Source organism: Ohtaekwangia kribbensis, from assembly GCF_042676245.1.
In the GTDB taxonomy this organism is placed as follows: domain Bacteria; phylum Bacteroidota; class Bacteroidia; order Cytophagales; family Cyclobacteriaceae; genus Ohtaekwangia; species Ohtaekwangia kribbensis.
Window position 1 is genome coordinate 1,326,441 of record NZ_JBHTKA010000007.1, and the last position, 56,337, is coordinate 1,382,777.

Below are 56,337 nucleotides of genomic sequence, written 5' to 3' on the forward strand. Positions count from 1 at the left end.
CCCAAAGCCCAGAATTGGCATCTCAACCCCGTTATTCAGTTTCACGGTAGACGTTGTGGATCTATCAGCCAATGAGTTCAAATTTTCACTATTCTTTTTCATCTCGTTTCCTTAATCATTCCTAACTATTGTGTCTCGCTATCGAGACGACATTTCTGAAAATACTTTCCTGGCAGCATCAGCATCTGCCTTGCTAACTGATTTTTCAATCAATGCACACACCTCTTCGATTTGATTTTTACTAATGCCTTGCTTGAGCGTTAAGCCAAGATGTGAGCTGAGCATAGGTTCAACTCCTTTACCTAGCGCTATTAATACAGATATGGTTGTCAACTCACGCTCAGCATAGGTCAAGAGGTCACGCGAGAAAAGGTCTGCGAACAGATGCTCCTTCAAGAATCTGTCGATCTCAGGACTGAACGCTCCATAACCCGATGTTGGTTTTTCAATTGGGCCATCCGTGGACCGTCCTCCAAGCCTGGCTAGGTTTTTCCATCCAGTCTCATATTTGCTTGTATCATTTACGGGAGTTGCTTCTCTTCCGACATTGTCATTGATTCCTTTGGCTTTCCTCTCATCAAGGGCTGCGATTAATGTGTTAAGCCCTTGTATACTTCTTGGAAAACCGCAATAAGCATATGTATGAAGGAAAACTTCTTTGCACTCGTTTATAGTCATTCCGGCATCTAAACTCTTGTTGATGGCAACCTTAAGCTTTTCCAGATCACCTTTGGCAGTAAAGGCTGCCATTTGCACAATGCCCTTCTGTTTATCTGAAAGTGTTTTTATTGCCGGCTGATCTTGTGCTTGTCCCGCTTGATATACCAGCATTGAAAGTATCGCTATCAGATATGTTCTAAATTTTCTCATTGCAGATCGGCTTGATTGTGCTATTTGATGATCTTGATCTTTTCCAACCACTTTTCAATCCCAAGCCGTGCTTCCTTTTCCTTTTCGCCTTCCATCACGAAAAGAATTCCATCTCTTTCGACTCCACCTTTGACAGAGAATCCTTCAACGACCTGGCTATTTCGACATAACTCTTTTACAGTGCTGAAGGTGCTTCCAATGCCGTAGCCACCATTCGTGTTAAAAGGAACAACTGTTTTTCCCCTGAGGTCATACTGTTTCAGAAAGCTTTTCATAGGCGGGGGTAACTGCATACCCCACGTTGGAAAACCCACAAACACAACAGCATAGTTTTGAATGTTGTCGATTTTGGTTTTCAATGGTGGGAGAAACCCGGTTTCATTTTCTTTGGCCACCTGTGCCACTGTAGTCTTGTAGTCATCAGGATACGGATTTACCAACTCCAATGCGACAAGATCTCCTCCAACCTTTTCATGAATGATCTTGGCAATCGCTTTCGTATTGTTAGTACGTGATAAGTAAACAATAAGAACTTTGCCCGACCTATTGGCGACATCACGCTTTGGTTCCGTAGCGCTGTCCTGCGAGGAACAGCCGATGGTGATGAAAGCAAAGATTATTGTAAGCAGCTTCAAAGTGTTGTATTTAATCCGGATTACTTTTTAGGTTGATCACTTCCCGGCCCCATTGTTTTGGTAAAGGACAATGATCCCATTTTCCACTTTCCATTTTCCATTGTATACACTTCTGTTACAATGAAAGGATTTGTCACTTCGTTTCCGCCTACGACTGCAAGTAGCGTGATGCTATTTAGTACGATTGCCGTGTTGCCAATGATCTGCACTGACGCTTCATGCACATCGGCTTTTTTGTAATGAATACCTCCGCTTTTGATTACGTCAAGTTCTTGTTGTTTTCCCCAGGAGCCGCCCATGTGGACGAAGACAGATTTGTCATCAAAAAGATCTTTTAGCTTGTCAATATTTTTGTCTGCCATCCATGTCCACTTGTCCTTTGAAAGTGCAAGCACATCCTTCTCTTGACTATTTGAGTATGATGTACCCTTTGAAGCAGTGGATGAGCCTGAACCGTACTCTTCATCAGTCACTCTTTTTAACCAAACCGTTTTGCCATTTTGGGTGGGAGAGGTCGCTATGTACGTTACCCCGTTTTCAGGTGTAGCACCATGCCAATGCTCAACACCGGGCTGGCATTTAACTACATCACCTTTGCGTACTGTTTGTTTTGACTTTCCTTTTTCCTGATAGTATCCAACGCCTTGCGTAATGAGCAGAATTTGCCCACCTGGATGACTGTGCCAATCGAGTCTGGCGCCAGGGTCGAACGTGGCGACAGAAGTACTATATGTGAAGACCTGATCTGCCGGGCTTAATTCATTCAACCATACATTTCCTACATGGTGGACATTTGCTGCTTTTTCTCCTTTAGGAAAAATATCGCCATCCTGTGCGATACCATTAAAGGTTATACAGCATAGTAAAAGCGTGATATAAAATATGTGTTTCATAATCTTGATTAGTTTTATTTATCGAGTCCTTTATCTTTTAGCCAATTCGACATAAGTCCTGCTATTTCCACGTTGTTTAAGTCAGAAAATGGAAAATGCGTGTTGCCTTTTATACCGATTTCAGGAAGGTGAACAACCGTAACATCACCACCGAGTTTGTTTACTGTTTCGGCCCATCGTTTAGCCATCGTGAGAGCTGCACGCCATTGTTCCTGGCCTGGATTTTCAACAGGCTGCGATGGGATATTATCACCGTAGTAAATTACAATTGGGATTTTGGTTAGCTTCATGAAATCTGCCATGGGAACACCAACTGCCCTAAGACTTCCACCCGCATACGTGATCGTTTCCGGTACTTGTCCTTCCGGGAATAAAAAATTACTTGCGGGCTCATAAGACACAATTGCTTTTATATTCTTGTTTTTAACTGCTGTCATCCAACCTTGGCCACCACTGTGCGAATGTGTAACAAGAATTCCTTCTCCTATTTTGTCGAACAATGCAGATACTGCCTTTGTATTTACTTCAATATCGATGGGCCCAATGTTTGGAGTCATCTGCCGGAAATACTGATTAAGTGCTTCAGGATCTTTTGAGAATTGGACACCAGGGTAAAACTCATTGCCAACACCTAAACGGAATATTCCGAACCACAATTGATCTTCTGGCGCTGCAGCGATTGTTCCACCTACAGTTCCGCGCGCAGCACGACCACGTCTGGGTTGATCAATGAGATAAACTGGAAAGCGTTGTCGCAGAAATATGTTTTGATATCCTTCGCGACCATCAGGAGTTGTCTCCCATGTTTTTGAAAATTGTCCGTAACCATGCCACATCACCAACGGAAGTTTCCTCGCTTTATCAGGAATCTGATAAAACACATAGGCATGGTCTCCATGCAATGTTTGACCTTCTGAGCTTTGGTTTGCAGGATTGAATGCTCCATGTTTGATCGGGTCAAATGTTCCTGGCGCGGTAACGACAGATCCTCCCACAGCGAAACTGCCTTGATCCTGTATAACGATTGCTTGTTTCTTTTGAGCGTCAACAGAGAATGAGGACAATATTATTGTTGCAAGTACTACTAGTGTATATCTGTTATACTTCATATTGATTATAGTTTGAGCCTCAGTAGCTCGAATTACTTTTTATATTCTGCGTCTGTGACTTCACTCAGCCAAACAGTATCGCCTAGATGACGATTTGTAATCGCGACATGAGAAAATACACTCTCTGGACTCGCTCCATGCCAGTGCGGTACATTTGCAGGGCATTTAATTACATCACCTTTGTGAAGTATCTTTTTTTCCTGGCCTTCCTCCTGGTAATATCCAACGCCATACATCACTAAAAGAATTTGACCTCCAGGGTGCTTATGCCATTTGGTGTGGGCACCAGCTTCAAATGTGACATTTCCTACAGAGATAGGATTGAGGCTATCTGCTTCCATCAGAGGTTGGAGATAAGCAGTTCCCTGAAAGTTGCTACTATTGATCTTGTTTCCTTTTGGAAAAGTGCTGTTCGTGTCAGATGATTCAACACCGCGCTGTTGAGCGCACGATGAAAGAATTGCGACACAAAGTATAACCATAGTAAGAATGCTTTTTTTCATGGTGGATTACTTTGCCGTTTCAGACTCAAAATTCTTATTGAAGAAATCTGTCAGTTTATTGATCGCCTTGTCCACATATTCTTTCTTCCAATAACTTTGTATATGTGTTCCGCCTTCAAGAATAAAAAGCTCCTTGCTCTTGGCATTCGTTGCTTTGCTGAATGCATCATCTGTCATATATTTTGTATCGGCCTTGCTTCCCGCAATCATCAAAAGAGGCTGAGTCAATAAATCCATATTTGTAGTTGCATCCCAAGTCATCAAATCCAACAAGCTGCTCATGGTATACAAAAAAGTTGAGTTTGGATGCGCATGCGTCCTGTAGTAATACTGATATCCCTCTCGATATAGATCAGTTGGAGTTTTTGCTATTTCTTCGTCTGTAATACTGGCCACCCCTGCGTAAATAATTTCACCACCCGCTGCTTGTTGTGCACGTGCCTCTGATGCTTTCTTCAAGCGCTCCTGAATTGTGGCTATCTGTGAATTTTGAAATCCATTACGCCTTACTTCTCCTGAGTTGAACATGCTCAACGTTGAGACTGCCTTAAACCTCTTGTCCGACTGCGCAGCTTTAAGTGTATAGCCACCACCACCACAAATCCCGAGCACACCAAGACGGTTCGCGTCAACACCTGCATAACCCGTAATGAAATCAGCCATACCGCGTATGTCGTCAATGCGGAAGGCAGGCTTGTCGGTATGTCGCGGTTCTCCACCGCTTGCACCTTGGTAGGCTGCATCCGCGGCGATTGTTATGAAGCCTGATTCGGCCAAACGCTGAGCATAAAGTCCAGAAGCCTGCTCTTTTACACCACCGTTTGGATGAGCCACTACTATTGCCCCATATTTTTTCGTTGGGTCATAATTGGCAGGAGTGTAAACATTCGCAGCGATATCAATTCCGTTAAGTTTATAACTCACTGGATGTATATTCACTTTACCTTTGACATTCTCTGTAATCGCTCCCTCATACACCAAGGTGTACGGGTTTTGTTTCGGATTATTTTGATTCGTTTGAGCAGCGATCGTGTTGATACTTGCTGTAATTGCTAGTGTCATTATTATTAAATACCTCATTTTTTCTTCTTTAAGTTTAACGATCAACTCTTGACTGCAAATGTTGTGGATATCGCGCGCCCTGAATTTCAATCTGTGAGAATGCGCGTTCGATTTCATCCAAATCGTCATTTGACAATGTGAGTTGTCCGGCTTTCAGGTTTTCCTCCAAACGATGAATTTTTGTTGTGCCAGGAATCGGTACGATCCATGGTTTTTGTGCGAGCACCCAGGCAAGTGCAACCTGCGCTGATGAAGAGTTCTTCTTCTTTGCAAACTCAGCTACTTTGTCGACAACAACCTGATTTGCTTTTCGATTGTCCTCGTTAAAGCGTGGTACTATGTTTCGAAAATCTGTTTTATCAAATTGTGTGTTAGAGTTAATTGCTCCCGTAAGGAAGCCTTTGCCAAGGGGACTGAATGGAACAAAACCAATTCCCAGTTCTTCAATGGTTGGGAAAATTTCGTGTTCAGGTTCTCTCCACCACAGTGAATATTCACTTTGAAGAGCTGCCACTGGGAGAATTGCATGTGCTCTGCGAATACTTTGGACTCCGGCTTCGGATAAACCGAAATACTTTACTTTTCCTTCGGCTATGAGTTCTTTCACAGTCCCAGCCACATCCTCGATAGGAACATTAGGATCAACACGGTGCTGATAAAATAAATCGATCCTGTCTGTCTTCAGCCTTTTTAATGACGCCTCGGCAACCGCTCTGATATTTTCAGGTCTGCTATCCAAACCTGCTGTGGAGTTGCCACCTTTGAAACCGAATTTCGTTGCCAACACTACTTCATCGCGGAATGATTGAACTGCTTCGCCCAGCAGTTCCTCGTTAGTAAATGGTCCATAAGCTTCAGCTGAATCAAAGAAATTTACACCAAGCTCATACGCCCTTCTAATCAACCTTATTCCTTCTTGCTTGTCAGTTGCAGGCCCGTATCCAAAACTTAAGCCCATACAGCCAAGACCGATTGCCGATACTTCCAAGCCGCTTTTCCCTAGTTGCCTCATGCCATTGCGATTTTTTACGCTACAAAGGTGTTATAATGCCAGGCCAGGGGACTTATACGGATTACTGGTTTACCTACCAATTTTACTGATTAGTGCCTGCCGGTGTCGAAAAGGGCTTTACAACACGTAATTTTGATTAGAAAAATGAAAGCCGGCTATGGAAGAGATTTTGAAATTTGATACAGTCAGCCAGTACAATGCCTTCAACAGGAACGAAACCCTGCATCCGCTTGTAAGCGTTGTTGATCTTTCAAAAGCGGCCCCAAGGCAGCTGAGAAAAATGAGCTATGGATTTTATGTTGTATTCCTCAAAGAGATTAAATGTGGTGATCTGAAGTACGGTATCAGTAACTACGACTATGAAGAGGGCACACTTGTCTTTTTAGCTCCTGGGCAGGTAATCGGTTCACACGGTGACGAGTTTTACCAGCCTCAAGGCCGAGCGTTGATATTTCATGCCGACTTTATTCACGGCACCTCTCTCGGACGTCACATGAATGACTACTCGTTCTTTTCATATACAACAAACGAAGCGCTTCACTTGTCAGAGCGTGAAAGACAAATCATTTTGGATTGTTTTTCAAAAATTCAATTTGAATTAGAACACGGAGTTGATAAGTATAGCAAGACGCTCATTGCATCAAACATTGAATTATTTTTAAACTACTGTGTTCGTTTTTACGATCGCCAGTTCATTACTCGTGACAACGTTAATAAAGGAATACTGGAGCGATTTGAGACACTCCTCAATGAATTCTTTGCATCCGACAAACCACAGGAAGTTGGATTGCCATCGGTCGCATACTGTGCGAATGAACTGAATCTCTCCGCTAATTATTTTGGCGACCTTATTAAAAAAGAAACCGGTAAGTCAGCGAACGAATACATTCACTTGAAACTTATCGATGCAGCGAAGTCGAAGATCTTCGATGGAGATAAGTCAGTTAGTGAAATTGCTTATGAGCTTGGATTTAAATATCCGCAGCATTTTACAAGGGTATTTAAGCAACATACGGGCGTGACCCCACAGGAGTACAGGAGCTCCATGAATTAAATGGTGTTATTCGGGTAGATATTTGATTACAAACTACTTGCCGATACAAAATGTGCCCTTCAACGATCGTCAGTACTTTGCGTTCTGTGAGTTACAAAATGGTAACAAGAATTTACCTAAATATACCTCAACATCTCTAAACATCCCTAAAGAAATTTTAACCTCCTCTTAAGGGTAGGAAAAGTAAGGGGTACACCAGAGAGTGTTTACAATTGATTCTTATACGATGAAGGCAATTGCTTTGCAACAGTATCCGATCAATGTTTTGAATTCGTGGGGATTGGAGAATAGATCACGGATTCCAAATTTGGAAGCGATAGCCGAGTTCTTGCAGATCAGGTTTAATATGAAAAGTGATATGACAAACGAGGGTAATCCGTTGAGTGATCTATAAATTTAATCCTCAAGTAGTTTGTGATCTAAGGTACCTCTTTTGCACAATTCCCGCTCTCTGACGTAAGCATATATCACTGGAAGCACAATTAGCACAAACAGCGTTGACGTCAACAATCCAAACACAAAGGGAATAGTAATCGGTTTCATCACATCGCTTCCAGTTCCGGTAGCGATGAGTACCGGCATTAATCCGATGACGTCCACAAGCACAGTCATGAGTTTGGGACGAAGGCGTTGAACAGCACCTTCGTACACTGCGTCTTCGATGATCTCGTTTGTAACCTTGCCGGATGTATGATTTTTTATTTTGAAGTAGAGAGAGTTGTTCAGGTAGACCAGCATTAATACGCCAGTCTCGACTGCGATACCAAACAATGCGATAAAGCCAACTGCCACGGCAACCGAAAAATTGACATCAAAGAAATGCAAGGAGTATGCTCCGCCAACCAGTGCGACAGGAATACTACTTAGCACGATCAGTACTTCTCTCATATTATTGAAAGTGAAGTACAGCACCGCAAGTATAATTATCAGAACTATGGGGATGATCACCATCAACCTGTCCTGTGCCCGAACTTGATTTTCGTACTGACCGCTCCAATCCAGATAGTAACCCTTTGGTAAGTTCTTCACAGCTTTCTCCAGGCGTTCCTTTGCATCTGAAACTGTGCTTCCCATGTCTCTGCCTCTGACGTTGAAAAGAAGAGTACCCCGGAGCATCGCGTTCTCTGAATTAATCATTGGCGGCCCTTCAGTAACACTAACTTCTGCGACAGCTGATAATGGAATAGGACCGAGGTTGTTTGTCTGTACCTGCAGATTCTTGATTTGATTAATTGTATTACGGTAGTCCTGTGCGAACCGCACATTTACAGGAAAGCGCTGACGAGCTTCTATAGTTGTTGTTGCGTTCATTCCGCCCAGTGCAGTTTCAATGAACATATTGATATCATCCACGGTCAATTCATATCGGCCTATTTCTTCCTTTCGAATCTTTATGTCAATGTATTTCCCGCCCACAATTGGTTCAACATACAGGTCAGCAACTCCCTCAAGGCCTTCGAGCTGTTTTTTAAATTCATGGGCTAGTATGTTGATTGAATCAAGACTCTGGCCATAGATCTTGATCCCAACATCCGTCCTGATCCCGGTTGACAGCATGTTGATTCGGTTAATGATTGGCTGAGTGTAACTGTTGATCACTCCCGGGATAGCCAGTTTACTGTTTAACTCGCGGATGATATCGTCCTTTGTAATTCCGTCACGCCATTCTCGCTGAGGCTTGAGTATGATTATTGTTTCAATCATGCTGATGGGAGCGTTATCTGTTGCAGTGTTTGCACGACCTGCCTTTCCCAAAACATTTTCAACCTCGGGTATTGACTTGATTATCCTGTCCTGTACTTGAAGTAGACGTTTTGCTTCGTTGTTCGAAATATCCGGCAACGTGACTGGCATGAATAACAGTGAGCCTTCATCCAATGACGGCATGAATTCCGTTCCAAGTTTGATAACGAGTGGAACACTTCCAAGCACCAAAGCAAGCGCGAGCCCGAGGGTAACCTTTTTCCATTTCAGACACCATTTTATGATCGGTCCATAGATCCGCGTAAGGAATTTACTTATAGGATGTTTGCTTTCAGGCCTGACTTTTCCTTTTAGGAATAAGGCCATCAAAACCGGGACTAGCATGATTGCGACCAATGCCGAACCGATCATTGCAAATGTCTTCGTCCATACAAGAGGAGAGAAGAGTTTGTGTTCCTGACCCGTTAAAAAAAGAATCGGACTAAACGAGATGAGCGTAACGAGAATAGAGCTCACCACAGCTTTGCCAATCAACTGCGAGGACTTTTCAATCTTATCTATTCGCGTCTCTTCCATTGTCAATTTGTTTCAGCTTCGCCACCAATTGTCTTCATTGCATTCTCCACCATTACAATTCCTGCATCGACCAAATCGCCTACCGCCAGTGCCACGCCAGCCAGCGACATTATATTGGAAGTAATTCCAAACCACTTCATCAGTATGAAGGCAAAAAGAACGGATACAGGTATTGTGATCACGACTATCAGTGCGCTCCTGACGTGTAATAAAAAAATGAACAGCACGATAGCAACTACAATGATTTCTTCAGTCACCGCTTCTTTCAAAGTATCAATGGTAGCATTGATCAGGTCAGAGCGGTCATAGGCGGGTTTAATATTTATTCCTTCCGGGAGACCTTTTTTGATGTCTTCGATTTTGGTCTTGACACGGTCTATAACCTCTTTTGCATTTTCGCCATAGCGCATAATCACTATTCCGCCTACCTTTTCGCCTTCACCATTTTCATCAACGATTCCTAAGCGTAAGTCGCCTCCCATCTGAACGGTGCCGATGTCCCTTATTCGTATCGGTGTTGTGTTGACCGTTTTAAGTGGGATGTTTTCAATTTCATCTATATTTTTGAGGTAGCCAGTGGTTTTAATAATGTATCCGATGTCAGACAATTCAAACTTTCGACCTCCGACTTCATTGTTGTTCTCTTTGATTTTGTTTACAACGTCCATCAAGGCTATTCCATGGTAACGAAGCTTCATCGGATCAACCACAACCTGATATTGTTTCTGATATCCTCCGAAGGAAGCGACTTCACTTACACCTTCGACTGTTTGAAGGCCGAACCGCACATACCAATCTTGCAAGGCTCGTAGCTCTCCAAGATCATATCCTGGAGCATCAAGGGTGTACCAGTAGACATGGCCAAGGCCCGTTCCATCCGGGCCGAGGGTAGGCGTTACATTTGAAGGAAGTAGTCTTGTTGCATAGTTCAACCGTTCCAACACGCGAGCACGCGCCCAGTATATATCCGCATTGTCTTCGAAAATGATAAAGACGAAACTCATTCCAAACATGGAAGCGCCACGAATATTCTTCACTTTCGGAATACCCTGTAAGTTCGATGTTAACGGGTACGTGATTTGATCTTCTATGATCTGAGGATTCCTTCCCATCCACTCAGTATATATGATGACCTGATTTTCTGACAGGTCTGGGATTGCATCGACAGGTGTGTTGTAAACAGAATAAATCCCGTAGACGATCATGATGGAATACATGATTATCACCATCCATTTGCTTTTGATCGACCAGCTTATCAGTTTCTTAATCATGATTTCTGTGATCTTATGAGTAAGACAAACATTGTTGTTACTACGTTGCTATATCGAAACTGACTGAATGTTCATCTGTTGTTCCAATCTTTTCTTCGCATCGCCAAGCATCTGACGTAAAACATCAACGGCAATACCAGTCTGCTAAGAAGAAGCAGAGTATTTTATTAAAAAGGCCTGCAGGTTTTTCATAAGTAATTGATAATTCTGCTTCTGTTTTTTCTCCTTGTTGCTTCACTTGGAGAATCATGCGATACCACGAATATATTATTAGTTTGGTCGGACCGATCGTTTCCCAGACCTTCTCCTTTCCTTCAACCCATTTAGTTACTGCAACTGTGAAGTCCATTGGGATGCCATCATCTTCCCAGTCCAACGATAACGCGACCCTATTCCTGTTCTGTTAGTGGTTAAAAATTCAAGATCCAATTTGCTTCCCATCATCATTCCTGACGATTCTGTCATGTGCATTCCGGTAACGCCAAGATCATCTATTGTTTTGAATACTTGCTGCGATGACGCAGGGAAGATTTCTTTTCGTGATAGAGTTCTCATGGCTCATTGTTTATGATGTTGAACACTTTAGCAAGTTGGTTGATGATAAGACCCGCGAAACTGAATGTGATAATTATTGTCCAATCAAAAATTGTAAGCGGGAACAATGAGAGCGCTTGGCTTACAGGAGTTATTTCGTAACATCCTATTAGAATAGCAACGCATACAAGGATTGAATACCATACGTATTTGTTTCGAGTGATTTCAGATTTGAATATGGTTGTTCCTCTTGCATTCATGTTCAATACGTGTAGCAATTGAGATCCGATCAGTGTGAAGAATAAGATGTTGTTGCAGAGTTCAGGATTCCATCCTTCTTCCTTGTGAAGGAGGAAGTGACTTGTCGTGACCGCGCCAAGCCCGGCAGCACTGATCACAATCGAGTAAAATATTATCTGTAATAGTTAAGACTTGATCTGACAGTTGAGCTAGGCTGGCGTTCCTTCCTCACAGGCAAAGGTAGCCACCGCTCCCAAGAAGTCAAGGGCTTCGCGAGTGGCCACGCAAAGGCTTTCGCACAGCCGAAGCCACCCTTGACTTCTTTTATGAGGAAGTAATGCGAGAGTATACTCATGCCGATTGACAGTTGCTATCAATCATTTTAGTAGTGGCTAGTTCTTTAGAGGCGACAAAGGTTTCCCAAGGTGTTCTTCCAAAGCAGTGCTTTCCTGAATACGTTCTCTGTTCATTATACTCTTCAATCCATTGGTCGAGATCCTTCTGTAATGACTCTAACGACTCGTACAGCTTCTTTCGAAAAGCTATAGCATAAAACTCATCTTGTATAGTTCTATGAAAGCGTTCGCAAATGCCATTACCCTGCGGGCTCTTGACTTTTGTTTTAGAGTGTTCAATATTTTCGATCTGCAGATATAGTTCATATTCATGGTACTCTGCTTTACCACAATATTCTGTGCCACGATCGGTTAATATTCGCAGCAATGGAATTTGTTGCTCCTGGAAGAATGGCACCACTTTATCGTTAAGCATATCGGCTGCTGTGATAGCATTCTTGCGATCATATAGTTTAGCGAAAGCTACCTTTGAATAGGTGTCGATAAAGGTCTGCTGATAGATTCTGCCAACACCTTTAATGTTGCCCACATAATATGTTATCCTGAACTCCAAGATACACAGGATGTTCAGTCTCAATTTCACCAGAAGCTTCACGTTTCTCTCGCTTCCTTTCCATAGCAATCATTTGTGCCTCGGTAAGAATAAGTCCTTCTTGAGCCACTTTAGCTTCGAGAGCAGCTAAGCGTTTGGAAAATGTTTCCATATCATGACGCTGCCATACACAACGAACGCCACAAGGAGATATAAATATACCACGCTTGCGTAGCTAATTTGATGCACGAACTTGACCGAGTGCCGGCTGTTCGGTTGCTAGTAAAACAACGGCTTCCTCTACATGAAGCTCAACTCGATTTTTTGGAATGGCTTTTTTCCGACTTACTTCTTTAAGGGCGAGCTCCCCTCCGGTATCAAACTGTCGCGTGAATATCCCATCATACGACATGCACTTCTAAGTTAACCCAACTGTCAGATTAAGTCGAAACTACTTCAATTAAATAGTGTTATTCGTGTAGATATTTGATTACAAACTACTTGCCGATACAAAACTTCGAGAATATATTATCCAGCAGATCATCGGTAGTGATGGTACCGGTTATTTCACCGAGATAGTGTAGGGATTGGCGGATGTCCATTGCGAGAAAATCACCAGTCACTCCGTTGTACATACTTTCGAGGACACGGTCGAGTGCATCGTTGGTTTGTAGCAGGTTTTGATAGTGACGAAGGTTTGTTACCAGTACATCGCCTGCCTTTACGGTCTTCACCTGGAACGAAGCGAGTATCTTGTCTTTAAGCTCCACTATATTTGTTTTGTGCGATGCACTGATAAAAATGAAGTCGTGCTTTTTCAGTTCTTCCACAAGGGAAGCGTCTGCTTTATCTACTTTATTGCCGACTTTAATATAGGGTATACCTAATGATGCCAAGTGTTCTTCTTCGTTGATGATTTCGGCTAATGTAGTTTGTGTGAGATCGAACAGGTATATAATCAGCGAAGCTTTCTTCATGCGATCGCGCGTGCGTTCTACACCAATTGCTTCGATAACATCCTGGGTTTCGCGAAGACCAGCGGTGTCAATGAAACGAAAATTTATACCTCCCAATACCATTTCATCTTCAATAACATCGCGCGTTGTTCCCGGTATATCGGATACGATTGCCTTCTCTTCGTTCAGTAATGTATTTAGTAACGTAGATTTACCAGCATTTGGTTTACCCGCTATAACGGTAGGTACACCATTCTTGATAACGTTGCCTTCATCGAACGACTGTATCAACGGAAGTAAATATGCCTGTATACGCTTAATGAGTTTTTTCAGATCGTCACGTTTGGCAAACTCAACATCTTCTTCACCAAAGTCGAGTTCGAGTTCGATGAGCGAAGCGAAGTGTATAAGCTCTTCACGAAGAATGCTGATCTCTTTTGAAAAACCACCGCGCATCTGGTTGAGCGCTGCCTGTCGCGCATTATCCGTTTCCGCATTGATGAGATCCGCGACCGCTTCGGCCTGCGCGAGATCAAATCGTCCGTGGAGAAAAGCACGCTTGGTAAATTCACCGGGTTCTGCCAAACGCGCCCCGTTCTTCAGCAATACTTTGATAATCTCTTTTACAATAACCGGTGAGCCGTGACACGATATCTCGGTACTGTTTTCTTTAGTAAAAGAGTTAGGAGCTTTAAATATAGTAACGAGTACTTCGTCAATGGTTTTTGCTCCATCGTGCAGTAATCCGAAATGAACGGTATGCGAAGGCTGCTCCAGGAGATTCTTGCCCTTAAATACTTTTTGTGTAATGGCTATAGCATCTTCTCCGGAAAGTCTGATCACCGCGATAGCAGATAAACCTTGTGCAGTAGCCAATGCTACAATAGTATCGTTCAACAAAATGTTAGCAGACATGTGGGCAAAAATAGACGTGTGTTCGGGTGATATAAAAGTTTACCAATAGAATTTGTTTAAGAATCTGCTGCAGCTGTTCGACTGAACTTTTTCGTAAAGATCCCATGGGTAGGAGAGAATAACATCGCTATGATAAAGATAATTCCCGCCATCATGGCAATTGCTCCGGCAATGGAACCGTCCAGCCACACGGCTATATAGTAACCGGTAACCGATGCTGCAACGCCTGCGATACACGCGAATACCAGCATCCACTTCAAATTGTCGGTAAGGAGATAGGCCGTAGCTGCAGGAGCGATGAGCAGGGCAACCACCAGGATGGCCCCGACTGATTCAAACGAAGCCACTGTTGTTGCAGAGACAGCGCCCATCAACAAGTAGTGCCACAATGTTGTAGATATACCTATGGCAGTTGCATACGCAGGATCGAATGTAGTAAGAAATAATTCTTTATATCCGAACACGATGAACAGTATAATGGCCGTGAGTATAATGCCCATGATATAGAGCGCACGCGGCCCTATACTTTGATTGCCGATGATGAGTGTGTCCAGCGGCACGTAGGCAATTTCTCCGTAGAGTACACAATCCTGGTCGAGATCCACTTTTCCGGCAAAGAGTGATATCAATACAACGCCTATGGCAAATAGCCATGTAAAGGTTACACCGATAGATGCATCCGTCTGCAGGCGTGCTTTCTTATGGAGGAACTCGATGAGAAATGTAGTCAGGATACCGATCAGGCCGGCACCGATCAACATCGTCATGGAATCGCGCGAGCCGGAGATAAGGAACGCAATTACAATACCCGGCAAAACAGCGTGCGATATAGCATCGCCAACCATAGCCATTTTGCGGAGTATGAGGTAACACCCCAGTAATGCGCAACTGCTGGCTACGAGCGATGCGGTGATAATTATATACAGGTCGTTCATAACACTATGTAGTATAGTATATATATCATGAATAAGGTATCTCTGATTTATGCGGATCTACTTTTGGATAGTTCAGCAGTTTTTCCAGTTCTGCTTCGAGCTCCGGTGTCAGCAAGTGTTCAATGGTGTCGGCATCATCGTGTACGTGATCGGGGGCAATGTTCAAATGCGTGGTGAGGTATAATTCCCACAAGCGGTGAATTCTTACTACCCGTTGACCGCGATTTTTGCCTTCTTCGGTAAGCGACCAGTGTTTGCCGGTTCGCTCCACGTATCCCTGGCGCTCGAGCCGTTTCAATATTTTGCCAAGTATTTCCAGTGAAAACTTTCTCCTGCGAATGATCTCTTCAGCACTGCGCTGAATGAAAAAGTTTCTGCTCTCTTCGCTCAGCTGGTATAGCGTCTTCAAAACGTTCTCATCATTTATAGTTCTGCGAATATTACGTTGGCGCAGCAACCGGTTTATAACACCGCGTTTGGGGGCAAAGAAGAACGATATAAAGGCTACTGTTGAAATGACGATCACAATCCACGGGCCGGTTGGCATGGCAGGAGCGATGTACGATATATAGGCACCGCTCAATCCGCTGAAAGCACCAAATATACTGGCCAGTGTAATCATGACGCTGATCTTGTTCGTCCAGAAGCGTGCCGCGGCAGCCGGTGTAATGAGTATAGCAGCCATCAGCACTACGCCAACAGCTTGTATACCGATAACAACAGCAAGTACAATAAGCGATGTAAGCGTAAGTTCAATGCCGCGTACCGGCAGTCCGATAGCTTTTGCATAATCTTTATCGAACGCGAGTAATGCAAATTCCTTGAACAACAGAAACACCGCGATGAGTAAAAGTACCGCCACGGTGCCGAATACAAACAGATCTTGTCCTACCAAGGCGGCTGCTTTTCCAAATAGAAAGTGATCGAGACCAGATTGTGCTGCGTTACCGGATTTCTGAATGACGGTGAGCATTAATATACCTATACCAAAGAAAACCGATAAGACAAGTCCTATAGCGGTGTCTTCCTTGATACGAGTATGGCGTGTAATATACTCGACACCGATAAGCGATATCCAGCCGGTAACAAATGCACCGGCAATGAGGTATGCCGGGTTCTTGGTGCCGGAAAGCATGAATCCCAGGCATATACCCGGCAGCACGGCATGCGCTATTGCATCCCCTACCAGTGATTTTTTATGCAGGAAGGTAAATGTCCCCACGATCGCTGAACTTGCCGTGAGCAATACCGAACCTATCACTACAAACCGGATGTTGGGATCGGCAAACGAGAAGAAGTCAAGGAGTGAATTCATATAGTCTTCGGTTGCTTGATAACACCTTCGCGGTTGGGAAAATGCTCTCTGCGAATCAGGTCTCCTACATCGGAGAGCAATGTGAGTTTACCTCCGTAGGTTTCCTGCAGGTTCTGCTGTGTGAACGTTGTTGCTGTAGGACCGCACGCAATGAGTCGCGTGTTCAGCAGCAGCACCCAGTCAAAGTATTGTGTTACCGACTGCAGATCATGGTGAACCACGATAACTGTTTTCTTGGCTTCCGTCATGGTGCGCAGTAAGCTGATAATGGCTTTCTCGGTAGCAGCATCTACTCCCGCGAACGGTTCGTCCATAAAGTATATATCGGCCTGTTGTGCGAGTGCACGTGCAAGGAATGTACGCTGCTGTTGTCCTCCGGATAATTGTGATATCTGCCGGTTGATATAGGCTTCCATACCAACTTTCTTCAGGCAATCCAACGCTACATCATAGTCCGCTTTGCGCGGTCGTCTGAATAATCCTAATTTACCATAGCGACCCATCAACACTACGTCCAGTACAGACGCAGGGAAGTCCCAGTCTACGGATTCCCGCTGCGGCACGTAACTTATTTTTTTTCGTACTTCGTCAATAGGATGATCGAACAGTTTTACATAGCCACTGCTCAACGGTAACAAACCCATTACCGCTTTTATGAGCGTAGATTTACCGGCTCCATTCGGACCGATAATCCCCACCAGTTTTCCTTCCGGTAATTTAAGGTCTATATTCCACAGCACGGGCTTTCGATCAAACGCCACAGTCAGGTCGTGTACTTCCAGTGCAGGTGTTATTATCTCCTCGTTCATACGTGTTCAGTTAAAGTATACATATAGTATAGATGAGGCGTGTTATTTCAACGCTTCTGAAATTGTTTTTACATTGGCGCTTACCATGCCTACATAGGTTCCTTCCGGTGTTCCGGCATTTCCCATAGCATCCGAAAATAAGCTTCCGCCAATTTTTACATCCCAGCCTTTTTCGCGGCAGCCTTCCACCACGGCTTCGATCGACTTCTGCGATACCGAGGTCTCTACAAATATAGCTTTGATCTTGCGCGAGATGATGAAGTTCACCAGGTCGGTTACGTCTTTCACTCCGAACTCAGACATAGTAGATATACCTTGCAATCCTTTTACTTCAATATGATAGGCATCGCCAAAATATCCGAAGGCATCGTGGGCTGTTATCAATACGCGTTGTTGCTGTGGAATCCCGGAAACTTTTATTTTTACAGCTTCGTGAAGCGAATCCAGTTGTTTGATATAGGCATCGCGATGTGAAGTATAGAACGCTGCATTGGCCGCATCCTGTTTTTCCAGTGTCTTGCAGACGGTGCGCACCGCATTCTCCCACAGCTTTACATCAAACCAGATATGCGGATCGTGTGTACCCTGAAAGCCCGGTACTGCACGCAGTAAACTATCGGGTATATCCGATGCTACGGCTATTACAGGTTTAGTGTGTCCTAATTTCTCAAGCACTTCACCCATTTTTCCTTCGAGGTGCAAACCGTTATAGAAGACTATATCTGCGTTTGTAAGTTTTTCAACATCACCTTGTGTGGCTTTATACAAGTGCGGGTCTACGCCCGGACCCATCAGCGCAATAACTTCAGCGTGATCGCCTGCTACGTGTTCAATGGCATCTTTAATCATGCCGGTGGTGGCAACGATAACCAGTTTGTCATGTTTCGCAGCAGATTCTTTACTGCCGCAGCCTGTTAACAATAATCCTATACTTACCAGTGCAACCTGCAGGTATAGGAGGGGAGAATTCATTGGATAAACTCTATATTTCATAATTATTCAGTTACTAACAGATTTTGCGCAGCCTCGCGCGATATAAATACTTTCTTCTTGCTATCGATCATGATCTCCAGTGAACCATCGAACTCCACTTTATCGAGTATTGATACGCTGGCACCTATATATACTCCTATTTTACTGAGGTATTGCAGGAAGGAGGGAGAGCCATGTTTCACAGATCGTACTATAATTTTCTTTTTACCCGAACATTCGGATAGTGGTATCTGGCGTACTTCTACAATCTTTCCGCTTTTGTCCGGTATAGGATGCCCGTGCGGATCTACTGTTGGAAACTCCAGGAATTCATCGAGCTTCTCGATCAGTAAAGATGATTGTATATGTTCAAGCTGCTCGGCTACATCGTGTACTTCATCCCACGAGAACTGAAGTTTCTGTACCAGGAAAGTTTCCCACAGGCGATGCTTGCGTACCACCATCAATGCTTCATGTCGTCCCTGCTTGGTAATCTTTACACCATAATACTTTTCGTAGGCTATCAGATTTTTATTCGAAAGCTTTTTGATCATGTCGGTTACAGATGCAGCCTTCGTGTTCATGGTCTCAGCAATCTCACTGGTCAATACGGCTTTCGTGCCACTGTCTGACAAGTGATAAATAGCTTTCAGGTAATTTTCTTCGGTATAACTGAGCATACTATAGCTTTAACTGGCAATCAAAAATAAAAATTTAGATTAGTCTAAAAAAATATTTAGGATAATTTTTAATCTGGGAGATGGTTTTGGCCGGAAAAAATATTTAAAGATTCCTGTGACGATCTGCCGTCCATGGCATTTTAAAGTCAAATAAATCTTAAACTAAACCGCCTATATTATGAAAACAGAAACTTTAGCAGCCAAAGACTGGGATGATCTGGTGTTTGAAAACCGTCATAAGGAGTATGGAGCCTACGAGGTACGCAAAGCATATTCCGGTAATCTTGTAGCCGGTTTTTCGGTTAGTATGGGAATTGCTTTGCTGGCGTTTATTATACCTATATTATTTTTCCTAATAAGAGGAGATGTTGCAGGGCCTATTAAGGATCTTCCTCCGCTGGGTGACATAATAGAAATTGTACAGCCTCCGTCTATTGAACTGCCTAAAATTCAGCCACCGCCATCAGCTCCGGCACAGCAGGTGCAAACTACAGCACTAACTCCAGTTGTTACAACTGCACAAGTAGAACCTGTAGATATAGCACCGAATGATCAGATGGTAGTAGGTAATACAACCGATCCCGTTGTAGGCACGCCTGGAGAAGGAACAGCTACCGGTACCGGTTCAGGAACAGTACCGACAGCCGTACCTGCTGTTGTAGCACCGCCTCAAGTTCTGGATATAGCTGAAGTAATGCCTGCCTTTGAAGGAGGACTGGAAGAGATGTATAAATTCATCAGGAAGAAAATACATTATCCGGCAGCTTCCAGACGAATTGGTGTTGAAGGAACGGTATATGTATCATTCGTTGTAAACCGCGAAGGTAAAGTTGTAGATGTAAAAACGATAAGAGGTATAAGTCCCGATTGCGATAAAGAAGCCGAGCGCGTGGTCTCTATGTTGCCGAACTGGTCGCCTGGTATGCAGAACCACAATCCTGTATCCGTGCGCATGACGGTTCCAATAAAATTCCAACTCGATAAGTAATTGATAGACGTATAGTGCCAGATCGCCTGTAAACAGGGCGATCTGATCTCCTAACCATACCTGTAGCAATAGATAACTTTATCTATATCTATACTATATCTTTTACTTCATCGTAGTTGGTGATCATCGATTCAACAGAACCCGGGTTCTGTTGTTTCAGCAACGTAAATAATGCTTTGGGTTTAACCCCCAGAAACTGTTGTATCGATTTAAGTACAGGCTGAGGATTCTGAACAAGATCTTCGTAAGCAACCTCGAGCAAGGGGTGATCCTTCAGCAACGTTACAAATAACCGCCTGTGTCTCAAATGTTCTTCGCGGAACTGTATATAGTCATTGCGATCGATCGCGATTTTGGGTCGCGGTTCATTTTCCGCTGACTTTATACTGCTCCATACATTTGTCTTTTGCGCGATCTTCAGGGAGACATATACTTTCAGTATATCGCGCCTGATGAGGTAAATGATCTTTACATCCTTCCGGTTTATAACGTAGTTGAAGGAATTCGAGTATCGCGCATCTTCATAGTATTCGTAAAATAGTTTCAGTCCGATCGCTTTTAATGCTGTTGCGTGTGGTTTAAATGCAAGACTTTCGATATAGGGAGCTGTTTCTGTGGCTATAGCATTTGCTTCTATATTTTCGCGAAGTACTTCGCCATACGATTTGATTTGTGTATGCGAATTCAAGTAGGTGTGTAGCATGGTTGAGCCTGACCGTGGTTCGCTGAGTATAACAAACGGTATATAGCTTTTTGATTTGGAGAAACTGAAAGCGTTCAGCAGTTGCTTTCGTTTAATAATCAGGTAGGTACGCAGGTACTGGAAATAATGGTGCATTCAGAGTTCTGGTTTTTCTAACGTTAATATATACTCGATGAAGTTGATCAGTTTGGCGGCTTCTTCTTCCCAATATACTCCGTGCGGGTTGGTGAGGTAGAATTGCCTGGTACGCATATCGTGAAGTATAGCAGGTATATCCGGGTTCTTGAAATCGATGGGGATACACGCATGGTATACTTCACATCGTTCTACCCACTGTGGATGGTTTACCAGTAATATGGGCAACTTGCATCCGATGTATTCGAATAGCTTGGTGGGAATACAATTTTCGGTGGATTTGTTCGGAGGATACGAAATGATACCGAAGTCACTTTGAAAAATTTCCCTGACAATGTCGTTGTGCGGAACGAGTGTATCACCTCCGATCAGCGAAATATAGTGATGTTGTTCCGTAATGCGTTTGATCCTGGTTAGTATACTGACTTGCGAACTATACCCGATGATGGTTAACCTGATGCGCGGTTCCTGGGCGTGCAGGGAACGGGCGAGGTCGATAGCTTCAAACGCACCGGTACTTTCTGCAAGCGTTCCGCTGAAGAGTAAATGTATATGTTGATCTACACTGCTCTTCTTTGGCAAACTGCCGGATGGTCTCAGTAATTTATTCTCTAATACTATGTATTTGGTTTTCAGAAAAGGCAGTTCATCGCGATAGCCTTTTTCCGCGAGTATAAAATAGTCAATGGCAGGGACCAATATAATTTCTTTGAGCCTGACATAAGCCGCGAGCAGCGGTCTTAGTAATTTCGGGTATGCGTTGGTATAGCGTATATTCCGATAGTAATTTTCCTGCAGGTCGTATAGTACATGACACCGGGTAAACAGCTTTACGAGCATGGCCACGAGAAGCAATTCGTGCGTGGTGATGATGAGCAGATCCGGTGTCAGCTTCACAACGTCTCCGATTAATCGCCACGGTTGCAGCAGGCGGTCGATGCTAAGGCGCTTGAAAGAATCAGACGGATATACCTGTATGGATTCCGAAGGTATAGATCGGGGTGACGGGTATCCGAAAATGTGAACGTCAAATTTCCCCGTTTCAGCCAGACTTTGGCCGATCTTCCCATACATACGCGTATCGTCAATGGGTTTCAGCACCGAGGCGATGACTATTCTCCTTTTTTTTCTTTCTTGCATGTCGATTTAAAAATAAGATAAATGGAATTGAAACAACTCATTGAAAAGACCTGGGAAGATCGTTCCCTTCTTCAATCACCTGAAATTCAGAATGCAATACGTTCGGTTGTCGATAAACTTGACAAGGGCGAGCTTCGTGTTGCTGAGCCTGTGGCTAACGGCTGGCAGGTAAATGAATGGGTAAAGAAGGCTGTCATTTTATACTTCCCGATCCAGCAGATGGAGACCATCGAAGTTGGTCCGTTCGAATTTCATGACAAAATAAAACTCAAGCGTAATTATAAAGAACTCGGTGTGCGTGTAGTGCCGCATGCTATTGCTCGTCACGGAGCGTTTTTGAGCAAGGGCGTGATCATGATGCCATCGTATGTAAACATTGGTGCGTATGTAGATGAAGGCACGATGGTGGATACCTGGGCAACGGTAGGAAGCTGCGCGCAGATCGGAAAAAATGTTCACCTGAGTGGTGGTGTAGGTATAGGTGGTGTGCTTGAACCTGTACAGGCTGCTCCCGTAATTGTGGAAGATAATGCCTTTATTGGGTCACGCTGTATTGTTGTGGAAGGTGTGCGCGTAGGTAAAGAAGCGGTGCTCGGTGCCAACGTAGTGCTTACAGCGAGCTCGAAAATTATAGATGTAACAGGACCGGAGCCGGTGGAATATAAAAATTATGTGCCGGAGCGTTCGGTAGTTATACCAGGTTCCTATACTAAGAAATTCCCGGCTGGCGAATTTCAGGTGCCGTGTGCATTGATTATCGGTAAACGCAAAGAGAGCACCGATAAAAAAACATCGTTGAATGACGCTTTGCGCGAAAATAACGTGTCAGTATAGCGAAGGCATGCCAAAGGATGGTGCCACACAACGGGTTGGCACATCCTTTGAATTTAACATTGCATTTACGTATCAATAAACTGGTTTGCGTAAATTTGACAACGTAGTATGAAGAAGTTGGCCTTTGGATTTTTTTTGATATCCGTTCTTTCCGGCTTTGTGGGCGAAAAGAGCGATGGATATTTATCGGTGCGTAATGAAAGCTTTTCGCGTGGAGAAGTCATTAAGTTTAAAATGACTTATGGCATTTTCACGGTAGGGAAGGGTAGTGCCACCATTGCGCCTACATACTATAAAATGAATGATCGCCACTGCTTCAAGGTTGATGTGGAAGGTAAAACCGTTGGTATGGTAAACTGGGTTACCGATGTTGATGACAAGTGGGGAGCCTATATCGATACGGCTGCTTTGGTACCGCACCAGTTTTATCGCAGAATCCGTGAAGGCCGCTATAAAAAAGATGAGTGGACAAACTTTGATCACACGAATAAAAAGATCGAAGTAAAGACGCTCGATAACAAAACCGGAAAATTTAAAGAACCCAAATTTTACGAAGCTCCTTCGCATGTGCGCGATATGGTGGGTGGGTTTTTATACCTGCGTGTCATGGATTTTTCCAAGTTGAAAATAAAGGATACCGTTACCATTGCCGGCTTTTTTGAAGATGAATTTTACAAGTTGAAAATAATCTACCATGGTAAGCAGACCATCAAGATAAAGGCTGGTAAAGTACGTGCGCTGGTTTTTAAACCAGTGATGCCTGATAATAAATTGTTCGATGGCGAGAATTCGATCACGGCCTGGTTCTCGGATGACAAGAACCGTATACCACTCAAGATCGATGCTAAGATGTTTATCGGTAGCGCAGGGGTGGAGCTTACGGAATATTCGGGCTTGAAGAATCCATTGAATATCGTGAAGTAGTGTGCAGACGTTAATCGCTTTCATAGCACATTCTGCCAATGCTGTTCGGACTTTACCAGATTAACAGTTCTTTATTGTTGATGGAACGGAGTGTGAATTGCCACGGAAAATGTAAATATACTTCCAACGCCAAGTTGACTTTCGATCAGCAGTTTACCATTATTCTTTTCTACAAACTCCCGGCATAGCATAAGGCCAAGCCCCGAACCTTTCTCACCGGCTGTTCCATACTTGGTGAAATATTCCTTTCCAAGAATCTTACTGATCTCCTCCGTAGAAAGTCCCGTTCCGCTATCCCGAACAGAAATATATATGTGCTCGTATTCTATTCTGGTGTTCACTTCGATGGTACCATTTTCAGGAGTAAACTTAATGGCGTTACTAATCAGGTTTCGGAGCACAAGTCTAATCATATCTTTGTCAGCATAAGCATTCGCAGCCTGGTGTGAACCTGCCACCAGGCTAACGGATTTTTTCAATGCCTGCGGATTTAACAATTTAATGTTCTCTTCAATAATTTCTGAAAGCAGGAATGCAGAAGGTTTTGCCTGTATGCCCTCCATTTGTCCTTTTGCCCAGTGCAGTAAATTATCCGTTAGTGTTGCTACATAGGTTATCCGTTCCTTCAGATCAGGTATGAGTTGTGTTCTGAATTCATCTGCGGATATATATCCCGACTCAATCATGTTGAAGATCTCACGAAGCTGGTGTATCGGACCGCGCATGTCATGAGATATGATCGAAAATAATTTGTCTTTGGTGTAGTTTGAAACCTTCAGAATTTCCGCCTGATGTTTAGCCTCTTTATTCATCACCAACAACTCCCTGGTTTTTTTATCAACTTCTCTTTTTAGAATTTTCTTTTGCCTTTTTACTCTTTTTGTTTTGAGATTTGTTAGCCAGTATAGCAGCGTTGCAAATACAATAACGACTAGTATCAGATATACTATATAGGCCCATATTGTTCTATAAACGGGCGGGTCTATGTGAAAAGACATTCGGGCAACGTGACTCTTGTTTCGATAGACGTTCCTGGCTCGTACAGCAAATGTATAGTCGCCTTCCGGTAAATTCGTAAAGTGTGCTTCTCTTGCGCCAGACCAGGGAGACCATTCTTTATCAAAACCAATTAACTTGTATTGAAATTCATTTTTTTCCGCGTCTTCATAATACATCAGATCGAAATCAAATAACACACTGTTCCACGTGTAGGGTATTCTTGGTATTTGATGAGTAATGCCATTTGTATAGATAATAGAATCGGATGCTGTTGCTTTTTTTATAATGGGCTGCAGCGTTTCGTGATAATATGTTTTATGATTAAGATTATAGGTTATAACCCTACCATTATTGCCAAACCATGCTCCGCCATTTGTCGCTATCAGGGGGGCGTCAGAATCCGCCCATGTGATCTTATTAAATGGCGTGCGCATGAGTGAGTAAGTACCATCGTTTTCCTTTGTCAGCAAGCCGGCAATCTCATTTACATGATCTCTTCCCCGGAAATATAGCTGGCCCTCCTTTGCTTCTGTTAATGAGTAAATAGTAATACCCCGTAAAGCTCTTCGGAAGCGGTGATCAGGTTCAAAAATATCTTTTGATTCATTGTAAGAATATATACCATCCTCCGTTGCGACAATAATTTTCCGGTCGTTTAATTCAAAAATTCTATTGTTTACGCTGGACGGCAGGTGATGGTGCGATGTGTAAAATTTAATAATACTAACAGAGTCCATCGCTTCATTTAACCGCAGCTTCCAGATCCCCTTTCCCTGATGTGAAATCCACAAGTTATCCTTGTCATCCTGGTGGATGAACCTGGTTTCTTCCTCAAAGCCTTTTATTTTGTGTTTCGTCCATACGGTCTTGTTCTTTTTCAATAACCAGATACCTGAACTATAAGTACCCATAATGAAACAATCACGATGTCTTTTAAGAGCATATAGCGATTGGGGGTATTGCTGTGATATTAGTTTAAGAGCGCTTTGTTGCACGATCTCATATATACCATTATCATGCGCTATATAAAGGTGATTGTCCAAATTATAGATTCCCCAAATAACTCCTGCTGTTCCGGAAATCAGTTGAAACTGATTGTCTTCTTTTTGATAGTACAGTCCTGAATTTGTGCCCACATAACACTTGCCTCCCAGCTCACCAAATGTCATTACAATTCCGCGAAAGCCATTTGTTTTGTCATAATAGGTAAGCGGAGAGCTTGTAATGATCATACCTATAAATTCATCTGTTGAAAACCAGAGATTGTGTTGGGCATCTTCATACAGGATCCAATGATCCAGATTACTCTCACCCAGCATTGACCTGGTTATTCTATGAAGAATTTTACCATCGATACCAGCGATAATTATCTCATTATCGGTAAGAATTGAGAGTCTTCCATCGTATAAGGGAACGATTCTTCTTATGGGGAGATCTTTCAAACTAGCATTCAGGCTTTCGGACAGTATTGATGCTTTTGGTTGGATGGATGCGTTCGGATTGAAGTGCCATATTCTGTTTTGATTGTCCAGTAACAGATAACTTTTTTCTTGGTAAGTACTAACATCTCTGATTTTATCGCTAAGCCCCGAATATATATACGCTTCAACAAGCTCATTATTCCTGTAAACATACAGCGCTGATTTGTTCTTTATGAACGCGTACATCGAATCTCTCAATTGGATAAATGATAAGTTCTCTTTGTTCAGAATATCAATCTCTCCGTTTTTGTATATATAGCTATGATACTCGTCACTAAAAAAAACGGATTCTCCTAAAATCTCTATGTCCTCTATATTTTTTATACGCTTCCGTATTGATTCTTTCTGTGACGACATTATGGATATGTATTTGAAACCGCCAGACACGGTTTTTTCGAGGTATCCCAATTCTCCCAAGGCTCCAACGTATACCTTGTCATTTTGATCAATACAAAGTGATCTGACATACGCTTTCCCCGGCAATTCAAGTATCTGCCAATGAATTCCATCAAATATGAGAACTCCGTTTGTGTTGGCGAAGTAAAGGGTGCCTTGTTTATCCTGCGCTATATCGAAGTTTTGTATAGAAGCCTGATGTGTTTCTGTTGGATACTTAACTATAAAGAGTTGTTGTCCTTTTGTTTCGGAAAGGCAAATGATAAGCAGGGTAACTAATATATATAATCGCAGGATGGGAACAGATAAGCTGAAACCATTTCGGTAAATTAAGTTGCTCAAATTAAAATTATGTTATCCGATTTATCAAAGATATCGAACACGGTAGCCTGATGAATCGGTATAAAAGATAGGTTGTGCTCCGTATTTTTACGGACACTATTTAGGGTGATGGCCTATTTGAATATATACCTTACTATCTTGTTGTATATGCATAGTATGGATTACCTATAATACCTATGAACCGACAATATACTATGCAGCATGTAAAAGTTTTTGGTGCAAATCAATGCATTGAATGGGGTGATCTCAGCAATCAGATGGTAACTATAAATGAGCAAAAATATTTTCCAATAGTTTGATGATTTCCGGTATTATTGGATTGCATATAAATTTGATAATTCGTTTTGAAGCAACACCCCAGGTTTGTCTGTGAAAGTTTTAAAGTCACTTGCGTTTGAGTTGGAGGGTGTCGGTACGTAGTAATTATCACCAGAATTGCTCCAGAACATCACGAAGGCAAGTTCAACATGGTTGGCGGTCATTACGTAGTTAATATAGTTTGAGAACCAGCCACTCACCGGGGAGGTGGAAGGAGTTACTTCGTAACCTGTTTCTGTTAATGCTGCTACTTTTCCGCGGAGCTTTGCCAAGTCGGAAATTATTTGAAGCTTTTTGTTGGCGAGGTTTGCTCCCGTCTGTCCGGCACCGCTGCGTAAGTCCCAATAGTTATCCATGCCGAGTATATCTACATAATCATCACCCGGATATCGGCTCAGATATTTTGCTTCTGTATCGTAACTGTTGTCGGGGCCGAGCGCGTAGAGCACGTTGTGTATACCTTTGGTGTCGCGTAAATACTCTATGGTAAATTTGAATATAGTCTTGTATTCCTCTTCGGTGCAGAACGAAGCACCCCACCAGAACCAGCTGCCATCGTACTCATGGAAAGGTCTGAATATAACTGGAATCAATTTTCCATTGGCATCTTTCAGACTGCTGAATATCGATGCTACCTTATCCAGTTTCTTCTTGTACCACTCGTGATTTTCACCGCCCGGTAATATACTTTTGAAGGCTTTTGCTTTCACTTCTGCTGTCATCTCGCTCACGTAGAAATGGTCTTCGGCATACGGTTCGCGAATGTGCCATGAAAAGATGTTGATCATACCCAGGGCATACGCTGCCTTTACATTGGCAATAATGGTCTGCTCTTGTTGGTAAAACCAGTTGCCTGCAGTTCCATCATTCTGTTTATCTGTAATAAACATGAAGTCTGATCCCAGCAAAGCAGGATCACTGCCCGTTGTCTTCTTGATATCCGACATCGAGTTGTCGCTTTTGTAAAAACTGCTGAACGCATCTTGCTGACCAACGGCAAAACTGTTCGCGGAGAGTTTTTTCAGGTTATAAAAGAGTGCTACGGTTTCATCAGTCGCGTTCGCATCCACTATATAATCACGTACGTTGGCTGCCGTTATCGCAATAGTGTCATTTTTTGCGGGGGTATCAGGTGTTTCCGTAGTGTCTTGGGTAGAGTCATCACTGGAGCAGCTGGCAAAACCAATCGCTATAGCGGCACAAACTGACAGAAATAGTTTATTCATGGCAATAGTAAATGTTTACGCACCGGAATCAAGATTTTTTCTTTCCACCGATTCATACAAAAAACGACAATTCAAATTTCCCGCATGGGGGGAATTTGTTACAGATTACAGGTGCTAACCATCTATTTTAACATCTCAGCAGCCAAACATTATCAAAACCACCCGCGGTTAACGATTCACGATTAACTGTAACCAATTCCCTTCGCCCCTATGCAACCTTTTTCTCCCTATCTTGTCTTTTAACCAGAAGATTGAACCACATAGCTTGGAGTCACCGGTATTGAATGTGCACGAAGAACTGATTGCGCGCTGCAGAGTGGGCGATCGTGAAGCTCATTATAAGCTTTACAAATTATACTCGAAGGCCATGTTCAACGTGGGCTATCGCATTACCGGTAATGAAGATGATGCAGCCGATGTGCTTCAGGAAGCTTTTATAAGCGCCTTCCGTAGCCTGGACAGCTATCGGGGCGATTCTGCTTTTGGTGCCTGGCTCAAACGCATCGTGGTAAATAAAGCGATCAATGCACTGAACAAGCGCAAGTACGATCCGATACCCGATGACGATCGATGGGATGTTGCCGAGGAGGAGGCACCGGTGGAGTATGGTGATGAACTGACGGTTGAACGCGTGAAGCGTGCTATAGCGCAACTTCCGGATGGATACAGAAGTGTACTCTCGCTATATTTGCTGGAAGGTTACGACCACCAGGAGATCGCTGAGATCATGGGCATAACCGAATCAACCTCCAAGTCTCAGTTAAACCGCGCCAAAGCAAAACTCCGCGAGTCGCTGGAAAGCACAGGCGTAACCATAAAACATTAAATCAACACACGTACACACCTAAACACGTAAACACCGAAACACATGAAATTAGAAGATTTTGTAAAACAGAACCGAAGCGCGTTTGATGACAAAGAGCCTTCCGACAAGATCTGGAAGAATGTAGAAGCTTCCGTTGGTTTACAACGGGGTGGCTGGTGGAACTCGCTCACGTTGTGGCGTGCTGCGGCCGTGGTATTCATGGTGTTGTCGGTATATATGTTTGTGCAGAAGGGAGGAGGAGCGAAGCCACCGCGAGGCTCTGAAATGGCACTGAAAGAATTCAAGGACGTGGAAGCGTTTTATGTCGAGCAGATCTCGGAGAAAGTAGAAATGATTGATGAATTTCAGAAGAGCGAAGGTCTCAACGGCTTTACACAGGATTTTCAGCAACTCGAAGCGATGTATATGGTGTTGAAAGAAGAGATGCATGCACGCCCCAGTCAGAAAGTAAAGGATGCACTGGTACTGAATTTACTCGTGCGTATAGATTTACTCAATCAGCAATTACACGCGCTGGAGAAAGGTTATAAAACGCATAGTGATAAAGAGAAGCAGGAAGCTAATATCTGATTTGCGTTGTTTTTAATTCCAGGGTTCAGTGGTGGTGAGCTCGAATGATTCTTTTGCAGAGTCAAGAATTTTTCCGTCTTCACATTTTAACACACGCGCAGGATATTTTTTAATAAGACCATAGCTGTGCGTTGCCATAAATATAGCGGTTCCGCTTTTGTTGATCTGCTGGAATATCTTCAATATACCTTGTGATACTTCCGGGTCAAGATTCCCGGTAGGTTCATCAGCCAGAAGTATAAGTGGTTCGTTGATGAGTGCGCGGGCAATCACTACTCGCTGTTGTTCGCCACCTGACAATTGATGCGGCATTTTCTTTTCGATAGAACCAAGACCAACGTTCATCAGTACTTCGTTCATTCTTGCCTTCATCTTGGTGCTATCTTTCCAGCCGGTGGCTTTCATTACGAAGATCAGGTTTTCGGCAACCGTGCGATCGTTCAGCAATTGAAAGTCCTGGAAGATGATGCCGAGCTTTCTTCTCAACAACGGTACCTGCGAAGACTTTATACCGCGAATGTTGTATCCTGCTACATGTATATCTCCCAGACGAAGCAGAAGATCGGCATATAGTGTTTTCAGTAACGATGATTTTCCGGAGCCCGTGCGACCTACAAGGTATACAAATTCGCCTTTGTCGATGGTGAAGTTGAGATCACTTAATATAGTGTTCTGATCCTGAAAGATACTCGCGTCCTGAACGCTTACAACCGGTTCGTTTGAAAACATACTATCGCTTTATAAATAGTGAAAGGTTCAAAGTTCAACGTTAAACTTAATCATTTCAACATTAAACCTTGAACCTTTTAGCCTTGAACGGACAAAATTATCCGTTTACTTTCTTGTGGTCAGCCAGGAATTTCTCCAGACCGCTGTCAGTAAGCGGGTGCTTCAGCAAAGCTGTGATTACGTTGAGCGGACATGTAACAACATCAGAGCCGATCTCTGCACACTGAATCAGGTGCATGGTATGGCGAACCGATGCTGCAAGAATTTCAGTATCGTATGCATAGTTATCATAGATCAGTCTGATCTGCGATATAAGTTCAAGTCCATCCTGCGATATATCATCAAGGCGACCGATGAAAGGCGATACATAGCTCGCACCCGCTTTAGCAGCCAGTATAGCCTGACCAGCCGAGAACACGAGTGTACAGTTTGTACGTATACCTTCGCTTGTAAATTTCTTGATTGCCTTTACACCATCCTTGATCATTGGCACCTTCACAACAATCTTGTCATCAATCTTGGCAAGCTCTTTACCTTCTTTGATGATCGCATCAAAGTCAGTAGCAATTACTTCAGCACTTACGTTGTTGTCAACAATATCGCAGATCGCTTTATAGTGCGCCTTGATATTGTCCAATCCTTTAATTCCTTCTTTAGCCATCAGCGATGGGTTGGTCGTTACACCATCCAATACGCCCAGGTCATAAGCTTCTTTAATTTCGTTCAGGTTAGCGGTGTCAATGAAAAATTTCATGTTTGTGTTGAGTTTTATTCGGTTCGTTTGAGGATGCCTGTTTAGAGAAGGAATTTAAACCAAGAATGGTTCATGTGAGTTGCTTTCTGAAATTCTAAAATCGGATCTGAATGTCTTCAGAAAAAAATAGCAAGCCGAACATCGCACCGCTACAACCGCCTACCCTTGCTACCTTCCGATCCTGGGGGAGTTCAGCAGGAGCTGGTCGTGCCGGCTTGCCGGGGGGCAAAGATAGAAGATATTTACAATTGACGATGTTGTTGCTAAATTTTTTACGCTTAAAGTTTAACAATCAGCGTAATAAAATTTTTGGAGGAGTATAGATCGCACTACGTAGTTTTTAATTTTCCCTGCGACACGGCCATCCAGTTGCAGAGATTATATAGCAGGCGCGCACCTACGTTGGCATCCCAATCGGTGGTGCCAGGTGCAACTTCGCTCAGATCAAAGCCTATAATTTTTTTTCCGGCCTGTGCTACTTTTTTGATGAGATATACCGCTTCCTGAAATTCCAGTCCTCCTGCAACAGGTGTACCTGTACCCGGACAAAGTTTCGGATCGAGTCCGTCAATATCAAAGCTGATATATACATGTTGAGGAAGCTCTTTAATGATAGAGTTGCAGAGCGAATCCCACGTCTCGCCACGGTAACGCCAGTCTTTCAGGTCGTCATCAAAAAAAGTTGTTACGCGTCCGTTTGATTGCGTAATGACATCCTGTTCCTCTTCGCAGAAGTCGCGTATACCCACCTGCACCAACTTGGTTACGGCCGGTATCTTCAACGCATTATACATGATGGATGCATGCGAGTAAGTAAAACCTTCGTATGCTTTGCGCAGATCGGCATGCGCATCAATCTGCAGTATACCGAAGCGATTATACTTCTCGCTGAGGGCACGCAGAAATCCTAATGGAGTACTGTGATCACCACCGAGCAACCCAACCATTTTTGCATCGCGCAGGTAACGTTGCGTAGCCGACTTCACATATATATTCAGACTCTCGGTAGCTTCATTGATTTTACCGATCAACGGATCGTTGGCCAGTAAAGCTTCACCGCTTTCAACACGTTTAATGTGCTGTGCAGCAAGCTCGCGCAGAAGTTTACTCTCTTCCAATAAATTCTCTGGTATCTTTGAAAGACTCACACCAAGCTTCCAGGCATCGGGTATATTTTTAACATATACATCTACCTGCGAAGAAGCATCCAGTACGGCAGCCGGCCCCAGTGCAGTACCGGTGTGATAGGATACAGTAACTTCCCAGGGAACCGGTACAATTACCAGGTCGGAAGTTTCAGGTGTAAAAGGGAGCCCGAACAGATTGCCGTTTATGCCGGGGCCGTTCGGATCAAAACTTTGAATGAGTTGGTCTTTAGTCATTACAGATTTTGCCGGTGAGTTTCTTCAAACTCATCTTTACTTCATAATCATACCATGCTATACACGCTGCAATATTAAGGTGTTAGCATTTCCGGTGTGATATAATTTTCAAGTTCGCCATTACCCTGGCTAACTTCTTTCCACGATTGAATATTGAATTTGATAATGGCCAATCCGGCCGGCACCATGTCGCCAACTTCAGCACCGGTAAGATACTCTGCGAGGTAAGTAACAACCGGGTTATGCGCAACACACATCACATGGTGAAGATGATCTTCGAGTTGGGTTATAAACTGGAAGAAGGTGCGCGTGGAGGCTTCGTACAGATCTTCCTGCAGATTTATTTTTTCGATGTCTGTTTTCAATGCATCGGCTATCATGCTGGCCGTCATGCGGGCACGTTCGGCCGTGCTGGTCATGATAACATCGGGCATAATCTGTTGTTGTAGCAGATAATTCCCCACAAGCAAAGCCTGCTTCACTCCGGTGGAGGTTAATTCGCGGCCAAAATCGTTTTGATTGACCTGTTTCTCAGCACTTTGTGCGTGACGAACCAAATATAAATAGCGTGGCATACTCAATAATTTTCTGACTGGTGTTAAGGTTGCTGGACGTCAATATTAACACGTGAAATTTGATTTTTTAAAAATTTCCAGATATTTGACCTTTTCGAAACGTTTATCGGCATGTCAAAAAATCTAGTAATTGTAGAGTCACCAGCGAAGGCGAAAACCATTGAAGGCTACCTGGGAAAGGATTTCAAGGTGGCTTCCAGCATGGGACACATCCGCGATTTGCCCAAGGGTGGCGATGCGATTGATGTAGAAAATGGCTTTGAGCCGACCTATGAAGTCAGTCCGGAAAAGAAGGACGTAATACAGAAACTTAAAAAACTTGCCGAGGATGCCGAAATGGTATACCTCGCAAGCGATGAAGACCGCGAGGGAGAAGCTATATCTTGGCACTTGAAAGAAGTGCTTGATCTCACAGATGCTAAAACACGCAGAATTGTTTTTACGGAAATTACCAAGAATGCAATTCTCAACGCACTGCAAAGCCCACGCGGTATAGATATCGACCTTGTAAATGCACAGCAGGCAAGACGTGTACTCGATCGCCTCGTAGGCTATGAACTTTCTCCTATACTCTGGAAGAAAATCAAAACCGGTTTATCAGCAGGTCGCGTGCAAAGTGTAGCGGTGCGACTGATTGTTGAACGCGAGCGCGAGATCAGCGAGTTCAAAGCTAAATCTGCGTATCGTGTTACTGCCGAGTTCACCCTTGATAAAGGAAAGACTCTCGTTGCCGAACTCTCCGAACGATTTGAGACAGAAGAAGAAGCGCTCAAGTTTTTAGAGTCGTGTAAGGGAGCAAAATATACTATAAAAGATCTGCAGACCAAGCCGTCCAAGCGATCACCGGCACCTCCGTTTACAACGTCAACATTACAACAGGAAGCTTCGCGCAAGCTCGGCTTCTCGGTTATACAAACCATGATGGTGGCGCAGAAACTATACGAAGCCGGTAAGATAAGCTATATGCGTACGGACTCTGTGAACTTATCAGACGAAGCACGCAACGGTGCGATGCGACAAATTCAATCGGCATTCGGTAAAGAGTTTGTACAGCCGCGTCAGTTCAAAACAAAATCATCGTCAGCACAAGAAGCTCACGAAGCAATTCGTCCTACTGATTTTTCGGTGAGCGATCCCGGTATGGACCGTAACGCCCTGCGTTTATACGATCTCATCTGGAAGCGTGCTATAGCTTCGCAGATGGCCGATGCTGAACTTGAAAAGACAACGGCTACTATCGGTATATCTACTAATCCACGCACGTTAATCGCAACCGGTGAAGTTGTGAAGTTCGAAGGATTCTTAAAGGTATATATGGAATCGGGTGATGATGAAGATGAGGAGGAGAACAGCAAAGTGTTGCCGCCACTTACTATAGGACAAGACCTTAAACTGGATGAGCTCACCGCGAAGCAGGTATTTACCCGCCACGCGCCAAGATATACGGAAGCGAGTCTTGTTAAGAAACTTGAAGAACTTGGTATAGGCCGACCATCTACGTACGCGCCAACCATTACAACGGTGCAGAAGCGTGGTTATGTAGTGAAAGAAGTTCGCGAAGGTGTTGAACGTAAATACAATGTGTTTACACTGAAGAACGACAACATCGCGAAAGCAGAAGAGACTGAAATTACCGGTGCAGAGAAAAATAAACTCTTCCCGACCAATACTGCGATGGTGGTTACTGACTTCCTCGTAGAACACTTTCCGGATGTAACGGACTTTTCCTTTACTTCTGAAATTGAACAGGAGTTTGATGAGATTGCCAGTGGTAAACTCGACTGGAAGAAGATGATCGATAACTTCTATCAACCTTTCCATAAGAAGGTATCTTCTACGGAGAAGATAGAACGTTCATCGGTTGGTAAGAGTCGCGAGTTAGGTATAGATGAGAAGACCGGCAAGATGGTATATGCCAAGCTCGGTAAGTTCGGAGCGTATGTGCAGATAGGAGAGAACCCGGATGATTCAGGAGGAGAAAAGCCTAAATTTGCAAGTCTTCGTCCGGGACAGTTCATCGAGAACATCACGATGGAAGATGCCATGGAGCTCTTCAAAATGCCACGCGATTTAGGACAGTTTGAAGAGAAGCCGGTAGTAGTAAATATAGGACGCTTCGGTCCGTATGTATTGCACGATAAAAAGTTTGTATCGATACCGAAAGATAATGACCCGTATGCTATAGAACTTGATAAAGCGATCGAGCTGATCGAGAACAAGCGTGTATCAGATGCAAACAAACTGATCAAGGCGTTTGATGAGAATCCGGATATACAAATTCTCAACGGTCGTTTCGGCCCCTATATCAAAGCCGGTAAAAAGAATGTGAAGATTCCAAAAGGTAAAGATCCGAAAGAGCTAACCTTGCAGGAATGTATAACACTGGCCGATGCCACACCTGAGAAGAAGGGCCGATTCGGAAGAAGCGCTCCCGCTAAAACCGAAGCACCAGCCAAGAAAGCACCCGCGAAGAAAACCGCAGCGAAGAAAGTAGCCAAGAAAGCAGCACCGAAGAAGGCTGCAAAGAAGAAGAAGTAAATCGTGAACTGTTATCCGTTAATAGTGTATATATTATATATACTGTTCATGAATAAAGGTTAACTTGTTACAAATTAACAATAGCCCTGCTTCCAACCAGAAGCAGGGCTTTTTCGTTACGCGTGCCGTAAGAAAATTTCCGTGGGATTGTTAAACTAGATGTGCGAATGAGGTCTTGATCCCAATAACGTGTCTTGTTGCAAGGCATCCGATAGTTTTTCGTTGAAGACTCCGAGCACCAATTGTTTATAGTTGTTGTCAAGCAATACGGCATCCACATTTCCGGTTGGAAGGCTATTGCGACCTCGAACTTCAACAATCGTGGAGTCGAGTGCAGTGTAAAGAGGGTCAGCAATATTGCCGCTATAGTTTGATGATATAATATCACCTATTACGGCTGCTTCTCCAGTGAGTGATCTTTTTCCCAGGTTGAACTTGTAATCTTTTACAGCTCCGTTTGTTTGCATTATTCGTGGCATAAAAAACTTGTTAAGAAATTAGTCTCTACTCTATTGAAGGCTTTTCGAGAGTTGCCTTGTTATTTTGTGAAGCTTCAAATAACGATACGAAGTAGCGCTTAAGAATAAATTCTTACAGCAGTATAAATACGGTAATTTAAAAACAGGTATTTCTACCTGTTTCATTACTACGTGCCTGCCAGTTTTGTGTGTTATGATACTTGTGGATATGAATTTAAAGCTGTTTGTTAGGGTAACCATTAACCCAATACTCCTATGCGTATCCAAACCCCTCTAATCCTTTTTTTTGTTTTTGTTTTTTCATTGGCCCTGCAGGCACAGGATGAAAAAGCTGTTCGTAAAGCTACTGATGAATTTATGACAGCCATGAAAAATTGGGAAGACCTCGAACCCTATATATCAACCGCCTTCATGGAGACAGCTCGTGGTAAAAAAGTAAACATGTTTATGGTAGATAAATACCAGATCACTAAAATCGATAAGGCACTAGCCACCGTTGAGATCGATCACGGCAAAGGAAAATTCTGTACTCGTCTGGTGCTCGAGTTTGTTACCGATAAGTCGGATGGCAAGGTAAGAATCAAACCTGCCGATCTTACGACCGATAGTAAAATGATTGAGCCGTGGAAGGCAAGAGAGAAGCTTTGCGAGAAGTAGTGCGAACTATACGGCTATATTTCTAAATCCATTGCACCAAGTCCACAAAGAAGACGCAAAGATTCACAAAGTATATATTTACTCTGTGTAACTCTGTGCCTTCTTTGTAAGCTTTGTGGTTCTGGATTTCTCTGGTAACGTGTAACGATCAACGGTTAACGCCCTTTAGTTCGATATAGAAGTCAAGCGCCTGTTGATAATACTCCGAAGGCTCTTCCGGCTCCGGCAGAGCGGTATATTTGTCCTGTAGCTGAATATACCATTCATAAGTCTTGTTGGAATCATTCTGTATACCGACCAGTTGCAGAATCACTTCCGTGAGATCGAATGACAGGTTGGAGGAATCAAAGCCTGCATCTTCCAGCTTCGTAATAATCCTTCGGTTTCTCAGTTCTTTATGAATCATGTAAATAGCAAGCTCGGCCGTTGCCGGTATTTTGATGAGCGATACACCTTCGGGCAAAGTAACTTTCATGTTCGCCATCGTTGAGTAATTTCGTTTAGAATACGGAGCAAAGATGTTGGCAGCGATAATCCTAAACCATTTAATTTAGCATACTATAGTAGGTATATCTGCCTGAAATAGGAGGGAAGGATTGTGCTTGATGCCTTGCAGCTTGCAGGTAATTTTGTACTTTCGCTATTATATCAACTTCGAGTATGTCAAACCTGAGAGTGTTACGTGAGATCAATAACTACACACAAGAATACGTTGCTTCACAAATCGGTGTAGATCAAAGTACATATTGCAAGATCGAACGAAACCCGCGCGTTTTGAAAGCTGAGCAAGTAGAAAAGTTAGCACAACTATATGATGTAGGAGTAGCGGATATACTCGCGCCAAGTGTTTCCATATCATTTGAAAATACTCAGAAGGGTTATGGCTATATCAATAATCTTAATGAAGAATTTCAGCCGGAAGCTTTTGAGAAGATCATTGCTGCTAAGGATGACCAGATAAAAGAATTGAAAGAACAAATCGAGTATCTAAAGAAGCAAAACAATCAGCTACTAGCATTGTTGGGAGAGAAGCGATAGCACATCACAACGATTCCCAAATCCATTGCACAAATCACAAAGAAGACAAGAAGTTACACAAAGTATATTTCTCTCTGTGTAACTCTCCTCTGTGGTCTTAGTGTTTCTGGATTTCCGAATAACGATTCACGATTCACGATTCACGGATAACTATTCCAATCGTAATTCATAGAGCCGCAGGTGTTGCCAGAGAAATGATTTTATACTGTTCCAGTATTTACCATCAAGGGCAAGGCTTACCGTATGCGTGTCGGAAGGCTGCGCTACCAGCGTGCATGTATTTCCAGCGTCATCCATGAGTTTTTTTGTATCAAGAGCATTTTGCCAGGTGGCCCCGGTAACCGGATCTTCAGCACTGTTATGAAACAGTAGTGCCGGACAATCATACGAATCAAAAGCAAGAGCAGACTTGTCAACCAGGCTATCGCCCGTCAACGTGGCCCCGGTAGATATAGTAGCTTGTACCTTGGCACTCTGGTCTGAGTAATCGGATTGAAATCCCAGTTCATCTGCGCCTACAGCGTTGGTGAGTGCTATGCCGCCTCCGGCTGACGATCCTATTACGGCAATGCGGGTTACATCGATGTGATATACCGATGCTTTGCTCTTGAGGAACCGAATAGCATTCATGGCATCTTCCACTGCATTGGTAACGGCAAGGTTACGCAGTGCGTTGCTGGACTGATTGTCGGGTGTAAGTCGGTAATTTATTGTTGTGGCCACGTAACCGGCCTTCGCATAACCTAGTATTTTATCATAGGTGTCTTCCTTGCTTCCACTTGTAAATCCGCCACCATGTATATACACAATTAGCGGTTGAGGGGTTGTTGCTGTGGCATTGGGCGGAATAGCAAGGTCGAGGTGCATTGTCAATTCTTCCAACCCTGCTTCGAGTTCTTTTCTATTCGCAGCGGTATATTGAATGCCATTGTAATTATCACGAGTCGAGAAAGGCACGTCAAACAAGAGCGACAGATCGGCCTCATCGAATTGTTCTGTTATATAAATACCGTCCTCAGGAACCTGAGGTATTGACTCTAAATTTTCATCGGACGTACAGGCTGATAAGATCGTTGTAAAAAGCAGGAGCAGAATGATTCGTACCATCATAAAAGATTAAATTTTCAATTTGACTTGAAACTCAATCGCAGGTTTAATGAATGTTGATTTTTTTTGAATCAACGTATACTTCTTCCTCCTAGAAATCTTTCCTTATAGTCGTTAGAACTATCAATTGTTATCTCATCCCGTTGCATATCATAGACAGCCCACCACCAGTGATCGTCATTCATTGATTCCGCTCGTAACATAAGGCCTCCCCACTTGGCAGTACAATCATCCGTGAGATCGCCAGTCCACTGAATAGGCTCTTTTGATAGCAGCTTTCGTTCTTCTCTTGTCATAATATTAGCTAATAACTATATAATTACTACTGCTCAAATTGTCCGAGTATTACTTGATCGTAGTTGTATCCCTTATTGTTAGGGAAGTATCCATTGGTATCGAGGTAAATCAATTGTATATATTTATAGTTCTTGCCTTCATAAAATCGAATGCTTGAAAGGACATAGTCTGTTAGTTTGTCTATTGGTACTTCAATCAAATATACAGGGAACCTGTCAGTGAGATCGTCTATCTTTATATCCAACGGAACCTTGTCCATATTTTTGAACTTGTGCACATAGTTCTGAATAAGTTCGTGCGAGAGGTTTTGAGGTAAAGACGAAATGAAAAGCTCCGGTATGCCAAAGCTCTTGTAAATTCCTGTTGAGTAACAGAAGGAGGGAGTATTGCCGGTAAACACAAAAGTAGAATGATAGCCGTACTTAACTATATTCTCGTCAACCTGTTTGTGATATTGTTTGATTTGTTCGTCTGTCATTCTATACTTCTCATTATACAGCCATGCTCAGAACTTAATCGAAATCTCCAGATGTCCGCCAAGTCCTTCGGTAATAATTCTCTGCAGCGTGGAGAAGCGAACGTCCTTTAGATCTTTCTCGAGTTTTGAAATATAGGATTTATTGGTGCCCGACAGTTCAGCAACTTGTTCCTGAGTCAATCCTCTTTCTTGTCTTGCTTGTTGAATAAGGACTCCCAGCTTGAACGCTTCGTAGTCTGTTTCAAACTTGTCTCTTTTTCGGGTACCTTTTTTACCAACCTTTTTGTCGATAAATTCATTGAGGGGTGTTAAACTTTTTTTCTTCATAGTAGTCTCTTTTAATTTTCTCAGCTCGTTCAATTTCTTTGTCTGGCGTCTTTTGAGTTTTCTTTTGAAACCCATGCCCGACAACAACTAAATTATTGTCATCAAAAAAGCAGAAGATTCTATATATATCGCTTCCGCTTTGAACTCGGATTTCGTAAAGCCCTCAGAGTCCAAAGTATCTTCTTTTGAACCTTTGATGTCTGATCGTCATAGAAGTCCTGAAAGTAATCCTTATAAAATAGGAGGCAACGTTTTTGATTCACGCAACAAAGATAATAAAAGTAGTCCGATCGGACAACTTTGTCCTTGATAGTCGAGTACCCTCGCCCCCCTGTCTACACTCATTCGGTTACCTGTATACCCCGTAGAGGGTATTTTTGTGGTGAATTACTCCCGTGGCTTTGATTTCTTGCGGTGCCACATTCATATTTGTGCACTATTTAAAATCAATATAAATAATAGCGCTTCCAATAGACCTCATGCGGGGTGTACAGAAACGCTATTGTCCTAACTGTAAGCTATATGCAACGTACGTATTTACTTTTTTTCTTCCTGATGATCAGCGCCAGCCTCATGGCCCAGAACAAAGGTTCTGTGAAAGGTGTTGTGAAATCATCTGACGGACAACCTGCTCCTCATGTAAATGTGATCCTGAAAGGCACCAGCAGAGGAACCACTGCCAACAACAAAGGCGAGTATGAAATAAAGAATGTCGATGCCGGTAATTATACTTTACAAGTGTCTTTCTTAGGACTTCAGACGTCTGAGACTCCTATAGAGATAAAGGCCGGTGAGACAACTGTTGTGGATGAGATCGTTCTGAACGAAAACTCACAGCAACTGGATGAGATTGTTATCAGCGGTTATAAAACCAATGAGTTCGATCGCAAGCAAAGCGATTATGTAGCCAAGCTTCCATTGAAAAATATTGAGAACCCGCAGGTATATAATACCATCAGTGCTGAGCTTATAAAAGACCAGGTGGTAACAAGCTTTAACGATGCACTTAAAAATGCTCCGGGTGTAAGCAGACTATGGGAGTCTACCGGCCGCAGCGGTGATGGTGCCGGATATTTTTCGCTGCGCGGATTTTCTGTGCAGCCTACACTGATCAACGGTGTACCCGGACTAACCAACGGTGGACTTGATGTAGCAAACATTGAAACGATCGAGATCATGAAAGGTCCTTCCGGAACGCTCTATGGTAGCAGTCTTATTTCGTATGGTGGTCTTATCAACATCGTAACGAAGAAACCTACGTTCAGTAAATTCGGTGGAGAGATCGCCTATAACACCGGCAGCTTTGGCCTGAACAGAATTACTGCGGATGTAAATGCTCCGCTAAGCAAAGACAAGAAGATAGCATTACGTGTGAACACAGCCTATCACAGCGAAAACAGTTTCCAGGATGCAGGCTTCAAGAAGGCAATCTTCTTTGCACCATCCTTGGCGTATGAGGTAAACGAAAGACTTTCGTTCCTTGTGAACACGGAGTTCTTAAGCTCGGAAAGCACCAACCAAACAATGCTCTTCCTCGACCGAGGTGCTCCGCTGACTGCGGCCAATCTTGATGCGTTGAACTATGATCATGAACGTTCCTATACCAGCAACGATCTGTCTATGAAAAATCCAACGTTTAGCCTACAGGCCCAGATGAATTACAAGCTGTCTGACAAATGGAGATCACAGACTGTATTGTCAAGAAGCTCTGCTAAATCGGATGGATACTATTCATATATTTATGAATCAACACGATTCTATCCGATCAGTGAAGGAAGTATATTTGGTCGCTATCTCAGCAAGCAGAATTCTACTACGCTTACTACCGATATACAACAGAATTTCATTGGTGATTTCACCATCGGCAATCTGCGCAACCGCGTGGTGGCTGGTCTTGATTACTATGCTAACAGCGCTCAGAACAATGATACAGGTTACGTAGGTAACGGTTCAATCTACATCGGTAACGCAAGTATAGAAGAAGTAAACCAGGTTGTTTTCGGAATTACTGATCCGGAGCAATACGAAACTGACAATGACAATGGTCAGTTGTCTCGTGCTGCTACCGATGCTCTTCTGGCGAACGCGGGTTCTAACAACACTACCGCAAAACAGGAAGTATATAGTGCGTACGTTTCAGATGTGTTGAACATCACACCAACCTTGTCAACGATGGTAAGCTTGCGTATTGATCATTTCGTGAACAAGGATAATGAAGAAAGCAACCAGACCGCGTTGTCTCCTAAATTTGGCATAGTATATCAGCCGCTGAAAGATCAGCTTTCGATCTTTGCAAACTATATGAACGGTTTCAGCAACGTAGCACCGCGCACTGAAGGTTCAGGCAGTGATATTGCCGTAAGATCGTTTGATCCTGAACAAGCCAACCAATGGGAAGCCGGTGTTAAAACCGATTTGTTAGATGGTAAAGTAAGCGCTACCCTGAGCTACTATGATATACAGGTGTCCAATGTGGTTCGCCAGGATCCAACCCGCGTGAACTATTATGTACAGGATGGTGAAAACTATAGCAAGGGTGTTGAGTTCAGTATGATTACTGCTCCGCTTCCGGGACTGAACGTGATAGCTGGCTATAGCTATAACGACAGCAAGATCACCAAGACCGACAGTGAAGACTATATCGGCAGAAGACCAGAGAGTGCCGGTGCGCAACACATGGGTAACCTTTGGATAAGCTACCGCCTGCGTGAAGGTGCCCTGCAGGGATTGGGATTTGCCGTTGGAGGAAATTACTCAAGCGAGTATGCTATACTGGATCGTGCTACTACGGGCACATTCAAACTCCCTTCATATACTTTGCTGAATGCAGCGCTGTCCTATAACACCGATGCGTTCCGTATAGCTTTCAAACTTGATAACCTGACGGATAAAGAATACTACACCGGTTGGTCTACCATCAACCCGCAAAAGCCAAGAAGCTTTACTACAAGCATAAGCTTCCGCTTCTAAGATATATTCTGTGTTGGAGATTTTCGGTTAACGATTACTTCGGTAATGGTTAACCGATTTTTTTTCGCGGAATACCAAGCTATTGCACAGAGGTTCACGAAGGAGGCACAGAGTTTCAAAAAGTTTTTACTCGGTGTTACTCTGTGTCTTCTTGATGTTCTTGTGCAATTGGATTTGGGTTGGTATTTATCCCGTTAAAATAGTAGCTTTGGATATGAACCGTACATATCAATTCACAGCAGTTATAGAGAGGGGAGGAGACGCTTACGTTTCTCTTTGCCCGGAGTTGGATATTGCATCACAGGGCGATTCTGTTGAAGAAGCGAAACAAAATTTAAAAGAAGCTGTAGAGCTGTTTTTCGAACATGCTTCAGCAGAAGAAGTAGGGAACAGACTTCACAGTGAAGTATTTATAACACGTTTAGAAGTAGCAGTTGGGTAAGCTTCGTATACTCTCCGGTGCAGAAGTTTGTGATATTCTGGCACAGCAAAACTTTGTTCAGGTACGACAAAAGGGTAGTCATATTATTATGCAAAAAGCGAACAGATAATTCGACTATTACAGTGCCTGTTCCCAATCATAAAGAAATCAAATTAGGAACACTGTTATCAATCATCAGGCAATCTGGTGTACCTAAAAACGTTGTTTGAATCGTAATATAGCCTGGTAAATATAGCTTTAACATGAAAAAATTAGTAGTCCTCAGCGGTGCCGGCATCAGTGCAGAGAGTGGAATACCAACCTTTCGTGATTCAAATGGTTTATGGGAAGGTTTCCGTGTGGAGGATGTTGCATCTCCGGAAGGATGGCTGCGAGATCCTGAGCTCGTTCTGGACTTCTATAACGAACGCAGAAAGAAAGCCCTGGAAGTAAAACCGAACCGCGGCCATGAAATACTCGCTGAACTTGAAAAGCATTTTGATGTTACCATCGTAACGCAGAACGTTGACAATCTTCACGAGCGTGCCGGCTCTTCCAAAGTTATACACCTGCATGGCAGTTTGTTTGAATCACGCAGTACGCGAGATGAGCGTCTCGTATACCCTATAGATGGATGGGAGCTGAAGATAGGGGATACATGTGAAATTGGATCACAGCTTCGTCCGAATATAGTATGGTTTGGTGAGATGGTTCCGTTGATGGAGGTCGCAACACATCACGCCAGGTATGCAGATATATTTATAGTGGTGGGTACCTCGATGGTAGTATATCCTGCCGCAGGTCTGATTAATTATGTTCCTGACGAAACTATGAAATACGTAGTGGACCCTAAGAAGCCTGAAATCAACTTAGGTATACCGAACGTCAGAATGATAGTTGATAAAGCGAGTACTGGTATGGAAGTCGTGAAGCGCGAACTGCTCGACCTTATTTCTTAGCTGTAGCAGAAAGATCTTCCAGGAATTTCTTGAACTCTTCGGTATCGTAATTGGCAGTACCTACTTTTTTGGAGGCCACTCTTCCATCCGGACTAATTACAAAAGTTGTCGGGATAGAAGGTACGTTCAACAGCTCGGGTAAAGCACCGGCAGGTATATATACCGGGAAGCTGTGTTTTTTGTCAGTCAGGAATTTTTCAACCTTCTCTTTGTCTTCAGCACGATCCAGCGAAAGCATTACAAATGCGATCTTGTCATGGTCAACCTTATCGTATAGCTTTTGTATGCTCGGCATTTCAATGCGGCAAGGTCCGCACCACGTTGCCCACAGGTTGAGGAAGATCGTTTTGCCTTTGAATTGATTCATATCAACCTTGTTGTTCCCAAGGTCGGTGAGGGTAAAGTTATAGTCGAAACTTTTTGTTACCACCGGGGCTTCAGGTTCGGCATCCATTACGCCCGTGCTGATGATGGCCGCACCGGTGATCGATGAAATACCCGCCAGAATTCCCGTGTAACGCAACACCAGCACAAACACAGCGATGGTCACCCAAGGTTTTATAACCCTTACAACGGAGGCTATACGCGGATTTTCAAGCATTTTTTTCATAGCAATCAATTTTACTTTTAGAAAATGTGGAAAATCTGAAACGACTTGCCCTAAGCACCTGTGGTCAGCCTTTCCGCTATAAAGATAACTAACTCACATCAATATGTTAGGGTTACTATTGTTCCCTCTTTTTTAATTAATTTCGAAAGTTAATCTACACTGTCCCTACCCATGATTAAAGTTGGTTTTATCAAGATTGTGGCCCTTATGCTGCTTGTCTCGTCTGCTGCGCATGCGCAGAAGGTAAAGTATAAGGATATTTTCGGACTGCTTAAAACGAAGCAATACGAAGCTGCAGAACCCTTCCTCCGGAAATACCTGAAAGAGAACGATGATAATCCGAACGCCTTCCTCTACATGGGTATCATTGCGCATGAGAAATCCGCTAAAGAAGATATTCTGAGAAACACCGCGAAGACTATCTCGCAGATGGATACGGCTATATATTTCTACACCAAAGCCTACCAGACCATCACGGAAAAAGAACTGAAGCGCAACGATGAATATTACGAACTCTACAACCGCAGAGATCTGCGTACCGGTGAGTTCGGTGTAAAGCTTTCAGACGTACAATTTGATATACAGAAAAAACTCGAAGGACTCCGCGAACGCATCGACCGACTAAAAATGGTGAAGCATTACTTTGTGCTGGCTGATAGTTTGTATAAAAAGTCCAATGCGCTATACCGCTCGATTCAAAAAACATATCCCGGTGAAAAAGAATTTTACCTGCGCGCGGATGACAAACTTCTAAGCTCGCTTACAGCCTTGGCAGTGCGGTATGATTCGGCTGTGAAAGCTTTTGATACCTATAAAGGCGGTCTTGCTACATTAGGCAAAGTAGGCTATAACCAGGTGATGGTACCGCGTGAGATAACCGATTTCAAGAATGAAGGATCGGCTGCGGCTGATTTTTACAAGAACGAACTCGAGGTATGGGACTATCGCAAGTTCGCTGATAAATCGAAAATTGTTATCGAGAAAGAGATACTGCCGATGAATAAACATTTGGTGGAGTATGATATCGAGATCAACAAGCTGCGCGATAAGCTTGCGAAAGATTCTGTTTCGGTTCGCAGCGATCTTACCGCTCTGATCGATAAGTTATTGATGACACAACTGAAGAAGTTTGATAAAGACCCGCTGCCCATGGAAGTGTTTAGTCTGAAGATGGCCGAGCTGGAGTATAGATCAACGCTCATCGAACATAAAAAGCAAAGCGACTCAACCAACGTACATCAGCAACTGGAGCGTACAACACGCGAGCTGCGTTACCTTTCCAAACTTGATAGTATAGCAGGCAAACTTAATGGTGAAAATATAGAAGCTAAAGCGGAAGACTATACTTACTTCATTACCAACACCTATAATAATTCCATCGTGTTGAAGAGCTACGTAAGTACATTAAAAGATTTTGCTGAACGTGAGAAGAAGCAGCTCGATAAAAAACTGACCAGACGTAATGAAGCGTTACGCTGGCTGGTGCAATTGCCAGACTCTATTCCATTGTTTACCGATGCCAAGCGCTCGAAGTTCAAGCCGCTGTCAATTATTGATGAGAAATATACTGCAGGTCTATATTATAAAGATTCATTGAACGCTGAGGGATATTTTTACTCCATCACACCTACGCGTGTGCCCGATATAAAGATCAAATTTGCTGTTGATAAAACATGCTTTAAACAATCAGGCTTGCCGGCTGCCAAGTCACTTACCTTCTCGGATGCTAACGGGCAGATATACTTTGTGCTGATGTATAGCGAGAAAGCAAACAAGGAAAATAAATACACAGCAACGCTCGCAAAGATATACCGTTCTGACGGACTTGCCTGGAGCACCAACTATCAATTGGCCTTCGTACCGAAAGAACTCATGTTCAAGCAGGATACGGGTGAACTCACGATCAAGGCAGATGCTTTGGAGAGTATTGTGGATAAGAATGGGAAGATGGTTATCCGTTAATCGTTATCCGTTACAGGTTAACCGTTAATCGTGAAATAAATCCCAAGCACGGAGGACGCGGAGAAAGGCACAAATCAAATCACAAAGGGTATATATGACTCTGTGCGCTTGTGTAATGGATTTTACAAAACGTAATTAGCAGCAGTATACTTAGATATGTAATATTTCTCCAACGATTAACAATTAACAGATAACGATTAACGAAAAGAGACTGCCCCGAATAGGAGCAGTCTCTTCACAAAATATCTTCAAGCTTCGCTTAACTTCCCACTAATTTCTTCCAGTCGGAGAAGCGCATGTCGATGCGGTTCTTTATTTTTTCATAGTTCTCCCAGCTATCGGTTACGTGATAAATTGACGGGAGTGTTCTTACGAGAATTTCGTCATAATCATTTCTGTATAGGCCGCCACCATAGTAGTAGTAGGTAAACATATTACCCTGGCGATTAAAGAGCTCATAGCCTAAATATCCGTCCCATATCTCACTGAGAATTGTACAGGATATTTCTCTGCGTTTAAAGCGGAAAATCTGGTTGGATGCTTCGTCTTCAAAGTACTCAGAGTATAAACCGGAATCTATGATCCACCCGAGGTACATACCGATGTGTACATAGGCTTGCTCGATTGGTAGTGAGTCCGGGAAATTTCCAAGGAAGTGACTCTTTGCGTTATCGTAAATAGTCTTTTGGATATCCGCTTTTCTTTCCATATAACAATGATAATCCTGATTAAGGAGTTTAACAACAATTACTTTACTTTATATTCTAATGGAAGAACATGTAACCAACAAAGATGGCTGCAATTATTCCTGCAACATCTGCGATTAATCCTCCGGTTAATGCGTATCGTGTTTTGCGCACGCTTACAGAACCAAAATAAACTGCCAATATGTAAAATGTAGTCTCGGCACAACCACGGAAGATAGCCGCGAGGTTTGCAACAAACGAATCGGGACCAACACTCTTCGATACTTCAATCATCATACCGCGAGCGGCTTGGCCACTTAAAGGTTTGAGGAATGCTACGGGTAGCGCTTCAACAAAGTCGGTGTTGATATTCATTAGCCCGAAGACCCATGCTATGCCCTGGATGATATAGGTCAATGCACCCGATGTTCTGAACAACCCGATGCCTACAAGTATAGCAATGAGAAACGGGATGATCTTGATCGATGTCTCAAAGCCTTCTTTCGCGCCTTCTACAAATGTCTCAAAAAGTGGAATGCGCCTCCTGAGTCCGAGCAGCAGAAAGGATACAATAATGGTGATGATAATAACACTGGTGAACAATGTTGATTGCCGCTGCAACTCTTCCTGTGGTAACGATGCAAAGTATGATACACCGGCCCATACAATTGTGCTAAGACCTACCAGGTATGCAAGTACAACAGGCTCGAGTAAATTGATACGTTGCTTGATGCTTAAGTATATAAGTCCTACAATCGTGGAGCAGAATGTAGCGATGAGTGTCGGTATAAAAATGCTCGTAGGATTTACGGCACCCAGTGTGGCACGATCGGCAATGATCGATAGAGGTATAACGGTAAGCCCCGATGTGTTCAACACCAGGAACATGATCTGTGCGTTGGACGCTGTATCTTTATTAGGATTTAATTCCTGTAACTCCTTCATGGCTTTTAGTCCGAGCGGAGTAGCGGCATTGTCCAAACCAAGAATGTTGGCGCTAAAGTTCATGATGATTGAACCCGTGGCCGGGTGATCTTTCGGAACTTCGGGAAACAAGCGCGAGAAGAAAGGACCAACCAGTTTGGAAAGTATAGGAACAATACCGGCACGTTCACCAATCTTCATCAGCCCTAACCATAACGACATGACACCGGTAAGTGCAATAGAAATTTCGAAGCCAGTCTTCGCCATATCAAAAGTTGATTGCAACATGTGGGGGAACACTTCAACGTCCTGGAAAAAAATCAGCTTCACAAGAGAGACAACAAACGCGATCAGGAAGAAGGAGACCCAAATGTAATTCAGAATCATAGGCGTTGTAAAAAAGTAAATTTAGTATAAAGATCGGCAACTCTATACTTCTGTTGAAACCAATAATGGTTCAGTATGTAAGATGATTACTGATTAGTTGTTGATGAGGTTGAGAATATGACACGCTGCAAGACCCGCGGTTTCGGTTCGCAGTCTGCTGGGACCGAGGCTTACTTTTTTAAAACCATTTTGCAACGCCGCGTTAAGCTCATCGAGAGAGAAATCGCCTTCCGGACCAATCAATACAACGTAATCTTTTCCGGCTGTTGCCATATTTTTCAAGTGATCTGGATTCTGTTGATCAACATACGCGATAAATTTCTGCGTTGCATTGCTACCGAGTATATCTTGAAAGGGGAGAAGACCTTCGATGCGGGGAAGTGTTGCCTTGAGCGATTGCTTCATGGCGCTGATCGCTACTTTTTCCAGGCGCTCTTTTTTCAGATACGTTCGCTCGGTGTTCTCGCATTCAACGATCGAGATTGTATCAACTCCAAACTCAACCGCTTTCTCTACAAACCATTCTATCCGATCAGCATTTTTCGTAGGAGAAATTGCTATATGAACAGTGAAATTGCGAAGAGGCTGCGCAATCTTTTCAGCGATGCGAAATGTACATTGCCTGTCGTCTGCTTTCGTAATAACTGCATCATAGAAGAAGCCGTGTCCGTCTGTTATGCGAAGCGTATCACCAACGGTATGGCGAAGCACTTTCACACAATGACGTGACTCATCGGCATCGAGATAAGAAATTCCCTGGGGGATTAGCGGCTGATAAAAGAGGTTCACGCGTTACGCGTATTGCTGATGGAGTTTTTCAACCAATTGAATATAGTCTTGCATGGCCAGCTCTTTGGATTTGCCCTTCAGTTCTTCCCAGGCATCGTACTTCGCGATGGCTTTGAAGTCGAAGCCTCCCGGACGCTCGCCCGATACATCGCCTTCTGTAGCTTGTTTAAAGAGTGCATATAGCAAGAGCAGTTCTTCGTTGGTAGGACGTCTTGTGAGTTCCTTTGAACGTGCTACTGCACTTTCGAATTGTTGCTGTAGTTCCATGATGTTTAACGTTAATCGTTAACGGTTATCCGTTAATCGTAATCCAGTATAACGGATAACAATTAACGGATAACGATTAACATTCCCTTATCGTTTGGTGATGTCAACGTACGATCTCAGTTGTGCTCCGGTATATATCTGGCGCGGACGGCCGATTGGTTCTTTGTTCTCGCGAAGTTCTTTCCACTGCGCGATCCAGCCCGGCATACGTCCCATAGCGAACATTACAGTGAACAGATCGGTTGGTAAACCTAATGCACGGTAAATGATACCCGAGTAGAAGTCTACGTTTGGATATAGTTTGCGTTCCACGAAGTATGGATCTTTCAGCGCAGCTTCTTCAAGCTTCTGTGCAATCTCCAGCACCGGATCATTTATACCTAATTTCCCCAGTACATCATCCGCAGCTTTCTTGATGATCTTCGCGCGCGGATCGAAGTTCTTATATACACGGTGTCCGAAGCCCATAAGACGGAACGGATCGTTCTTGTCTTTTGCTTTGTTGATCCACTTCTCGGTATCGCCACCATCTTTCTTAATGGCTTCGAGCATCACGATAACTTCCTGGTTAGCACCACCGTGAAGCGGTCCCCACAGGGCATTGATACCGGCAGATATAGATGAGTATATGCTGGCTTTGGATGAACCTACGATACGTACAGTAGAAGTAGAACAGTTTTGTTCGTGATCAGCGTGAAGGATCAATAACTTGTCCAACGCATCGGCTACTACCGGGTCAACTTCATACTGTTCAGCCGGAAGCGCGAACATCATTTTGAGGAAGCGAGCGCTATAAGCCAGTGAGTTATCAGGATAATTCACCGGGTGACCTACTGCATTTTTATACGCCCATGCCGCGAAGGTTGGCATCTTGGCCAGTGAACGTACAATGCTGAGATATACTCCCTCTGCCGAACGGTTCGGATCGAGTGACTCCGGATAGAAGGCAGTCTGTGAACAGAACAACGAAGCCAGTACACCCATCGGATGCGCTGTTGACGGAAAACCATCGAGTATCTTCTTCACATCCTCGTGTACGAGTGTATGTGTTTTAATGTCGTTGGAAAACTTGTCGTACTGCTGCTTGCTTGGTAACTCTCCGAATATCAAGAGGTAAGCAACTTCCAGGAAGTTAGACTTTTCAGCCAGTTCTTCAATTGAGTATCCGCGGTAACGAAGAATCCCATTGTCGCCATCCAGAAAGGTAATAGCACTTTTGGTAGCTCCAGTATTTTTATAACCTAAGTCCAGAGTAATCACTTTGGCCTTCTCCAGAAGATCACTGATATCAACAGCTACTTCTCCTTCAGTTCCTTCAATGACTGGCAGTGTGTACGACTTACCATCAATGATTAATTCAGCAGTTTTCGACATTTTAATATGAGATTTAACAGCGGTTTTAAATATACAGGGCAGATCGTTGCAATCGAAAGGAATGCATTAAAAATGCATTAAAAAATATATTTTTTTTAATTGTTGCCCAAAATCAGAGGCAATCCATCACCACCTGAACCTACCACCACTACTTTTGAATTTGGCGACTTGGAAAGTTCCAACGTAGCTTCAATGCCGCGCATTTTTAAGAGTTTATCTGTTAAGCTGCTGTTAACGATGTTGTTAGCTCGCGCTTCACCTTCGGCTGCTATACGTTTACGTTCGGCTTCACTCTTTTCTTTCTCCAACCGGTATTGATAGGCGAGTGCTTCCTGCTCTTGCTGAAGTTTATTCTCAATGGCAACACGTATCTGGTCGGGTAATTTTATAGAGCGTATCAGCACGGCTGTAGCATTTACGTAGTTGGCGTTCAATATCTTTTCGGTTTCACTTTTAATAGACGTTTCAACTTCAGCGCGTTTGGTAGAGTAAATCTCTTCGGCAGTATACTTGGCCATTACCTGCCGCGACACCGAACGCACCTCCGGAATTACCAGGCGGTTAATATAGTCTTTGGTGAACTTCTCGTGAATGTCGCCAATCTTGCCGTGCATCGGGAAGTGACGTACCGATACTTCTACGTGAATCGGCAAACCATTCTTGTCGTTAATGTCCATGTTCTCTTCAGAAGTAATCTCAGCTACTTCGTATATAATCACATCATTCCAGGGAGCTTTCATGTGCGTGCCGGGGTCAATGATGTTTTCCTTATCAAGCGCTTTGCCGAACGGATAGAATATAACAGCGCGTTCGGAAGGGCCAATCTTGTAAAAGATACTGGATGAAAGTCCTGCCAGTATAAAAAGAGCGATCACGCCCAGTATAATAAAAGGTAAGAGTCTGCGGTTGTTCATATATGATCAGGTTTAAATTTTTTTTCAGAAACTATATATACTCTATATTATATCAGATAACAGTACGATTTAAAGTAGGCTAATAGAAGAAATGTATCCTGCTTATAGCCGGTTGTTATGCTTCGGCAGTTTCATTTCCTTTGGGTGGTTTAGGCAATCCCATCAGTTTACCTATAATTAATACGACAAATAAATTACTCCACACGGCTTCAATAACACTGATGTTGCGGATGAGTCGCGTGGTATCAGGCTGTGCAGGATCGAGACCGCCCAGAATACACATGCTATACCGCACACACTCCGAGTAATTGGGCAGTCCTAAAGCCAGGTTGGGTCCCATGCTTCCCGGGTTTATAATGCAAATAAGATCATAGAGGCTTCCGAAGGATATACCGATCATCAGGTAAATACACGCAGAGCCCCAGAGTTTATCCGGTGTTAGAAACTCACTCGAAAATATATCACGTATAGCAAACGCTATCACGGTTACTTCGATGGGGAACAACAAGCCGTGGATAATCATCAGGTATATCTGACGATCAGGCACTTCGAGTATAGTATAGTATGGAAACTCCACAAGTACACCGGTACATACAATGCCCACGAGTATAATCAGGTATGTGCGCACCAGTAATGCACTCCGGGTAAAATTTCGAAGCATGTCCCAAAGTAAAAATGCGTAGATCGCTCCGAACGAAGAGAAGATCGTGGTTACCAGTTTGGCGGCACTGGTTTGTGTGCCCTCCAGCAGAAATTGTGAGAGCGTAAGACCAAGGATAATGATGACGATCTGGATCACCACTACATTGCGATAGTCCTTTTGTTTCTCGCGGGTGAGCTCAGACTTACTGGTCAGGAGGCTGATAGACTTGAACATTTTTACCGTATAACCTTAGAAAGTTACTATTTGAATATGAATTATTCGAAATAAATACTTTTTTGAAAGCTATTCTTTAAATTCCGCGATTTAGAGCGCTTTAATCTACACCATGAGAAGACTTTTACTAGTCTTGGTATGCTTTCTTTTTACAACGGTAGGGGCATGGGCACAGCAGGTACTGGTCGATAGCCTTGTCCATGTTTTGAATGCTACCGAGAACAATGCCGCCCGGGTCGATGTCTTGTGCGAGCTGAGTTCCGTAAGCTATAATTATGATATTGAGCTCGGGTATTCTTATGCCCAGCAAGCCTATGCTAAAGCCAAGCGTCTCAACTATGAAAAGGGCATGCGTTATGCCCTTATCCTGCAAGGATTTTATCACCAGGACATTGGTGAAAATGAGACTGCATTAAAATACTATCGCGAAGCATCTGCACTATATGATTCGCCTGACGATCTGCAGGCGTACGGCTATGTAATGACTGGTAATTTATACCGCATCATGGCACAATACGATTCTGCCAGTATAGCGTATGCCAGAGGATTGGCTGTGCAGGACAACATAAAATCGGAAACCTATCGCGCGTATACCTACAAAAGTATGGCCCGCCTCTATATGGTGCAATGGAAAAACAAAGAGGCGGAGGAGAGTCTCATAAAAGCGCTGGAACTATATAAGAAAAAGAACAGCAGCCGCAGCGTTGCCGATACGGAGCTTTTGCTGGCACGTCTCTACCGGAATAAAACGGAGTACTCCAAAGCAGATGTATATATAGCGAAGGCCTGCGAAACTGCCAACGCCCTGAAAGATGATTTCCTGCAATTTCAATGTCTCGGAATAACGGGCGAAGTTCGGGCTGATAACGGTGATTATACCGAGGCGCTCGAACTATATTTCAGGGCGTTGAAAATGCTTACTTCAAAAAACATTCCCACCATTACTGGAAATCTGTACTATAACATTGGGTCTGTCTATGAAGAACGCGGTCAGAATGACCTGGCGTTGAAGTATTTTCTGGAAGCTCTTAAGATAGCCGAGAAGCTGGGCGATAAACATGAAGCGGCAAGAATACAGAGTAGCGTGGCGTGGATCTACAAGAACCAGTTGAACTTCGGCCTCGCCCACGACTATATAAAGAAGTCACTTGCCATTCGTGAGCAGATACAGGATGAACACGGTGTATCGAACTGCTACAACGTACTGGGCCTGATTTATTTACTGGAAAAGAAGTATACCCTGGCGCAGGATTATATGCTGAAGTCACTCGCCATTCGTAAACGCATCGATCACAAGAAAGGTATATCGGCCAGTCTGTTCAACCTGGGATTGATCAGCGAAGCACAGCAGGATTTTGACAATGCCATGCGTTACCAGGAAGAAGCGCTGGTGATGGACGAACGCATTGGCAACCGTTACGGTCTGGGTATATCCTATAATTCCATAGGTAATTTATATACCCGGGTTGGCCGGTTGGCGGATGCGAAACACTACCTGGAAAAAGCAAGAGATATAGGAAAAGAAATCCATTCGGAAACACTGCGGATGTATAACAAACTATTCTGGTCGCAATACCTGGAAGCGAAAGGTGATTTTAAGAATGCATTGGTATATCATGAGCAATACTCACAGTTGAATGATAGTATCTATAGCGAGAGCAATGCGGGTAAGCTTGCAGAACTGGAGGCGCTATACCAGGTTGAAAAGAAAGACGAAGCGATTGTAATGCTGAACCAGCAACGCGAATTGCAGAAGAACCGGATCGATATTCAGCAGTCACAAATCAACCTTCAGAACACGGTGATCTTGTTTGGTATAGCCGGCACTATACTGATCTCCATACTGGCTATAAATATATACCGGTATAACCGTCAAATGCGTAAAGCAAATATATCTATAATCGAGCAGAAGGAAGAGATACAGGCGCAGTCGGAAGAGCTCACGGAGGCCAACCAGCGCCTCGTACGATTAAACGAAGAACTCATTGAAAAGACGGAAGAGATACAGGCACAATCAGAAGAACTTCGTGAAACGAACGAGATGATCGTAGAGATAAACCGTGACCTGGATGAAATGGTAAGCAAACGTACGGCACAGCTGAACGAAGCCTATAAAGAGCTCGATACATTCTTCTACCGGTCTTCGCACGACTTCAGACGACCGCTTACAACGTTTATGGGACTTGCCGAAGTGGCCAGCGTAACGGTAAAAGATCACAACGCACTCGAGCTATTTGATAAGGTGCGTGAAACGGCACGCAGCCTCGATAAGATGCTGATCAAGCTGCAATCCATCAGCGATGTAGGGGCACAGCAGTTGGTATATAAAGAAGTATTTATTGAAGAAATATACCAGAATATCTGTGATGATTTTCGCGAAGATATTCTGGCAAAAGGTATCAAAACATTTTGCGAGGTGTCCTTGCATGAACCGTTCATATCATATCCCGCCATGGTTCGTATCATATTGGAGAACATGGTGGAGAATGCCATCAACTTCTGCACACCGGTAAATCCGTTTATACGCCTGCAGGTTCACCAGGAAAATGATGAATGTATCGTGATACTGGAAGACAACGGACAAGGTATACTCAAGGAGTATCACGAACGTGTTTTTGAAATGTATTTCCGCGCCAGCGATCGCAGCAAAGGCAACGGACTGGGACTCTATATAGTGCGCAAAGCAGTAGAGAAACTGAACGGCACCATCGCCCTCGAAGCCAGTATAAATGAAGGTTCACGCTTTATCGTTCGCCTCCCGGTAAGTTACCACGAAAGCCTATTGACGTCACGCTTCAAACTATAGGAGCCACTGGCTGCAGACTTCTGGTTACAGGCAGTTCGCTCTGGGGCTGAAAAGCCGGCCCGGTATATAGTGAAGGCTGCAAGCTACGGGCCACTGGTTACAGGCTGTTTGTTGTCGATCCCTAAAAAAGGTTGACCGTTTTTTACTAATCAAACCATCGGACAAACATGAACCTGGGGTTCTGTTTCCGGGGTAAAATCAGTACGACTTGATGT

57 protein-coding genes, 1 other RNA gene and 1 pseudogene (1 of these 59 cut by a window edge) are annotated in these 56,337 nt (G+C 43.5%); 16 read left to right on the top strand and 43 right to left on the bottom strand.

Annotated elements, in window-relative coordinates; all coding sequences use genetic code 11:
• The 8 genes in view from ACFQ21_RS20395 to ACFQ21_RS20430 are tightly spaced (at most 36 nt apart) and all read right to left on the bottom strand, a layout consistent with a single transcriptional unit that may run on beyond the window.
• Window positions 1-102, bottom strand: partial view of an aldo/keto reductase gene (locus tag ACFQ21_RS20395; protein ID WP_377581892.1) — the 5' portion only. The gene continues 801 nt to the left of window position 1, outside the view; only the first 102 of its 903 coding nucleotides appear in the window; the start codon lies at window positions 100-102; the stop codon falls past the left edge of the window.
• Between the two features lie 36 nt (window positions 103-138).
• A complete protein-coding gene (locus ACFQ21_RS20400) occupies window positions 139-870 on the bottom strand; it encodes a carboxymuconolactone decarboxylase family protein (RefSeq protein ID WP_377581895.1) in 732 nt (243 codons plus the stop codon).
• Window positions 871-890: 20 nt separating this feature from the next.
• The gene (locus tag ACFQ21_RS20405; RefSeq protein WP_377581898.1) at window positions 891-1,505 is read right to left on the bottom strand and encodes a flavodoxin family protein; all 615 of its coding nucleotides are present in this window, start codon (window positions 1,503-1,505) and stop codon (window positions 891-893) included.
• Between the two features lie 20 nt (window positions 1,506-1,525).
• The gene (locus tag ACFQ21_RS20410; protein WP_377581900.1) at window positions 1,526-2,398 is read right to left on the bottom strand and encodes a DUF4440 domain-containing protein; all 873 of its coding nucleotides are present in this window, start codon (window positions 2,396-2,398) and stop codon (window positions 1,526-1,528) included.
• 14 nt (window positions 2,399-2,412) lie between these two features.
• Entirely contained in the window at window positions 2,413-3,507 is a 1,095-nt protein-coding gene (locus tag ACFQ21_RS20415) for an alpha/beta hydrolase (RefSeq protein ID WP_377581903.1), read from the bottom strand.
• Window positions 3,508-3,539: 32 nt separating this feature from the next.
• The gene (locus ACFQ21_RS20420; RefSeq protein WP_377581906.1) at window positions 3,540-4,010 is read right to left on the bottom strand and encodes a cupin domain-containing protein; all 471 of its coding nucleotides are present in this window, start codon (window positions 4,008-4,010) and stop codon (window positions 3,540-3,542) included.
• A 6-nt stretch (window positions 4,011-4,016) separates the two neighbouring features.
• Complete coding sequence (locus tag ACFQ21_RS20425; protein WP_377581908.1) at window positions 4,017-5,090, bottom strand: alpha/beta hydrolase; 1,074 nt, start codon at window positions 5,088-5,090, stop codon at window positions 4,017-4,019.
• A gap of 16 nt (window positions 5,091-5,106) precedes the next feature.
• The gene (locus tag ACFQ21_RS20430) at window positions 5,107-6,084 is read right to left on the bottom strand and encodes an aldo/keto reductase (RefSeq protein WP_377581911.1); all 978 of its coding nucleotides are present in this window, start codon (window positions 6,082-6,084) and stop codon (window positions 5,107-5,109) included.
• Window positions 6,085-6,241: 157 nt separating this feature from the next.
• Between ACFQ21_RS20430 and ACFQ21_RS20435 the strand changes: the two genes are divergently transcribed.
• A complete protein-coding gene (locus ACFQ21_RS20435) occupies window positions 6,242-7,138 on the top strand; it encodes a helix-turn-helix domain-containing protein (RefSeq protein WP_377581913.1) in 897 nt (298 codons plus the stop codon).
• A gap of 396 nt (window positions 7,139-7,534) precedes the next feature.
• Here ACFQ21_RS20435 and ACFQ21_RS20440 read toward each other — a convergent pair whose 3' ends face one another.
• The 11 genes and pseudogenes from ACFQ21_RS20440 to ACFQ21_RS20490 all read right to left on the bottom strand — a co-directional run bounded on the left by ACFQ21_RS20440 (window position 7,535) and on the right by ACFQ21_RS20490 (window position 18,933).
• Window positions 7,535-9,418, bottom strand: coding sequence for an efflux RND transporter permease subunit (locus ACFQ21_RS20440; RefSeq protein WP_377581916.1), 1,884 nt, complete (start codon window positions 9,416-9,418; stop codon window positions 7,535-7,537).
• 2 nt (window positions 9,419-9,420) lie between these two features.
• Window positions 9,421-10,689, bottom strand: coding sequence for an efflux RND transporter permease subunit (locus tag ACFQ21_RS20445; protein ID WP_377581918.1), 1,269 nt, complete (start codon window positions 10,687-10,689; stop codon window positions 9,421-9,423).
• Window positions 10,690-11,016: 327 nt separating this feature from the next.
• Window positions 11,017-11,244, bottom strand: a complete 228-nt coding sequence (locus tag ACFQ21_RS20450; RefSeq protein WP_377581920.1) for a hypothetical protein — start codon at window positions 11,242-11,244, stop codon at window positions 11,017-11,019.
• Window positions 11,241-11,639, bottom strand: coding sequence for a cation transporting ATPase C-terminal domain-containing protein (locus ACFQ21_RS20455; protein WP_377582055.1), 399 nt, complete (start codon window positions 11,637-11,639; stop codon window positions 11,241-11,243). Before ACFQ21_RS20455 ends, ACFQ21_RS20450 begins: the two co-directional genes overlap by 4 nt.
• Before the next feature lie 175 nt (window positions 11,640-11,814).
• Window positions 11,815-12,765 (bottom strand): annotated as a pseudogene (locus tag ACFQ21_RS20460) (IS481 family transposase); the annotation flags it as partial.
• Window positions 12,766-12,848: 83 nt separating this feature from the next.
• Window positions 12,849-14,222, bottom strand: a complete 1,374-nt coding sequence (mnmE, locus tag ACFQ21_RS20465) for a tRNA uridine-5-carboxymethylaminomethyl(34) synthesis GTPase MnmE (RefSeq protein WP_377581922.1) — start codon at window positions 14,220-14,222, stop codon at window positions 12,849-12,851.
• Between the two features lie 56 nt (window positions 14,223-14,278).
• The gene (locus tag ACFQ21_RS20470) at window positions 14,279-15,157 is read right to left on the bottom strand and encodes a metal ABC transporter permease (RefSeq protein ID WP_377581925.1); all 879 of its coding nucleotides are present in this window, start codon (window positions 15,155-15,157) and stop codon (window positions 14,279-14,281) included.
• Window positions 15,158-15,182: 25 nt separating this feature from the next.
• Complete coding sequence (locus tag ACFQ21_RS20475; protein ID WP_377581927.1) at window positions 15,183-16,472, bottom strand: metal ABC transporter permease; 1,290 nt, start codon at window positions 16,470-16,472, stop codon at window positions 15,183-15,185.
• The gene (locus ACFQ21_RS20480; RefSeq protein ID WP_377581930.1) at window positions 16,469-17,281 is read right to left on the bottom strand and encodes a metal ABC transporter ATP-binding protein; all 813 of its coding nucleotides are present in this window, start codon (window positions 17,279-17,281) and stop codon (window positions 16,469-16,471) included. The genes ACFQ21_RS20475 and ACFQ21_RS20480 overlap by 4 nt, the downstream gene beginning before the upstream one ends.
• Window positions 17,282-17,323: 42 nt before the next feature.
• Window positions 17,324-18,253, bottom strand: a complete 930-nt coding sequence (locus ACFQ21_RS20485; protein ID WP_377581932.1) for a metal ABC transporter solute-binding protein, Zn/Mn family — start codon at window positions 18,251-18,253, stop codon at window positions 17,324-17,326.
• 23 nt (window positions 18,254-18,276) lie between these two features.
• Entirely contained in the window at window positions 18,277-18,933 is a 657-nt protein-coding gene (locus ACFQ21_RS20490) for a metal-dependent transcriptional regulator (protein ID WP_377581934.1), read from the bottom strand.
• 178 nt (window positions 18,934-19,111) lie between these two features.
• Here ACFQ21_RS20490 and ACFQ21_RS20495 point away from each other — a divergent pair, with 178 nt between their 5' ends.
• On the top strand, window positions 19,112-19,921 hold the full coding sequence (locus ACFQ21_RS20495) for an energy transducer TonB (RefSeq protein WP_377581937.1): 810 nt from the start codon (window positions 19,112-19,114) through the stop codon (window positions 19,919-19,921).
• An 88-nt stretch (window positions 19,922-20,009) separates the two neighbouring features.
• On the opposite strand, the gene ACFQ21_RS20500 is transcribed toward ACFQ21_RS20495, so the two are convergent.
• Window positions 20,010-20,759, bottom strand: coding sequence for a sulfotransferase (locus ACFQ21_RS20500; RefSeq protein WP_377581940.1), 750 nt, complete (start codon window positions 20,757-20,759; stop codon window positions 20,010-20,012).
• Complete coding sequence (locus ACFQ21_RS20505) at window positions 20,760-21,899, bottom strand: glycosyltransferase (protein WP_377581942.1); 1,140 nt, start codon at window positions 21,897-21,899, stop codon at window positions 20,760-20,762.
• A 21-nt stretch (window positions 21,900-21,920) separates the two neighbouring features.
• Between ACFQ21_RS20505 and ACFQ21_RS20510 the strand changes: the two genes are divergently transcribed.
• Window positions 21,921-22,733: a 2,3,4,5-tetrahydropyridine-2,6-dicarboxylate N-succinyltransferase gene (locus ACFQ21_RS20510; protein ID WP_377581944.1), complete on the top strand. Its 813-nt coding sequence runs from the start codon at window positions 21,921-21,923 to the stop codon at window positions 22,731-22,733.
• A 108-nt stretch (window positions 22,734-22,841) separates the two neighbouring features.
• Complete coding sequence (locus ACFQ21_RS20515; RefSeq protein ID WP_377581946.1) at window positions 22,842-23,657, top strand: DUF3108 domain-containing protein; 816 nt, start codon at window positions 22,842-22,844, stop codon at window positions 23,655-23,657.
• A gap of 71 nt (window positions 23,658-23,728) precedes the next feature.
• On the opposite strand, the gene ACFQ21_RS20520 is transcribed toward ACFQ21_RS20515, so the two are convergent.
• Both ACFQ21_RS20520 and ACFQ21_RS20525 read right to left on the bottom strand, forming a co-directional pair.
• Entirely contained in the window at window positions 23,729-26,875 is a 3,147-nt protein-coding gene (locus ACFQ21_RS20520) for a sensor histidine kinase (protein ID WP_377581948.1), read from the bottom strand.
• 311 nt (window positions 26,876-27,186) lie between these two features.
• Window positions 27,187-28,419, bottom strand: a complete 1,233-nt coding sequence (locus ACFQ21_RS20525) for a glycoside hydrolase family 26 protein (protein ID WP_377581951.1) — start codon at window positions 28,417-28,419, stop codon at window positions 27,187-27,189.
• Window positions 28,420-28,684: 265 nt separating this feature from the next.
• On the opposite strand from ACFQ21_RS20525, the gene ACFQ21_RS20530 reads away from it, so the two are divergent.
• Together ACFQ21_RS20530 and ACFQ21_RS20535 are read left to right on the top strand one after the other, a co-directional pair.
• The gene (locus ACFQ21_RS20530; RefSeq protein WP_377581953.1) at window positions 28,685-29,245 is read left to right on the top strand and encodes an RNA polymerase sigma factor; all 561 of its coding nucleotides are present in this window, start codon (window positions 28,685-28,687) and stop codon (window positions 29,243-29,245) included.
• 42 nt (window positions 29,246-29,287) lie between these two features.
• Window positions 29,288-29,815 carry a hypothetical protein gene (locus ACFQ21_RS20535; RefSeq protein ID WP_377581955.1) on the top strand — a complete coding sequence of 176 codons (528 nt, stop codon included), beginning with the start codon at window positions 29,288-29,290 and terminating at the stop codon, window positions 29,813-29,815.
• Window positions 29,816-29,827: 12 nt separating this feature from the next.
• Here ACFQ21_RS20535 and ACFQ21_RS20540 read toward each other — a convergent pair whose 3' ends face one another.
• From ACFQ21_RS20540 to ACFQ21_RS20560, 5 genes are all read right to left on the bottom strand, one after another.
• The gene (locus tag ACFQ21_RS20540; protein ID WP_377581957.1) at window positions 29,828-30,544 is read right to left on the bottom strand and encodes a cell division ATP-binding protein FtsE; all 717 of its coding nucleotides are present in this window, start codon (window positions 30,542-30,544) and stop codon (window positions 29,828-29,830) included.
• A 97-nt stretch (window positions 30,545-30,641) separates the two neighbouring features.
• On the bottom strand, window positions 30,642-31,298 hold the full coding sequence (gene fsa / locus ACFQ21_RS20545; RefSeq protein ID WP_377581959.1) for a fructose-6-phosphate aldolase: 657 nt from the start codon (window positions 31,296-31,298) through the stop codon (window positions 30,642-30,644).
• 125 nt (window positions 31,299-31,423) lie between these two features.
• An RNA gene (ffs, locus tag ACFQ21_RS20550) (signal recognition particle sRNA small type) lies at window positions 31,424-31,518 on the bottom strand.
• A 109-nt stretch (window positions 31,519-31,627) separates the two neighbouring features.
• Window positions 31,628-32,680 (bottom strand): agmatinase family protein, encoded by a 1,053-nt coding sequence (locus ACFQ21_RS20555; RefSeq protein ID WP_377581961.1) that lies wholly within the window; start codon window positions 32,678-32,680, stop codon window positions 31,628-31,630.
• Window positions 32,681-32,754: 74 nt separating this feature from the next.
• Complete coding sequence (locus ACFQ21_RS20560) at window positions 32,755-33,255, bottom strand: SixA phosphatase family protein (protein WP_377581963.1); 501 nt, start codon at window positions 33,253-33,255, stop codon at window positions 32,755-32,757.
• A 111-nt stretch (window positions 33,256-33,366) separates the two neighbouring features.
• Here ACFQ21_RS20560 and topA point away from each other — a divergent pair, with 111 nt between their 5' ends.
• The gene (gene topA, locus ACFQ21_RS20565; RefSeq protein WP_377581965.1) at window positions 33,367-35,793 is read left to right on the top strand and encodes a type I DNA topoisomerase; all 2,427 of its coding nucleotides are present in this window, start codon (window positions 33,367-33,369) and stop codon (window positions 35,791-35,793) included.
• 155 nt (window positions 35,794-35,948) lie between these two features.
• Here the strand turns inward: topA and ACFQ21_RS20570 are convergent, their stop codons facing one another.
• Complete coding sequence (locus ACFQ21_RS20570; RefSeq protein WP_377581967.1) at window positions 35,949-36,272, bottom strand: hypothetical protein; 324 nt, start codon at window positions 36,270-36,272, stop codon at window positions 35,949-35,951.
• A 255-nt stretch (window positions 36,273-36,527) separates the two neighbouring features.
• On the opposite strand from ACFQ21_RS20570, the gene ACFQ21_RS20575 reads away from it, so the two are divergent.
• The gene (locus ACFQ21_RS20575) at window positions 36,528-36,929 is read left to right on the top strand and encodes a hypothetical protein (RefSeq protein WP_377581970.1); all 402 of its coding nucleotides are present in this window, start codon (window positions 36,528-36,530) and stop codon (window positions 36,927-36,929) included.
• A gap of 148 nt (window positions 36,930-37,077) precedes the next feature.
• On the opposite strand, the gene ACFQ21_RS20580 is transcribed toward ACFQ21_RS20575, so the two are convergent.
• A complete protein-coding gene (locus ACFQ21_RS20580; protein WP_377581972.1) occupies window positions 37,078-37,404 on the bottom strand; it encodes a hypothetical protein in 327 nt (108 codons plus the stop codon).
• A gap of 185 nt (window positions 37,405-37,589) precedes the next feature.
• Between ACFQ21_RS20580 and ACFQ21_RS20585 the strand changes: the two genes are divergently transcribed.
• Entirely contained in the window at window positions 37,590-37,967 is a 378-nt protein-coding gene (locus ACFQ21_RS20585; RefSeq protein WP_377581975.1) for a helix-turn-helix domain-containing protein, read from the top strand.
• Between the two features lie 150 nt (window positions 37,968-38,117).
• Here the strand turns inward: ACFQ21_RS20585 and ACFQ21_RS20590 are convergent, their stop codons facing one another.
• The 5 genes from ACFQ21_RS20590 to ACFQ21_RS20610 all read right to left on the bottom strand — a co-directional run bounded on the left by ACFQ21_RS20590 (window position 38,118) and on the right by ACFQ21_RS20610 (window position 40,327).
• Complete coding sequence (locus ACFQ21_RS20590) at window positions 38,118-39,077, bottom strand: alpha/beta hydrolase fold domain-containing protein (RefSeq protein ID WP_377581978.1); 960 nt, start codon at window positions 39,075-39,077, stop codon at window positions 38,118-38,120.
• Window positions 39,078-39,145: 68 nt separating this feature from the next.
• Window positions 39,146-39,370, bottom strand: coding sequence for a hypothetical protein (locus tag ACFQ21_RS20595; protein WP_377581981.1), 225 nt, complete (start codon window positions 39,368-39,370; stop codon window positions 39,146-39,148).
• 26 nt (window positions 39,371-39,396) lie between these two features.
• On the bottom strand, window positions 39,397-39,849 hold the full coding sequence (locus tag ACFQ21_RS20600) for a DUF4262 domain-containing protein (RefSeq protein ID WP_377581984.1): 453 nt from the start codon (window positions 39,847-39,849) through the stop codon (window positions 39,397-39,399).
• 27 nt (window positions 39,850-39,876) lie between these two features.
• Entirely contained in the window at window positions 39,877-40,176 is a 300-nt protein-coding gene (locus tag ACFQ21_RS20605) for a helix-turn-helix domain-containing protein (RefSeq protein ID WP_377581987.1), read from the bottom strand.
• A complete protein-coding gene (locus tag ACFQ21_RS20610; protein ID WP_377582057.1) occupies window positions 40,145-40,327 on the bottom strand; it encodes a type II toxin-antitoxin system RelE/ParE family toxin in 183 nt (60 codons plus the stop codon). Before ACFQ21_RS20610 ends, ACFQ21_RS20605 begins: the two co-directional genes overlap by 32 nt.
• A 371-nt stretch (window positions 40,328-40,698) precedes the next feature.
• Between ACFQ21_RS20610 and ACFQ21_RS20615 the strand changes: the two genes are divergently transcribed.
• From ACFQ21_RS20615 to ACFQ21_RS20635, 5 genes are all read left to right on the top strand, one after another.
• Complete coding sequence (locus tag ACFQ21_RS20615; protein WP_377581990.1) at window positions 40,699-43,146, top strand: TonB-dependent siderophore receptor; 2,448 nt, start codon at window positions 40,699-40,701, stop codon at window positions 43,144-43,146.
• Window positions 43,147-43,360: 214 nt separating this feature from the next.
• Window positions 43,361-43,588 (top strand): type II toxin-antitoxin system HicB family antitoxin, encoded by a 228-nt coding sequence (locus ACFQ21_RS20620; RefSeq protein WP_377581993.1) that lies wholly within the window; start codon window positions 43,361-43,363, stop codon window positions 43,586-43,588.
• Window positions 43,581-43,697 carry a type II toxin-antitoxin system HicA family toxin gene (locus tag ACFQ21_RS20625; protein ID WP_377581996.1) on the top strand — a complete coding sequence of 39 codons (117 nt, stop codon included), beginning with the start codon at window positions 43,581-43,583 and terminating at the stop codon, window positions 43,695-43,697. The genes ACFQ21_RS20620 and ACFQ21_RS20625 overlap by 8 nt, the downstream gene beginning before the upstream one ends.
• Window positions 43,642-43,797 carry a type II toxin-antitoxin system HicA family toxin gene (locus ACFQ21_RS20630; RefSeq protein ID WP_377581998.1) on the top strand — a complete coding sequence of 52 codons (156 nt, stop codon included), beginning with the start codon at window positions 43,642-43,644 and terminating at the stop codon, window positions 43,795-43,797. Before ACFQ21_RS20625 ends, ACFQ21_RS20630 begins: the two co-directional genes overlap by 56 nt.
• Window positions 43,798-43,830: 33 nt before the next feature.
• Window positions 43,831-44,526, top strand: a complete 696-nt coding sequence (locus tag ACFQ21_RS20635) for an SIR2 family NAD-dependent protein deacylase (protein ID WP_377582001.1) — start codon at window positions 43,831-43,833, stop codon at window positions 44,524-44,526.
• Here ACFQ21_RS20635 and ACFQ21_RS20640 read toward each other — a convergent pair.
• The gene (locus ACFQ21_RS20640; RefSeq protein ID WP_377582003.1) at window positions 44,516-45,136 is read right to left on the bottom strand and encodes a TlpA family protein disulfide reductase; all 621 of its coding nucleotides are present in this window, start codon (window positions 45,134-45,136) and stop codon (window positions 44,516-44,518) included. The two genes, ACFQ21_RS20635 and ACFQ21_RS20640, sit on opposite strands and share 11 nt — an antisense overlap.
• Before the next feature lie 171 nt (window positions 45,137-45,307).
• On the opposite strand from ACFQ21_RS20640, the gene ACFQ21_RS20645 reads away from it, so the two are divergent.
• Complete coding sequence (locus ACFQ21_RS20645; protein WP_377582006.1) at window positions 45,308-47,098, top strand: hypothetical protein; 1,791 nt, start codon at window positions 45,308-45,310, stop codon at window positions 47,096-47,098.
• Window positions 47,099-47,357: 259 nt separating this feature from the next.
• Here ACFQ21_RS20645 and ACFQ21_RS20650 read toward each other — a convergent pair whose 3' ends face one another.
• From ACFQ21_RS20650 to ACFQ21_RS20680, 7 genes are all read right to left on the bottom strand, one after another.
• Window positions 47,358-47,807 (bottom strand): DUF7832 domain-containing protein, encoded by a 450-nt coding sequence (locus ACFQ21_RS20650; RefSeq protein ID WP_377582009.1) that lies wholly within the window; start codon window positions 47,805-47,807, stop codon window positions 47,358-47,360.
• Window positions 47,808-47,862: 55 nt separating this feature from the next.
• Window positions 47,863-49,095, bottom strand: coding sequence for a nucleoside recognition domain-containing protein (locus ACFQ21_RS20655; RefSeq protein WP_377582012.1), 1,233 nt, complete (start codon window positions 49,093-49,095; stop codon window positions 47,863-47,865).
• 93 nt (window positions 49,096-49,188) lie between these two features.
• Entirely contained in the window at window positions 49,189-49,884 is a 696-nt protein-coding gene (locus ACFQ21_RS20660) for a 16S rRNA (uracil(1498)-N(3))-methyltransferase (RefSeq protein WP_377582016.1), read from the bottom strand.
• Window positions 49,885-49,887: 3 nt separating this feature from the next.
• Window positions 49,888-50,151: an acyl-CoA-binding protein gene (locus tag ACFQ21_RS20665; RefSeq protein WP_377582018.1), complete on the bottom strand. Its 264-nt coding sequence runs from the start codon at window positions 50,149-50,151 to the stop codon at window positions 49,888-49,890.
• A gap of 87 nt (window positions 50,152-50,238) precedes the next feature.
• Window positions 50,239-51,525 (bottom strand): citrate synthase, encoded by a 1,287-nt coding sequence (locus ACFQ21_RS20670; protein ID WP_377582020.1) that lies wholly within the window; start codon window positions 51,523-51,525, stop codon window positions 50,239-50,241.
• Window positions 51,526-51,620: 95 nt separating this feature from the next.
• On the bottom strand, window positions 51,621-52,439 hold the full coding sequence (locus ACFQ21_RS20675; protein WP_377582022.1) for a prohibitin family protein: 819 nt from the start codon (window positions 52,437-52,439) through the stop codon (window positions 51,621-51,623).
• 115 nt (window positions 52,440-52,554) lie between these two features.
• The gene (locus ACFQ21_RS20680) at window positions 52,555-53,316 is read right to left on the bottom strand and encodes a hypothetical protein (RefSeq protein WP_377582024.1); all 762 of its coding nucleotides are present in this window, start codon (window positions 53,314-53,316) and stop codon (window positions 52,555-52,557) included.
• Between the two features lie 112 nt (window positions 53,317-53,428).
• On the opposite strand from ACFQ21_RS20680, the gene ACFQ21_RS20685 reads away from it, so the two are divergent.
• Window positions 53,429-56,122, top strand: coding sequence for a tetratricopeptide repeat-containing sensor histidine kinase (locus ACFQ21_RS20685; RefSeq protein ID WP_377582027.1), 2,694 nt, complete (start codon window positions 53,429-53,431; stop codon window positions 56,120-56,122).
• Window positions 56,123-56,337: the final 215 nt, after the last annotated feature.

Bases quoted from the DNA above. Each gene is read 5' to 3' on its own strand.
- ACFQ21_RS20535 (WP_377581955.1), top strand. From the start codon at position 29,288: ATGAAATTAGAAGATTTTGTAAAACAGAACCGAAGCGCGTTTGATGAC.
- ACFQ21_RS20500 (WP_377581940.1), bottom strand. From the start codon at position 20,759: ATGCACCATTATTTCCAGTACCTGCGTACCTACCTGATTATTAAACGA.
- ACFQ21_RS20650 (WP_377582009.1), bottom strand. From the start codon at position 47,807: ATGGAAAGAAAAGCGGATATCCAAAAGACTATTTACGATAACGCAAAG.
- ACFQ21_RS20400 (WP_377581895.1), bottom strand. From the start codon at position 870: ATGAGAAAATTTAGAACATATCTGATAGCGATACTTTCAATGCTGGTA.
- ACFQ21_RS20585 (WP_377581975.1), top strand. From the start codon at position 37,590: ATGTCAAACCTGAGAGTGTTACGTGAGATCAATAACTACACACAAGAA.
- ACFQ21_RS20645 (WP_377582006.1), top strand. From the start codon at position 45,308: ATGATTAAAGTTGGTTTTATCAAGATTGTGGCCCTTATGCTGCTTGTC.
- ACFQ21_RS20480 (WP_377581930.1), bottom strand. From the start codon at position 17,281: ATGAACGAGGAGATAATAACACCTGCACTGGAAGTACACGACCTGACT.
- ACFQ21_RS20515 (WP_377581946.1), top strand. From the start codon at position 22,842: ATGAAGAAGTTGGCCTTTGGATTTTTTTTGATATCCGTTCTTTCCGGC.
- ACFQ21_RS20470 (WP_377581925.1), bottom strand. From the start codon at position 15,157: ATGAACGACCTGTATATAATTATCACCGCATCGCTCGTAGCCAGCAGT.
- ACFQ21_RS20475 (WP_377581927.1), bottom strand. From the start codon at position 16,472: ATGAATTCACTCCTTGACTTCTTCTCGTTTGCCGATCCCAACATCCGG.
- topA (WP_377581965.1), top strand. From the start codon at position 33,367: ATGTCAAAAAATCTAGTAATTGTAGAGTCACCAGCGAAGGCGAAAACC.
- ACFQ21_RS20540 (WP_377581957.1), bottom strand. From the start codon at position 30,544: ATGTTTTCAAACGAACCGGTTGTAAGCGTTCAGGACGCGAGTATCTTT.
- ACFQ21_RS20485 (WP_377581932.1), bottom strand. From the start codon at position 18,253: ATGAATTCTCCCCTCCTATACCTGCAGGTTGCACTGGTAAGTATAGGA.
- ACFQ21_RS20495 (WP_377581937.1), top strand. From the start codon at position 19,112: ATGAAAACAGAAACTTTAGCAGCCAAAGACTGGGATGATCTGGTGTTT.
- fsa (WP_377581959.1), bottom strand. From the start codon at position 31,298: ATGAAATTTTTCATTGACACCGCTAACCTGAACGAAATTAAAGAAGCT.
- ACFQ21_RS20425 (WP_377581908.1), bottom strand. From the start codon at position 5,090: ATGAGGTATTTAATAATAATGACACTAGCAATTACAGCAAGTATCAAC.
- ACFQ21_RS20620 (WP_377581993.1), top strand. From the start codon at position 43,361: ATGAACCGTACATATCAATTCACAGCAGTTATAGAGAGGGGAGGAGAC.
- ACFQ21_RS20505 (WP_377581942.1), bottom strand. From the start codon at position 21,899: ATGCAAGAAAGAAAAAAAAGGAGAATAGTCATCGCCTCGGTGCTGAAA.
- ACFQ21_RS20570 (WP_377581967.1), bottom strand. From the start codon at position 36,272: ATGCCACGAATAATGCAAACAAACGGAGCTGTAAAAGATTACAAGTTC.
- ACFQ21_RS20665 (WP_377582018.1), bottom strand. From the start codon at position 50,151: ATGGAACTACAGCAACAATTCGAAAGTGCAGTAGCACGTTCAAAGGAA.
- ACFQ21_RS20640 (WP_377582003.1), bottom strand. From the start codon at position 45,136: ATGAAAAAAATGCTTGAAAATCCGCGTATAGCCTCCGTTGTAAGGGTT.
- ACFQ21_RS20595 (WP_377581981.1), bottom strand. From the start codon at position 39,370: ATGACAAGAGAAGAACGAAAGCTGCTATCAAAAGAGCCTATTCAGTGG.
- ACFQ21_RS20590 (WP_377581978.1), bottom strand. From the start codon at position 39,077: ATGATGGTACGAATCATTCTGCTCCTGCTTTTTACAACGATCTTATCA.
- ACFQ21_RS20415 (WP_377581903.1), bottom strand. From the start codon at position 3,507: ATGAAGTATAACAGATATACACTAGTAGTACTTGCAACAATAATATTG.
- ACFQ21_RS20450 (WP_377581920.1), bottom strand. From the start codon at position 11,244: ATGAGAACTCTATCACGAAAAGAAATCTTCCCTGCGTCATCGCAGCAA.
- ACFQ21_RS20635 (WP_377582001.1), top strand. From the start codon at position 43,831: ATGAAAAAATTAGTAGTCCTCAGCGGTGCCGGCATCAGTGCAGAGAGT.
- ACFQ21_RS20685 (WP_377582027.1), top strand. From the start codon at position 53,429: ATGAGAAGACTTTTACTAGTCTTGGTATGCTTTCTTTTTACAACGGTA.
- ACFQ21_RS20445 (WP_377581918.1), bottom strand. From the start codon at position 10,689: ATGATTAAGAAACTGATAAGCTGGTCGATCAAAAGCAAATGGATGGTG.
- ACFQ21_RS20605 (WP_377581987.1), bottom strand. From the start codon at position 40,176: ATGAAGAAAAAAAGTTTAACACCCCTCAATGAATTTATCGACAAAAAG.
- ACFQ21_RS20575 (WP_377581970.1), top strand. From the start codon at position 36,528: ATGCGTATCCAAACCCCTCTAATCCTTTTTTTTGTTTTTGTTTTTTCA.
- ACFQ21_RS20440 (WP_377581916.1), bottom strand. From the start codon at position 9,418: ATGGAAGAGACGCGAATAGATAAGATTGAAAAGTCCTCGCAGTTGATT.
- ACFQ21_RS20510 (WP_377581944.1), top strand. From the start codon at position 21,921: ATGGAATTGAAACAACTCATTGAAAAGACCTGGGAAGATCGTTCCCTT.
- ACFQ21_RS20490 (WP_377581934.1), bottom strand. From the start codon at position 18,933: ATGCTCAGTTATACCGAAGAAAATTACCTGAAAGCTATTTATCACTTG.
- ACFQ21_RS20430 (WP_377581911.1), bottom strand. From the start codon at position 6,084: ATGAGGCAACTAGGGAAAAGCGGCTTGGAAGTATCGGCAATCGGTCTT.
- ACFQ21_RS20435 (WP_377581913.1), top strand. From the start codon at position 6,242: ATGGAAGAGATTTTGAAATTTGATACAGTCAGCCAGTACAATGCCTTC.
- ACFQ21_RS20615 (WP_377581990.1), top strand. From the start codon at position 40,699: ATGCAACGTACGTATTTACTTTTTTTCTTCCTGATGATCAGCGCCAGC.
- ACFQ21_RS20670 (WP_377582020.1), bottom strand. From the start codon at position 51,525: ATGTCGAAAACTGCTGAATTAATCATTGATGGTAAGTCGTACACACTG.
- ACFQ21_RS20580 (WP_377581972.1), bottom strand. From the start codon at position 37,404: ATGAAAGTTACTTTGCCCGAAGGTGTATCGCTCATCAAAATACCGGCA.
- ACFQ21_RS20555 (WP_377581961.1), bottom strand. From the start codon at position 32,680: ATGACTAAAGACCAACTCATTCAAAGTTTTGATCCGAACGGCCCCGGC.
- ACFQ21_RS20420 (WP_377581906.1), bottom strand. From the start codon at position 4,010: ATGAAAAAAAGCATTCTTACTATGGTTATACTTTGTGTCGCAATTCTT.
- ACFQ21_RS20680 (WP_377582024.1), bottom strand. From the start codon at position 53,316: ATGTTCAAGTCTATCAGCCTCCTGACCAGTAAGTCTGAGCTCACCCGC.
- ACFQ21_RS20410 (WP_377581900.1), bottom strand. From the start codon at position 2,398: ATGAAACACATATTTTATATCACGCTTTTACTATGCTGTATAACCTTT.
- ACFQ21_RS20525 (WP_377581951.1), bottom strand. From the start codon at position 28,419: ATGAATAAACTATTTCTGTCAGTTTGTGCCGCTATAGCGATTGGTTTT.
- ACFQ21_RS20560 (WP_377581963.1), bottom strand. From the start codon at position 33,255: ATGCCACGCTATTTATATTTGGTTCGTCACGCACAAAGTGCTGAGAAA.
- ACFQ21_RS20675 (WP_377582022.1), bottom strand. From the start codon at position 52,439: ATGAACAACCGCAGACTCTTACCTTTTATTATACTGGGCGTGATCGCT.
- mnmE (WP_377581922.1), bottom strand. From the start codon at position 14,222: ATGTCTGCTAACATTTTGTTGAACGATACTATTGTAGCATTGGCTACT.
- ACFQ21_RS20655 (WP_377582012.1), bottom strand. From the start codon at position 49,095: ATGATTCTGAATTACATTTGGGTCTCCTTCTTCCTGATCGCGTTTGTT.
- ACFQ21_RS20600 (WP_377581984.1), bottom strand. From the start codon at position 39,849: ATGACAGACGAACAAATCAAACAATATCACAAACAGGTTGACGAGAAT.